At 49.9% G+C, this 57,671-nt stretch carries 57 protein-coding genes, 2 pseudogenes and 1 other annotated feature (2 of these 60 cut by a window edge); of the genes and pseudogenes, 26 read left to right on the top strand and 33 right to left on the bottom strand.

Annotated features, from left to right (window positions below; genetic code table 11):
- Window positions 1-209: the 3' end of an AI-2E family transporter YdiK gene (gene ydiK, locus JK216_RS07135; RefSeq protein WP_212706837.1), read on the top strand. It extends 943 nt beyond the left edge of the window; 209 of the gene's 1,152 nt are visible here — the last part of the coding sequence; its start codon lies off the left edge, out of view; it ends in the stop codon at window positions 207-209.
- Between the two features lie 338 nt (window positions 210-547).
- A complete protein-coding gene (locus tag JK216_RS07130; protein WP_212706836.1) occupies window positions 548-1,594 on the top strand; it encodes a 3-deoxy-7-phosphoheptulonate synthase in 1,047 nt (348 codons plus the stop codon).
- A 12-nt stretch (window positions 1,595-1,606) separates the two neighbouring features.
- On the opposite strand, the gene JK216_RS07125 is transcribed toward JK216_RS07130, so the two are convergent.
- The 11 genes from JK216_RS07125 to JK216_RS17135 all read right to left on the bottom strand — a co-directional run bounded on the left by JK216_RS07125 (window position 1,607) and on the right by JK216_RS17135 (window position 11,382).
- Window positions 1,607-3,046, bottom strand: coding sequence for a protein adenylyltransferase SelO (locus tag JK216_RS07125; RefSeq protein ID WP_212706835.1), 1,440 nt, complete (start codon window positions 3,044-3,046; stop codon window positions 1,607-1,609).
- A 144-nt stretch (window positions 3,047-3,190) separates the two neighbouring features.
- Window positions 3,191-3,649, bottom strand: a complete 459-nt coding sequence (locus JK216_RS07120) for an NlpC/P60 family protein (RefSeq protein WP_212710162.1) — start codon at window positions 3,647-3,649, stop codon at window positions 3,191-3,193.
- Between the two features lie 252 nt (window positions 3,650-3,901).
- Window positions 3,902-4,201 (bottom strand): integration host factor subunit alpha, encoded by a 300-nt coding sequence (gene ihfA / locus JK216_RS07115; RefSeq protein ID WP_029685826.1) that lies wholly within the window; start codon window positions 4,199-4,201, stop codon window positions 3,902-3,904.
- A 4-nt stretch (window positions 4,202-4,205) separates the two neighbouring features.
- Window positions 4,206-6,593 (bottom strand): phenylalanine--tRNA ligase subunit beta, encoded by a 2,388-nt coding sequence (pheT, locus tag JK216_RS07110; RefSeq protein ID WP_212711304.1) that lies wholly within the window; start codon window positions 6,591-6,593, stop codon window positions 4,206-4,208.
- Between the two features lie 15 nt (window positions 6,594-6,608).
- Window positions 6,609-7,592: a phenylalanine--tRNA ligase subunit alpha gene (pheS, locus tag JK216_RS07105; RefSeq protein WP_212706832.1), complete on the bottom strand. Its 984-nt coding sequence runs from the start codon at window positions 7,590-7,592 to the stop codon at window positions 6,609-6,611.
- A gap of 72 nt (window positions 7,593-7,664) precedes the next feature.
- Window positions 7,665-7,790: a sequence feature (Phe leader region), on the bottom strand.
- Entirely contained in the window at window positions 7,740-7,784 is a 45-nt protein-coding gene (gene pheM, locus JK216_RS07100) for a pheST operon leader peptide PheM (RefSeq protein ID WP_152537847.1), read from the bottom strand. It overlaps the preceding feature by 45 nt.
- Window positions 7,791-7,908: 118 nt before the next feature.
- Complete coding sequence (rplT, locus tag JK216_RS07095) at window positions 7,909-8,265, bottom strand: 50S ribosomal protein L20 (RefSeq protein ID WP_038020526.1); 357 nt, start codon at window positions 8,263-8,265, stop codon at window positions 7,909-7,911.
- A 42-nt stretch (window positions 8,266-8,307) separates the two neighbouring features.
- Window positions 8,308-8,505, bottom strand: a complete 198-nt coding sequence (gene rpmI, locus JK216_RS07090; RefSeq protein WP_212706831.1) for a 50S ribosomal protein L35 — start codon at window positions 8,503-8,505, stop codon at window positions 8,308-8,310.
- Window positions 8,506-8,603: 98 nt separating this feature from the next.
- A complete protein-coding gene (gene infC / locus JK216_RS07085; protein WP_212706970.1) occupies window positions 8,604-9,146 on the bottom strand; it encodes a translation initiation factor IF-3 in 543 nt (180 codons plus the stop codon).
- 3 nt (window positions 9,147-9,149) lie between these two features.
- Window positions 9,150-11,078 carry a threonine--tRNA ligase gene (gene thrS / locus JK216_RS07080; protein ID WP_212706830.1) on the bottom strand — a complete coding sequence of 643 codons (1,929 nt, stop codon included), beginning with the start codon at window positions 11,076-11,078 and terminating at the stop codon, window positions 9,150-9,152.
- Window positions 11,079-11,247: 169 nt separating this feature from the next.
- Window positions 11,248-11,382, bottom strand: a complete 135-nt coding sequence (locus tag JK216_RS17135; protein ID WP_256441120.1) for a hypothetical protein — start codon at window positions 11,380-11,382, stop codon at window positions 11,248-11,250.
- Window positions 11,383-11,537: 155 nt separating this feature from the next.
- Between JK216_RS17135 and JK216_RS07075 the strand changes: the two genes are divergently transcribed.
- Window positions 11,538-11,762, top strand: a complete 225-nt coding sequence (locus tag JK216_RS07075; RefSeq protein ID WP_212706829.1) for a hypothetical protein — start codon at window positions 11,538-11,540, stop codon at window positions 11,760-11,762.
- Between the two features lie 255 nt (window positions 11,763-12,017).
- Here JK216_RS07075 and JK216_RS07070 read toward each other — a convergent pair whose 3' ends face one another.
- Entirely contained in the window at window positions 12,018-12,779 is a 762-nt protein-coding gene (locus JK216_RS07070; protein WP_212711303.1) for a DUF481 domain-containing protein, read from the bottom strand.
- Between the two features lie 446 nt (window positions 12,780-13,225).
- Between JK216_RS07070 and JK216_RS07065 the strand changes: the two genes are divergently transcribed.
- Window positions 13,226-14,095, top strand: coding sequence for a fructosamine kinase family protein (locus tag JK216_RS07065; RefSeq protein WP_212710062.1), 870 nt, complete (start codon window positions 13,226-13,228; stop codon window positions 14,093-14,095).
- 3 nt (window positions 14,096-14,098) lie between these two features.
- Here the strand turns inward: JK216_RS07065 and JK216_RS07060 are convergent, their stop codons facing one another.
- Window positions 14,099-14,641 (bottom strand): YniB family protein, encoded by a 543-nt coding sequence (locus JK216_RS07060; RefSeq protein WP_212706826.1) that lies wholly within the window; start codon window positions 14,639-14,641, stop codon window positions 14,099-14,101.
- 168 nt (window positions 14,642-14,809) lie between these two features.
- Here JK216_RS07060 and hxpB point away from each other — a divergent pair, with 168 nt between their 5' ends.
- Both hxpB and JK216_RS07050 read left to right on the top strand, forming a co-directional pair.
- Window positions 14,810-15,484: a hexitol phosphatase HxpB gene (gene hxpB / locus JK216_RS07055; RefSeq protein ID WP_212706825.1), complete on the top strand. Its 675-nt coding sequence runs from the start codon at window positions 14,810-14,812 to the stop codon at window positions 15,482-15,484.
- Between the two features lie 157 nt (window positions 15,485-15,641).
- A complete protein-coding gene (locus JK216_RS07050; RefSeq protein WP_212706824.1) occupies window positions 15,642-16,226 on the top strand; it encodes a metal-dependent hydrolase in 585 nt (194 codons plus the stop codon).
- A gap of 255 nt (window positions 16,227-16,481) precedes the next feature.
- Here the strand turns inward: JK216_RS07050 and osmE are convergent, their stop codons facing one another.
- Window positions 16,482-16,820 (bottom strand): osmotically-inducible lipoprotein OsmE, encoded by a 339-nt coding sequence (osmE, locus tag JK216_RS07045; RefSeq protein WP_212706823.1) that lies wholly within the window; start codon window positions 16,818-16,820, stop codon window positions 16,482-16,484.
- A gap of 251 nt (window positions 16,821-17,071) precedes the next feature.
- Here osmE and JK216_RS07040 point away from each other — a divergent pair, with 251 nt between their 5' ends.
- Window positions 17,072-18,271: a multidrug effflux MFS transporter gene (locus JK216_RS07040; RefSeq protein WP_212710057.1), complete on the top strand. Its 1,200-nt coding sequence runs from the start codon at window positions 17,072-17,074 to the stop codon at window positions 18,269-18,271.
- Between the two features lie 102 nt (window positions 18,272-18,373).
- Complete coding sequence (gene nadE / locus JK216_RS07035) at window positions 18,374-19,201, top strand: ammonia-dependent NAD(+) synthetase (RefSeq protein WP_212706821.1); 828 nt, start codon at window positions 18,374-18,376, stop codon at window positions 19,199-19,201.
- 125 nt (window positions 19,202-19,326) lie between these two features.
- On the opposite strand, the gene spy is transcribed toward nadE, so the two are convergent.
- The 8 genes from spy to JK216_RS06995 all read right to left on the bottom strand — a co-directional run bounded on the left by spy (window position 19,327) and on the right by JK216_RS06995 (window position 28,772).
- Window positions 19,327-19,809 carry an ATP-independent periplasmic protein-refolding chaperone Spy gene (gene spy / locus JK216_RS07030; protein ID WP_212706820.1) on the bottom strand — a complete coding sequence of 161 codons (483 nt, stop codon included), beginning with the start codon at window positions 19,807-19,809 and terminating at the stop codon, window positions 19,327-19,329.
- A gap of 230 nt (window positions 19,810-20,039) precedes the next feature.
- Window positions 20,040-21,023 (bottom strand): succinylglutamate desuccinylase, encoded by a 984-nt coding sequence (astE, locus tag JK216_RS07025; protein WP_212711353.1) that lies wholly within the window; start codon window positions 21,021-21,023, stop codon window positions 20,040-20,042.
- Between the two features lie 27 nt (window positions 21,024-21,050).
- Complete coding sequence (gene astB / locus JK216_RS07020; RefSeq protein WP_212710158.1) at window positions 21,051-22,379, bottom strand: N-succinylarginine dihydrolase; 1,329 nt, start codon at window positions 22,377-22,379, stop codon at window positions 21,051-21,053.
- Between the two features lie 21 nt (window positions 22,380-22,400).
- Window positions 22,401-23,855 (bottom strand): succinylglutamate-semialdehyde dehydrogenase, encoded by a 1,455-nt coding sequence (astD, locus tag JK216_RS07015; RefSeq protein ID WP_212711302.1) that lies wholly within the window; start codon window positions 23,853-23,855, stop codon window positions 22,401-22,403.
- Window positions 23,839-24,882: an arginine N-succinyltransferase gene (astA, locus tag JK216_RS07010; RefSeq protein WP_212710051.1), complete on the bottom strand. Its 1,044-nt coding sequence runs from the start codon at window positions 24,880-24,882 to the stop codon at window positions 23,839-23,841. Before astA ends, astD begins: the two co-directional genes overlap by 17 nt.
- Window positions 24,882-26,099, bottom strand: coding sequence for a bifunctional succinylornithine transaminase/acetylornithine transaminase (locus JK216_RS07005; protein WP_212706817.1), 1,218 nt, complete (start codon window positions 26,097-26,099; stop codon window positions 24,882-24,884). Before JK216_RS07005 ends, astA begins: the two co-directional genes overlap by 1 nt.
- Window positions 26,100-26,515: 416 nt before the next feature.
- Window positions 26,516-27,946, bottom strand: a complete 1,431-nt coding sequence (locus tag JK216_RS07000) for a YchO/YchP family invasin (protein WP_212706816.1) — start codon at window positions 27,944-27,946, stop codon at window positions 26,516-26,518.
- Between the two features lie 166 nt (window positions 27,947-28,112).
- Complete coding sequence (locus tag JK216_RS06995; RefSeq protein ID WP_212706815.1) at window positions 28,113-28,772, bottom strand: gamma-glutamylcyclotransferase; 660 nt, start codon at window positions 28,770-28,772, stop codon at window positions 28,113-28,115.
- Window positions 28,773-29,244: 472 nt separating this feature from the next.
- On the opposite strand from JK216_RS06995, the gene chaA reads away from it, so the two are divergent.
- A complete protein-coding gene (chaA, locus tag JK216_RS06990; RefSeq protein WP_212706814.1) occupies window positions 29,245-30,336 on the top strand; it encodes a sodium-potassium/proton antiporter ChaA in 1,092 nt (363 codons plus the stop codon).
- Between the two features lie 276 nt (window positions 30,337-30,612).
- Here chaA and kdsA read toward each other — a convergent pair whose 3' ends face one another.
- The 6 genes from kdsA to hemA are packed head-to-tail and all read right to left on the bottom strand — an operon-like array spanning window position 30,613 to window position 35,938.
- Window positions 30,613-31,467, bottom strand: a complete 855-nt coding sequence (gene kdsA, locus JK216_RS06985; RefSeq protein ID WP_212706813.1) for a 3-deoxy-8-phosphooctulonate synthase — start codon at window positions 31,465-31,467, stop codon at window positions 30,613-30,615.
- 35 nt (window positions 31,468-31,502) lie between these two features.
- A complete protein-coding gene (sirB1, locus tag JK216_RS06980) occupies window positions 31,503-32,312 on the bottom strand; it encodes an invasion regulator SirB1 (RefSeq protein ID WP_212706812.1) in 810 nt (269 codons plus the stop codon).
- A complete protein-coding gene (locus JK216_RS06975) occupies window positions 32,309-32,707 on the bottom strand; it encodes a SirB2 family protein (protein WP_212706811.1) in 399 nt (132 codons plus the stop codon). Before JK216_RS06975 ends, sirB1 begins: the two co-directional genes overlap by 4 nt.
- A 1-nt stretch (window position 32,708) precedes the next feature.
- Window positions 32,709-33,557: a peptide chain release factor N(5)-glutamine methyltransferase gene (prmC, locus tag JK216_RS06970; protein ID WP_212711301.1), complete on the bottom strand. Its 849-nt coding sequence runs from the start codon at window positions 33,555-33,557 to the stop codon at window positions 32,709-32,711.
- Window positions 33,557-34,639, bottom strand: coding sequence for a peptide chain release factor 1 (gene prfA / locus JK216_RS06965; RefSeq protein ID WP_212706809.1), 1,083 nt, complete (start codon window positions 34,637-34,639; stop codon window positions 33,557-33,559). Before prfA ends, prmC begins: the two co-directional genes overlap by 1 nt.
- Before the next feature lie 42 nt (window positions 34,640-34,681).
- Complete coding sequence (gene hemA / locus JK216_RS06960) at window positions 34,682-35,938, bottom strand: glutamyl-tRNA reductase (RefSeq protein WP_212706808.1); 1,257 nt, start codon at window positions 35,936-35,938, stop codon at window positions 34,682-34,684.
- Window positions 35,939-36,149: 211 nt separating this feature from the next.
- Between hemA and lolB the strand changes: the two genes are divergently transcribed.
- The 3 genes from lolB to prs all read left to right on the top strand — a co-directional run bounded on the left by lolB (window position 36,150) and on the right by prs (window position 38,701).
- Window positions 36,150-36,776: a lipoprotein insertase outer membrane protein LolB gene (gene lolB, locus JK216_RS06955; RefSeq protein ID WP_212706807.1), complete on the top strand. Its 627-nt coding sequence runs from the start codon at window positions 36,150-36,152 to the stop codon at window positions 36,774-36,776.
- Complete coding sequence (gene ispE / locus JK216_RS06950; RefSeq protein WP_212711300.1) at window positions 36,773-37,627, top strand: 4-(cytidine 5'-diphospho)-2-C-methyl-D-erythritol kinase; 855 nt, start codon at window positions 36,773-36,775, stop codon at window positions 37,625-37,627. Before lolB ends, ispE begins: the two co-directional genes overlap by 4 nt.
- A gap of 126 nt (window positions 37,628-37,753) precedes the next feature.
- Complete coding sequence (gene prs / locus JK216_RS06945; protein WP_212706805.1) at window positions 37,754-38,701, top strand: ribose-phosphate pyrophosphokinase; 948 nt, start codon at window positions 37,754-37,756, stop codon at window positions 38,699-38,701.
- 105 nt (window positions 38,702-38,806) lie between these two features.
- Here the strand turns inward: prs and JK216_RS06940 are convergent, their stop codons facing one another.
- A complete protein-coding gene (locus JK216_RS06940) occupies window positions 38,807-39,109 on the bottom strand; it encodes a DUF2583 family protein (RefSeq protein ID WP_212706967.1) in 303 nt (100 codons plus the stop codon).
- Window positions 39,110-39,302: 193 nt separating this feature from the next.
- Here JK216_RS06940 and pth point away from each other — a divergent pair, with 193 nt between their 5' ends.
- Complete coding sequence (pth, locus tag JK216_RS06935) at window positions 39,303-39,890, top strand: aminoacyl-tRNA hydrolase (RefSeq protein ID WP_212706804.1); 588 nt, start codon at window positions 39,303-39,305, stop codon at window positions 39,888-39,890.
- 115 nt (window positions 39,891-40,005) lie between these two features.
- Entirely contained in the window at window positions 40,006-41,097 is a 1,092-nt protein-coding gene (gene ychF, locus JK216_RS06930) for a redox-regulated ATPase YchF (protein ID WP_212706803.1), read from the top strand.
- Between the two features lie 135 nt (window positions 41,098-41,232).
- On the opposite strand, the pseudogene JK216_RS06925 reads toward ychF, so the two are convergent.
- Window positions 41,233-42,537 (bottom strand): annotated as a pseudogene (locus JK216_RS06925) (IS3 family transposase).
- 546 nt (window positions 42,538-43,083) lie between these two features.
- Between JK216_RS06925 and JK216_RS06920 the strand changes: the two are divergent.
- Together JK216_RS06920 and JK216_RS06915 are read left to right on the top strand one after the other, a co-directional pair.
- On the top strand, window positions 43,084-45,387 hold the full coding sequence (locus JK216_RS06920; protein WP_212711299.1) for a TonB-dependent siderophore receptor: 2,304 nt from the start codon (window positions 43,084-43,086) through the stop codon (window positions 45,385-45,387).
- 125 nt (window positions 45,388-45,512) lie between these two features.
- On the top strand, window positions 45,513-46,439 hold the full coding sequence (locus JK216_RS06915; RefSeq protein ID WP_249213132.1) for an alpha/beta hydrolase-fold protein: 927 nt from the start codon (window positions 45,513-45,515) through the stop codon (window positions 46,437-46,439).
- Window positions 46,440-46,884: 445 nt separating this feature from the next.
- Here JK216_RS06915 and JK216_RS06910 read toward each other — a convergent pair whose 3' ends face one another.
- Window positions 46,885-47,307 (bottom strand): Lrp/AsnC family transcriptional regulator, encoded by a 423-nt coding sequence (locus tag JK216_RS06910; protein ID WP_212709337.1) that lies wholly within the window; start codon window positions 47,305-47,307, stop codon window positions 46,885-46,887.
- Between the two features lie 123 nt (window positions 47,308-47,430).
- Here JK216_RS06910 and JK216_RS06905 point away from each other — a divergent pair, with 123 nt between their 5' ends.
- The 3 genes from JK216_RS06905 (at window position 47,431) to JK216_RS06895 (ending at window position 50,137) form a co-directional block, all read left to right on the top strand.
- Window positions 47,431-48,453 carry an ornithine cyclodeaminase gene (locus JK216_RS06905; RefSeq protein ID WP_212710463.1) on the top strand — a complete coding sequence of 341 codons (1,023 nt, stop codon included), beginning with the start codon at window positions 47,431-47,433 and terminating at the stop codon, window positions 48,451-48,453.
- A gap of 8 nt (window positions 48,454-48,461) precedes the next feature.
- Entirely contained in the window at window positions 48,462-49,406 is a 945-nt protein-coding gene (locus JK216_RS06900) for a citrulline utilization hydrolase CtlX (protein WP_212711298.1), read from the top strand.
- Window positions 49,407-49,633: 227 nt separating this feature from the next.
- On the top strand, window positions 49,634-50,137 hold the full coding sequence (locus JK216_RS06895) for a hypothetical protein (protein ID WP_212710461.1): 504 nt from the start codon (window positions 49,634-49,636) through the stop codon (window positions 50,135-50,137).
- A 349-nt stretch (window positions 50,138-50,486) separates the two neighbouring features.
- Here JK216_RS06895 and JK216_RS06890 read toward each other — a convergent pair whose 3' ends face one another.
- Window positions 50,487-51,536 carry a LacI family DNA-binding transcriptional regulator gene (locus JK216_RS06890; protein ID WP_212711297.1) on the bottom strand — a complete coding sequence of 350 codons (1,050 nt, stop codon included), beginning with the start codon at window positions 51,534-51,536 and terminating at the stop codon, window positions 50,487-50,489.
- Between the two features lie 507 nt (window positions 51,537-52,043).
- Here JK216_RS06890 and JK216_RS06885 point away from each other — a divergent pair.
- The 6 genes and pseudogenes from JK216_RS06885 to JK216_RS06860 all read left to right on the top strand — a co-directional run bounded on the left by JK216_RS06885 (window position 52,044) and on the right by JK216_RS06860 (window position 56,382).
- Window positions 52,044-52,308, top strand: a pseudogene (locus JK216_RS06885) (PTS sugar transporter subunit IIB).
- 30 nt (window positions 52,309-52,338) lie between these two features.
- Window positions 52,339-53,601 carry a PTS ascorbate transporter subunit IIC gene (locus JK216_RS06880; RefSeq protein ID WP_212710460.1) on the top strand — a complete coding sequence of 421 codons (1,263 nt, stop codon included), beginning with the start codon at window positions 52,339-52,341 and terminating at the stop codon, window positions 53,599-53,601.
- Between the two features lie 24 nt (window positions 53,602-53,625).
- Window positions 53,626-54,303 carry a D-allulose 6-phosphate 3-epimerase gene (gene alsE / locus JK216_RS06875; protein ID WP_212709330.1) on the top strand — a complete coding sequence of 226 codons (678 nt, stop codon included), beginning with the start codon at window positions 53,626-53,628 and terminating at the stop codon, window positions 54,301-54,303.
- A gap of 75 nt (window positions 54,304-54,378) precedes the next feature.
- Window positions 54,379-54,837 (top strand): fructose PTS transporter subunit IIA, encoded by a 459-nt coding sequence (locus tag JK216_RS06870; protein ID WP_212709329.1) that lies wholly within the window; start codon window positions 54,379-54,381, stop codon window positions 54,835-54,837.
- Between the two features lie 82 nt (window positions 54,838-54,919).
- On the top strand, window positions 54,920-55,228 hold the full coding sequence (locus JK216_RS06865; RefSeq protein ID WP_212710459.1) for a PTS fructose transporter subunit IIB: 309 nt from the start codon (window positions 54,920-54,922) through the stop codon (window positions 55,226-55,228).
- Between the two features lie 47 nt (window positions 55,229-55,275).
- Window positions 55,276-56,382, top strand: coding sequence for a PTS fructose transporter subunit IIC (locus JK216_RS06860; protein WP_212710458.1), 1,107 nt, complete (start codon window positions 55,276-55,278; stop codon window positions 56,380-56,382).
- A gap of 192 nt (window positions 56,383-56,574) precedes the next feature.
- On the opposite strand, the gene JK216_RS06855 is transcribed toward JK216_RS06860, so the two are convergent.
- On the bottom strand, window positions 56,575-57,084 hold the full coding sequence (locus tag JK216_RS06855; RefSeq protein WP_212710457.1) for a GNAT family N-acetyltransferase: 510 nt from the start codon (window positions 57,082-57,084) through the stop codon (window positions 56,575-56,577).
- 350 nt (window positions 57,085-57,434) lie between these two features.
- Here JK216_RS06855 and JK216_RS06850 point away from each other — a divergent pair, with 350 nt between their 5' ends.
- Window positions 57,435-57,671: the 5' portion of a MerR family transcriptional regulator gene (locus tag JK216_RS06850; RefSeq protein WP_212709325.1), read on the top strand. 495 nt of this gene lie beyond the right edge of the window; only the first 237 of its 732 coding nucleotides appear in the window; its start codon is at window positions 57,435-57,437; the stop codon falls past the right edge of the window.

The following is a 57,671-nucleotide window of genomic DNA, read 5'->3' as shown; positions in this document are numbered from 1 at the left end:
TTATCGGCGGACTGGTTTCTTTCGGCATGATTGGTCTGTTTATCGGTCCGGTGGTACTGGCTGTCTCTTATCGCCTGGTCTCTGTCTGGATGCATCAGGCGCCGGAACCCCACGGCGATCCTGAACTGGTGGTTGAAGAACTGATAGAAGATACCCGCAAAACGGCCGAACAGGCACGTCATGCCCGTAATAACTCTGTGGCAGAATAGTCACTGCAGGTGCCGCTGGTAGTTTTCAGGGGCACTGCTCTGCAAGGATATTTGTTAATGGGATGATTCTTACAGATCAGGAAGGTAAATAACTTTATGATAATTATTAATATTTTCACTTACCCCTAAAAAGGTAGCGAAACACTTATTGCTGTGTGTAGTCTTTGCCCTTCTGTAAAGGGCATTTTTTTTATCTTTTTGTGGCCCGGTAACCATTTCACGGCCGGTAATCCGCATCTTTTTCACTCAGGCAGTTGAAATCATCGACTGTTCGGTTATGGTTTGTGCCATATCTTCCCGGCATTCTGCCGATGAGAAGCACAGATTCCGAGAGTACTATGAAGAAAACAGATGAATTACGCACCAGGCCAGTTGCTCCGCTAATCACTCCGGCAGCACTTAATCAGCAATTCCCCGTTTCCCCGGCAATAGCCGATAATATCCTGGCCACCCGACAGCGCATCAGCCGTATTTTACGGGGTACAGATAAGCGTCTGCTGGTCATTATCGGGCCCTGTTCCCTGCATCACCCGGCTGCTGCGCTGGAATACGCACAGCGCCTGAACCGACTGCGCGACCGTTATCATCATAAGCTGGAAATAGTGATGCGGACTTACTTTGAAAAACCCCGTACCGTCACCGGATGGAAGGGGCTGATTAATGATCCCGGCCTCGACGGCAGTTATAACATTAATCACGGTCTGGCCATTGCCCGTAAGCTATTACTGGACATCAATGCGCTCGGTCTGCCAACCGCCACAGAGTTCCTTGATATGGTGAACGGACAATTTATTGCTGACCTGATCAGCTGGGGTGCCATCGGTGCCCGTACCACCGAAAGTCAGATTCACCGGGAAATGGCGTCAGCGCTCTCCTGCCCTGTCGGGTTTAAAAACGGCACGGACGGTAACGTCCGGATTGCCATTGATGCTATCCGTGCAACGCAAGCCAGCCATATGTTTTTGTCTCCCGATAAACAAGGGCAGATGACTATCTATCAGACGCAGGGGAATCCCGACGGACACATTATTTTACGTGGCGGGAAACAGCCTAATTACACATCAGAGCATATTCGTATGGCACGTCAGGCACTGGAAGAGTTTCAGCTGACCCCGCGGCTGGTGATTGATTTCAGCCACGGTAACTGCCTGAAACAACACCGCCGGCAATTACTGGTTGCTGATGATGTGGCGCAACAGTTACGTGACGGAGAAACCGCCATTGCCGGCGTGATGATCGAAAGCTTTTTACAGGAAGGGCAACAGGCCGTGGCTGCCGGGAAACCACTGGTCTATGGCCAGTCAATTACCGACCCCTGTATCGGCTGGGAAGATACTGAAACGGTACTGAAGCTGCTGGCAGAAGCCGTTTCCGCCAGCCATTAACCGCGACCGGAGTCAGCTGGAACAGCTGATTTCTAATGCCTTACCCCAGTCCGGCGGGCGATTAAATAACGCCTGCTGGTCATTTGCCAGCCGGTAAGGGTTCTGTAACGCCCGGTGAAGCACGGACAATGCGCCAGTTTCACCGCGCTCCGCTTCTTCAATGGCTTGCTGTGCCAGATAATTGCGCAATACCAGCGCCGGGTTTACCTGCTGCATCCGCTGCTGACGATGCTCATCACTGATCTGTTCTTCTGCTAAACGCTGGCGGTATTTAATAAACCAGTGATCAAATGCTGCCCTGTCAATAAACTCGTCACGTAACGGTGATTGTGCCTGTAACTGCTCTGTTTCCGACAACAAACGAAAAGTCCTGGTGTAATCGCTGCCTTCACTGGCCATTAGTGCCAGCAGTTCACTCAGCAGATCGTTATCTTCCGGGCGGCGGCTAAAGAAGCCGAGCTTATCGCGCATCTGCTGACCCCAGGCTTCCATCAGCCAGTGTTCATAACCAGCCAGGGCCTGCTTCAGCTGTCCGGCCGACAGTAAGGGGGATAATGCGTGGGCCAGCCGGTTGAGGTTCCACAACCCCGCCATTGGCTGATTTTCAAAGCGATAACGCCCCTGATGATCACTGTGATTACAGATAAACTGCGGATTATAATCGTCCATAAACCCGTACGGACCATAATCAAGTGTCAGGCCCAGCAGCGACATATTATCCGTGTTCATCACGCCATGTGAGAAGCCGACTGCCTGCCAGCGGGCTATCATCGTGGCTGTGCGTTTTACCACATCCGAAAACCACAGCAGGTAGCGATCCGCATCATCAGCGAGTGCCGGCCAGTGATGGCGGATGGCGTAATCGGCCAGCTCACGGACTTTTTCTGGCTGGTTACGGTAGAAAAAATGTTCAAAATGACCGAAACGCAAATGGCTTTCAGCAATCCTTACCAGCATTGCCCCCCGTTCTGTCTGTTCGCGGAAGACAGGTTCATCGCTGATGGCCAGGCTAAGGGCGCGGGTCGTCGGGATCCCCAGGCCATGCATCGCTTCAGAGGCGAGGAATTCCCGGACGGTCGAGCGAATGACCGCACGGCCATCTCCGCTGCGGGAATATGGCGTCAGGCCGGCACCTTTCAGGTGCCAGTCATACTTCTGCCCGTTGGGGAGACGTTGTTCCCCCAGCAACAGTCCCCGGCCATCGCCTAATTGTCCGGCCCAGACACCAAACTGATGACCACTATAGACCTGTGCCAGCGGCGACATCCCTTCAATAACCGCCCCTCCGTAAAAAACCGGATGCCCTGAACCACTGAACAGTTGTGCATCCAGTTGCAGGGCGTCGGCCAACGGCTGGTTATGATAGAGCAACCGCCCCTGATTCAGGGGCGCCGGGGTCACTGCGCTGTAAAAGTCAGGCAGTTCATCGAACCAGGTATTTTTAAACTGCATAGCAACTCCGCAGGTGGGCATAGTTCAGGAAAGCATCTTATGTGCTGTTTAGCAGTAAGTGTACCTTGCTGTTGTCTGTGATGACAGTCACGGCGATGCTTTCCGCACACCACGACACCTGTCAGCCATCCTCCCTGAAAAACTCTAAATGCGCCTCGCCTGCCAGAAGACTTTACGCCAGTAAACATTATCCAGCGAAGAGCGCATCACCCCCCTGCTGGTTGAGGCATGGATAAACAGGTTATCACGATCATAAATACCGACATGTAAACCATCCTGCCCCCAGCCGGTTTTGAAAAAGACCAGGTCTCCCGGCCTTAACTCGCTTTTTTTGATCCGCGTCCCCAGCCTGCTTTGCTGGCGAGTGGTTCGGGGTAACTGCAAGTCAAAACGATTACGGAACGTCAGATACACAAAACCGGAGCAGTCAACACCGCGGCGACTGAGTCCGCCAAGCCGGTAAGGCGTACCATGCCATTGAGACAGTTGCTGGCTCAGCTGCCGGGTCACTTTGACGGGATCAGACAAGCGTGCATCAGGAGCCGGTGCACGGCTGCTGCACCCGGCAAGTAATAATACCAATAAAGCTACAGCAATACGTATCATACCAGGGACTCCGCGAAGCCATTTAATAAGCAAAAATGACACAGTAATACGGTCTGTGCTGACACTGGGCAGATCATCCGCAGTACCGCCAGCAGACGAATACCCGCCAGTGCGGCTAACCCGAATAAACCAGTCAATGGCGGTTACTCTTGCCGGGCAGTCAGCTGTCGGGTTTATCTGTTGTGCCATAAACCACAGACAAAAAAAAGGCCGCAGTCGCGGCCTTTAGTACATTGCATCAGTAAAACATTAACTTTTCTTCGGAGCAGCGTTTTCGACACGGCTTTTCAGTTTCTGGCCGGGGCGGAAAGTCACAACACGACGGGCCGTAATCGGGATATCTTCCCCGGTTTTCGGATTTCTTCCCGGACGTTGATTCTTATCACGTAAGTCAAAATTGCCAAAGCCTGACAGTTTAACCTGCTCACCATTCTCTAATGCCCTGCGGACTTCTTCAAAAAACAGTTCAACCAGATCCTTCGCATCACGCTTGCTAAGACCCAGTTTTTCGAACAGGTACTCTGACATTTCAGCTTTTGTAAGCGCCATAAGTTCAATCCCTCAAGGTTGCCTGGAATCGCTCTTTTAATGCCGCAACACAATTAGCAACAGTCGCGGCGATTTCGTCTTCTTCGAGTGTCCGGCTGGTATCCTGCAAAATCAGGCTGATTGCAAGGCTCTTATAACCCTCACTCACACCCTTACCTCGGTACACGTCAAACAAGTTTACGCCAACTAACTGATTTACGCCAACTTTCTTACACTCTGCAATTACTGCTGCCGCAGGGACGTTTTCGGCCACCACAACCGCGATATCACGACGGTTAGCCGGGAAGCGGGAAATATCTTTCGCAGCAGGCAGGACGCGGTCTGCAAGCTGATCCCACTGCAGTTCGAAAACGACAGTACGGCCATTCAGATCAAGCTTACGTTCCAGTTCCGGGTGAACCACGCCGATAAAACCAATGCATTGATCCTGCAAATAAATACCCGCAGTCTGTCCCGGATGAAGTGCAGAATGTGCCGCCGCGCGGAATTCAATCTGCTCACCTTTCGCTGTCAGGTCAAGCACCGACTCCAGATCACCTTTCAGGTCAAAAAAGTCGACAGTCGCACGCTGCTGGTCCCAGTGCTCTTCAACCCGGGTACCCGTAATTACCCCGGCCAGCATAGTCTGCTGACGGATCCCCAGTTCTGCCGAACTGTCGGGAACAAAACGCAACCCGCTTTCAAATAAACGGACGCGGCTTTGCTGGCGATTCTGGTTATAGACTACCGCTCCCAGTAATCCCGGTAACAGTGACAGACGCATCGCTGACATTTCGCTGGAGATCGGGTTTGGCAGGATCAGCGCTTCTTCACCCGGATGTACCAGACTCTGCACTTTAGGATCGACAAAACTGTAGGTAATCGCTTCCTGATAGCCTTTATCAACCAGCATTGCTTTTACACGTTTCAGGGACAGACTGGCTTCGCGGTGTACCGGCATCACCAGATCGGCTTTGACAGGAACATCGGGGATATTGTTATATCCGTAGACCCGCGCAACCTCTTCCACCAGATCTTCTTCGATAGCCATATCAAAACGCCAGCCCGGGGCCGTCGCCGTCCACTCATCCTGCCCGCAGGTAACGTTACATCCCAGACGTTGCAGAATATCGGTCACCTGCGCATCGGCAATAGAGTGCCCAATCAGACGGTCCAGTTTCTGGCGACGCAGAGTAATGGTCGCTGGCACCGGTAATGCTTGCTGATGAGTACAGTCGATCACCGGTCCGGCTTCACCACCGCAGATATCCAGCAGTAAACGGGTAGCCCGTTCCATTGCTTTATATTGCAGCGTGGTATCGACACCACGTTCATAACGGTGAGATGCATCGGTATGCAGCCCCTGACGACGCGCCCGGCCAGTAATGGCTAACGGATTAAACCAGGCACATTCGAGCAACAGATTTTGTGTCTGATGATTAACAGCTGACTCTTCTCCGCCAAAGATACCCGCCATCGCCAGAGCTTTTTGCTGGTCAGCGATAACCAGAGTATCTGCGCTGAGGGTCGCTTCATTACCGTCGAGCAGGGTCAGTTTTTCACCTTCGTCGGCCAGGCGAACAATAATGCCGCCCTGTAAACGGTCGAGGTCAAAAGCGTGCATCGGCTGACCAAGTTCCAGCAATACATAGTTCGTGACATCGACAACCGCATCAATAGAACGAATACCACAACGGCGTAATTTTTCTTTCATCCATAACGGAGTATCAGCAGCAACATTTATTCCGCTAATCACACGGCCCAGATAGCGCGGGCAGGCCTCTGTCGCCTGTACTTCAATCGGGAAACGACGATCAGTGGTTGCCACTACCGGTTCGATCTCTGGCTCAGATAACCTGAGACCATTCAGGACCGCAACATCACGGGCTATCCCCATAATACCCAGACAGTCAGCACGGTTAGGCGTCACACTGATTTCAATGGTCGTGTCATCCAGTTGCAGGAACTTACGGAAATCAGTACCCGCCACAGCCCCGGCAGGTAATTCCATAATGCCATCAGATTCAACGGCAATGCCCAGTTCTGAATAAGAGCACAGCATACCCTCCGACGGCTCACCCCGCAGTTTGGCAGCTTTAATTTTAAAGTCACCCGGCAGAACCGCACCGACAGTCGCTACGGCGACTTTCAGGCCTTTGCGACAGTTGGGTGCGCCGCAGACGATGTCCAGCAGACGATCGCCGCCTACGTTGACTTTGGTGACCCGCAACTTATCAGCATTCGGGTGTTGTTCGCATTCAACAACTTCACCGACCACAACGCCATGAAAATCGCCCGCCACCGGCGCGGTGCCGTCAACTTCCAGACCGGCCATGGTAATTTGTTCAGAAAGTTCTTCACTGGTCAGGGCCGGATTTACCCATTCACGTAACCAAAGTTCACTGAATTTCATTGGATAACCCTGCCCTTATTTAAACTGTTTCAGAAAACGCAGATCGTTTTCGAAGAATGCACGTAAATCCGTCACGCCATAACGCAGCATCGTCAGACGTTCCATACCCATACCAAAAGCGAAACCGGAATACACTTCCGGATCAATCCCGACATTGCGTAATACATTCGGGTGCACCATTCCGCAGCCCAGAACTTCAAGCCATTTGCCGTTTTTGCCCATGACATCAACTTCAGCCGACGGCTCAGTGAACGGGAAATAGGAAGGACGGAAGCGGACCTGCAGATCTTCCTCAAAGAAGTTATTCAGGAAATCGTGCAGCGTGCCTTTCAGATTGGTAAAGCTGATGTCTTTATCAACAATCAGACCTTCCATCTGGTGGAACATAGGTGTGTGGGTCTGATCATAATCATTACGGTAGACACGGCCGGGAACAATAATACGCACCGGTGGCTGATTTTTCTCCAGGGTACGGATCTGCATACCTGATGTCTGGGTACGCAGCAGGCGTTGTGCATCAAACCAGAAGGTATCATGGTCAGCACGGGCCGGGTGATGGCCGGGAATATTCAGGGCATCGAAGTTATAATACGCATCTTCAATTTCCGGGCCGGTCACGGTTGTAAAACCCAGCTCACCGAAAAAGTGTTCGATACGATCGATGGTTCGGGTTACCGGATGCAGTCCGCCATTTTCTATACGACGCCCGGGCAGAGAAACATCAATCGTTTCAGCAGACAGTCGTTCGTTCAGCGCCGCGGTTTCCAGCGTCTGTTTACGCAGGGTTAATTGTTCCTGCACCTGTTGTTTGGCTTCGTTAATTACCGCACCGGCCGCAGGACGTTCCTCAGCCGGTAATTCACGTAATGTCGTCATCTGCAGAGTCAGATGGCCTTTTTTCCCCAGGTATTCGACGCGGACAGCATCCAGGGTGGCGATATCCGTCGCCTCGTCTATAGCAGCCCTTGCGCGGGCCACTAATTCTGCGAGTTGGGACATGTTTTCCTCTTCTTCCAGTTAGTCTGGTGTTCTGTTCTTGTTTGGACCGTAGCCCTGGTATAGGTCGCCAGAAATAACAAAGCCTCCACCAGGGAGGCTTTTAGCGCGATTTTTCGTTTCTTTTCTGCTGCGCACAAGCCCCCGGGTTCAGGTGCTAAAGTAAAAAAAGAAGCGAAAAATAGCGGAATTCATATTCAGGTTACCTGTTTAGCCGTCAGGCTGGTAGTCAGAAACGTTATAATAACAGATAAAAGTCAAACAGTTAGCATTTACATATCATAATAAAAAAGGGAGCAAGCTCCCTTTTTTATCTGACTTATGCCAGAACTGATTTCGCTTTTTCAACTAAAGCAGCGAAAGCTACTTTGTCGAATACTGCGATGTCAGCCAGGATCTTACGGTCGATTTCAATTGAGGCTTTTTTCAGGCCATTGATGAAACGGCTGTAAGACAGACCATTCTGACGGGCTGCAGCGTTAATACGTGCAATCCACAGCTGACGGAACTGACGCTTACGTTGACGACGGTCGCGGTATGCGTACTGACCAGCTTTGATAACAGCCTGGAAGGCAACACGATAAACACGTGAACGTGCACCGTAGTAACCTTTAGCTTGTTTTAAGATTTTTTTGTGACGTGCGCGGGCAATTACACCACGTTTTACACGAGCCATAATAGCTCTCCTGTTTTATATTCTGTGAGAAAAAAAGTTAACTTATGCGTACGGCAGGCAGGCAATAACCAGACCCAGATCGCCTTTAGATACCAGGCCTTTAGGGCGCAGGTGACGTTTACGCTTAGTAGACTTTTTGGTCAGAATATGACGCAGGTTAGCGCGTTTACGCTTGAAGCCGCCAGAAGCGGTCTTCTTGAAGCGTTTAGCCGCTCCACGTACAGTTTTAATCTTTGGCATTTTTTAAAATATCCACTTCGCATTGTTAATAAAATGAACCAGCAGGCGAATATTCCCGTTCTGCCGTTACCTGCAGAACGGGAATATTACTTGAAAGCCTACTGCTTCTTCTTAGGTGCGAGCACCATGATCATCTGACGGCCTTCAATCCTTGTAGGAAAGGATTCAACAACCGCCAGTTCAGACAGATCTTCTTTCACGCGGTTAAGCACTTCCATACCAATCTGCTGGTGCGCCATTTCACGACCACGAAAACGCAGTGTGATTTTGGCTTTATCGCCCTCTTCAAGAAAACGAATCAGGTTGCGTAGTTTGACCTGATAGTCGCCTTCATCTGTACCAGGACGGAATTTAATTTCCTTAACCTGGACAATTTTTTGCTTTTTCTTCTGTTCCTTAGAAGATTTGCTCTTTTCATAGAGGAATTTGCCGTAATCCATAATGCGGCAAACCGGCGGCTCGGCGTTAGGGCTGATTTCAACTAAATCCACGCCTGCTTCTTCAGATTTTTCTAAAGCTTCGCGCAGGCTGACAATGCCTAGCTGCTCACCGTCAACACCCGTCAGACGTACCTCTGTGGCACGGATTTCGCCGTTGATACGGTTCGGACGTGTTGGTTGTACTCTTTTTCCGCCTTTAATACCTTACTCCTCCAATTGATGAAGATGTCTGCTGCGAATTTCTTGCTGCAGCTTATCTATAAATACATCGACGTCCATAGAACCTAAGTCTACACCACGGCGGGTACGCACGGCTACTTTACCGGCTTCCACTTCTTTTTCACCGCAGACTAACATATAGGGGACACGACGTAATGTGTGTTCACGAATTTTAAAGCCTATCTTCTCGTTTCTCAAGTCCGCTTTTACCCGAATACCCGCTTTTTGTAATTTTTGGGTTAATTCGTTGACATAATCTGCCTGGCTGTCGGTAATATTCATCAACACAACCTGTAATGGTGCCAGCCAGGTCGGGAAGAAACCGGCATATTCTTCAGTCAGAATACCGATAAAGCGTTCCATTGAGCCCAGAATCGCACGGTGAATCATTACCGGCGTCTGACGTTCATTGTTCTCACCCACATAAGTCGCATCCAGACGACCTGGCAGAGAGAAGTCGAGCTGTACTGTACCACACTGCCACGCACGATCCAGACAATCATATAAGGTAAATTCAATTTTAGGGCCATAAAATGCCCCTTCACCTGGCTGATATTCGAATTCGATATTATTTGCGGTCAGTGCTTCGGCCAGATTCTGTTCGGCGCGATCCCATAAATCCTCGCTGCCGATACGTTTTTCCGGACGGGTTGACAGTTTAACAACAATCTTCGCAAAACCAAAAGTGCCGTACATATCATAAATCATCCGGATACAGCTGTTCACTTCATCCAGAATCTGATCTTCGGTACAGAAAATGTGCGCATCATCCTGGGTGAAGCCACGGACACGCATCAGACCATGTAATGCCCCTGACGGTTCATTACGGTGGCAACTGCCAAATTCTGCCATGCGCAGAGGCAAATCACGGTAAGACTTCAGACCCTGGTTAAAGATTTGCACGTGGCCCGGGCAGTTCATTGGTTTAATGCAGTATTCACGATTCTCAGAAGAAGTCGTGAACATAGCTTCTTTATAGTTATCCCAGTGACCGGTTTTTTCCCACAGCACACGGTCCATCATAAAAGGACCCTTCACTTCCTGGTACTGGTATTCTTTCAGCTTGGTACGGACAAACACTTCCAGTTCACGGAACACTGTCCAGCCATCATTATGCCAGAACACCATACCCGGTGCTTCTTCCTGCATATGATACAAATCCAGCTGTTTACCGATTTTACGGTGATCGCGTTTTGCCGCTTCTTCCAGACGTTTCAGATAAGCCGCCAGCTGCTTTTTATCTGCCCAGGCCGTTCCGTAAATACGCTGCAACATTTTGTTGTTGCTGTCGCCTCGCCAGTATGCACCGGCCGTTTTTTGCAACCGGAAATGATGGCAGAAACGCATGTTCGGGACATGCGGACCACGACACATATCTACGTATTCTTCATGATGGTATAAGCCGGGACGATCGTCATGGCTGATGTTTTCATCAAGAATAGCAATTTTATAAGCTTCTCCGCGTGCTTCAAAAGTATCACGTGCTTCCTGCCAGCTGACCTTATTTTTTATAACATTGTAGTTGGTTTCAGCCAGCTGATGCATCCGCTTTTCGAGCAACTCAAGGTCTTCCCGGGTCAGGGTATGATCCATGTCTACATCGTAGTAGAAACCGTGGTCAATCACCGGACCGATCGCCATTTTGGTATCAGGCCACAGTTGTTTAATGGCATGCCCTAACAGGTGAGCACAGGAGTGACGAATGATCTCGATTCCGGCATCCTCTTTAGCCGTAATGATCGCCACTGCGGCGTCGTCGGTGATAGGGTCGACAGCATCGACTAATTCACCGTTGACCCGGCCGGCAATACAGGCTTTCGCCAGGCCCGGACCGATATCCTGAGCAATATCCATAACACTGACCGCATGGTCATAAGAACGCTGACTTCCGTCAGGAAGAGTAATAACTGGCATTTCATATCCTTAATTGCAGTGGTAACCCACACCAAAGGCTACATGCAAATATTGATTTGTATTTGAATTCAGTGAGTTGTGCAATATCAAACTGATATCTTCCCCAGTCTGGTATATAAACAGGTACAGAGCGTAAAAACACTGTCTGTTTTGTAAAGGCGCAACATTGTTAATGGTACATGTTAATAACAGCCACGGAAAGACGCGGAACCCATGGCCGGGCGATTTTCCGGCCAAACGGACAAATAATCTTCACCCCGACAGCGCTGCTCACTTTTTCTACTGCCTGTCGCACCCTGCTCATCCGGACAGATTCTGATTACAGTTATGCAACAGACATATCCGGCCGTTACAAACTTACCGTTCTGAAACAATTACTCTATGAAATTAATAAATAACCGATTGAGGTAAAATAGCCTGATGATAGTCTGCGCTGAGTTATTGCAGGAGAGTCATTAAATGAAAAGATATATTGTCACACTGGCACTGGCCAGTACATTAGTTGTATCCCAGGCCGCAATGGCTGCCGGTTGCATTAAAGGCGCTGTGATCGGTGGCGTTGCCGGACACGCCGCACATCACCATGCATTTGCCGGTGCCGTTGCCGGTTGTTTTATCGGCCACCATATGGCGAAAAAAGCAGCAGCGGAAAAAGCCGCCGGGCAGAAACAACAAAACGGTTAATGACCTGCCCCCCGCAACCACACCATATTCAGTGCTTTCCGCGCTGAAACAACAGGGCCGGGACTTTCCCGGACCTGTCATTATTCGGCTTAGTGCGCTTGCCGTCGGTAACAATATTCCCGTTAGCCATAGCTATCGCTTGTCAGTCCCACACAGAGAACAGGCAGAGAAACAAACCGTGACTTATACCGGCGCTGCCAGTCATTCAGGTAACCTGAATCATCCGCTAGCACTGAGCGAGCTCAGGCTGCGGTATTACATGTTATAAGTCAGCATGATACTGGTTTTAGTATCCGTGTGATCCGGGGCTGATGCTGGCGGAGAATTATTCCAGGTAACGTTATAAGCCAGTTTCAGGGCAAAGTTCTCGTTGATAGCAACCTGCAGGCCTGTTTCTGAGTTCACGGTAGTATCATCGCCCAGCGTACTTAATGCAGAGACACCCTGAATAAACTTCGTTGTATCTGTCAGCTGCCACTGGTAACTCAGAGCCCCATAAGCCAGGGCTTTGGTGGTATGCCCACCAGCTTCATATTCATCGTAACGTACGCCCGGACCGAATTCAGCACGCAGAGAGTGCACCGGACCATTCAGGATCTGCCGTCCGTAACCGGTCGCCAGCGTATCGCGGCTGCGGTAACCATTAAACCGGTCACTGAGCCAGCTTGCCTGACCAAACAGATAGTTGTTGCTATCCAGGTTGTAACGGCTGCGTCCGCCAATAGTATAAGTCTCTGAAGAGCGCTGGTCATTTGAGGAAGTATTCGATGCATTTCCCCATAAACTGTATGCCATCGCTGACTGGTACCATGTCATATTCGTCTGTGCAGTCAGTGATGAGCTGGAGCTGTTTCCTGACTGGGCCAGATACCCTGCCGAAGCGGTACCGACAAAAGGTGATTTAGCGGTAGATGGATCATCCATGGAGGTAAATACTGAGTTATCCGCATAAGCCTGCTGAGCAATGGCTCCGGCAGTAAGCAGTAACGCTGCTGCAATTTTATTAAACGCTTTCATTAAATAAGACCTGTACCGACGACGTTGTTAAATACTAAGAATGTGTACTTTAAACAGCAGTTAATGCCATTTACCCTCAGTTTGTAAAAAAACATTAGTTGACATTGAATGTCAAAAAAAAGCACCAGACCGCAGCGTTATTCAGATCAATCTGAATAGCGCTGCGTATCATATGCCCGAAAAAAAAAATAGAAAGAGAAATTACATAAAATAGCGGCCAGAATGTTTCAAAATATTTCACGGGTAAATACTGCGTTAATTTTGTGTCTTCCGGAGAATTAGCGCTCCCGTAATAAGCACTTCTTTTTCATTGCGCCGTAACAGCAATCAGCCGAAAAAAGTGATTATTTGGTTGTTTTTTTTAGCACAGGCGCTTTTTGCGGCTGGTATTCCACCGGAAGTACAGGTTACAATTTAACCATGCAGCGGCAAATGAGGACAACACCATGTGGTCAGCAATTACCCGGCTATTAGAAGAGCAGCAGCCTGATTTAGAAGGAATTTCTTATTATCACCAATGCCATGGTGGCGAAGTAAACCAGTCATGGCAACTGATTTGCGGTGATAAACATTTTTTTATTAAGTCTAACCACCGTGCAATGTTACCGAGGTTTATCGAAGAGGCCGACCAGCTGGCACTTCTGGCCAGAACAGGTTGTGTTAAGGTTCCGCGGGTTTACGGTACCGGCACTTCCCGCCATCACAGTTTCCTTATTCTTGAATACCTTCCTCCGGCCCCCTTGTCCGCAGACACAGCATCTGTGCTTGGCCGGCAGCTTGCACAGCTACATCAGTGGAATGAGCAACCAAAATTTGGTCTCGATTTCGATAACTCTGTGACACTGTCACCTCAGCCTAATAACTGGCAACATCGCTGGTCACTGTTTTTCTCTGAGCAGCGAATTGGCTGGCAGTTGCAGATAGCAGCCGAGAAACAGCTGTCTTTCGGCAACACAGAGCAAATAATTCAGTGTATAAACCGCTGCCTTGAACACCACCATCCGTCACCTTCACTGTTGCATGGCGATCTCTGGCCAGGCCATTGTGCCGAAAGCCATGACAGCCCCTGGCTGTTTAATCCTGCTTGTTACTGGGGAGACAGGGAGTGCGACCTGGCCTTGTGGCAGCCAGATAATCTCCTGAGCAGCGCCCTGCTCGACAGCTATCAGGCCGTCAGCCCGCTACCCGCCGGTTACCGCGAACGGCAACCGGCATACAGGCTCTACTATCTGTTAAACAGAGCCTGTGCGTTTGGCGGACACTGGCAGGCAGAGGCGCAGCAGACAATTAATCAACTGGTGCGCAAATACGGATAATACTCAGACGTATAGCAAGCCGGTTAATCTCAGCAAGACGTAACCAATCACAATGATGATCACCGGCAAAATATACAGCGAGAAATACTGCCGGAAAACCGTATGATTACCGGCCTGAAGTCTGTCAGTCAGTTGCTGACGAGTCAGCCCGCCATCTCCTTTGGCTTGTTCAATAATTAGCTGATCTTCAATATTTTCTTTGAGGAACCGCGACTGACGCCACATCCTGGCGCCTGAATCCTGTAAAGCCAGCCCGATAAAAATCACCCCGTAGATAATCCAGAATAAAACATTATTCTGAGTGCGGAACTCAGGTACCGGTGAGTTATTCCAGAACAGATCCAGAAAATGGGTATTAAACTTCGTCATGTCAATCATCACATGCAGAAAGTCAGATAATACAGAATCAATCCCGGGCTGTTTGTCACTATGAATAAACAGAAAATTAAGGAACGATATGACTGTCGATAGGGTAGCCGGAATAAACAGTACCCAGCCGGCAATTTTTTTGGCTATCGCAATCCGGCCAATCTGTTGGTAATTCATGCTCTCTCCTGAAGCGGGTTTCGTGTTACAAGTCTACCTGCGACCTGACTATTTTTCCTGTTTTATGCTGTTACAATAGCTGTCGCGGAATGTTTTTTCTCAGACCGTACAACTTTCATTTATGTTGTGTGGGCTCTGAGCCCTGATGTAACCATTAATGGAGGGTTTATGGCTTATCATCGCCCAGTGAAAGCAGCAATTTTTGATATGGACGGACTGCTGATAAATTCTGAGCCGTTCTGGCATCAGGCTGAACTGGAGGTATTTTCTGCCGCCGGACTGGATATCAGTCTGCGGAATAGTTTTCCGGAAACCACTGGCCTGCGTATTGATCAGGTCGTCGCCATGTGGTTTGAGGCCTGCCATGTCCGGCACCTTTCTGCCGGACAAATCACCGCACAAATCTTCGCCCGGGTGGTTCAGCTGATACAGGAACAACAACCTCTGATGCCGGGGGTTCGCGAAGCATTAACGCTGTGCCGTGATAATCGGCTGAAAATTGGCCTGGCGTCCGCATCTCCCCTTAACCTGATAGAAATGGTGCTGGAACTGTTCTCACTGCGTGATTTTTTTCAGGTGGTCGTTTCAGCAGAAAAATTACCCTACAGTAAACCTCACCCTCAGGTTTACCTGAATGCGGCCAGTGAACTCAATGTGGATCCCCTGCACTGTGTTGCTCTCGAAGATTCACTTAACGGAATGGTAGCCGCCAAAGCTGCCAGAATGCGGGTTCTGGTAGTGCCTGCTGCCAACGAGGCCGCACAGCCGGTCTGGAGTCTGGCTAACGCCCGCCTGAACTCTCTGCGGGAACTCAACCCGGCGTTACTGGGTATCAGCGACTAAAAAATACTCTGCCGGGAGAGGTACTCTCCCGACAGGCTCTGTCTGATGTTGTTTTTTCAGTATATAGTTATTAATTGTTACACCGTCACATATACATTAACTGTATAAATACCTATACTGTATGCATTGACAGTTTAAGGTAGTTGCAGGGTATCTCATGACGGCCGAAGGCCACATTCTTTTTGCATTAGCCAGTGCCATCATTGCCAAGCGCAGTGAACTGACGCCGGTGATAGCAAATGCCGACTGGTGGCATTTAATTTCGGCGACCATACTCACATGTCTGTTGCCCGACATTGACCATCCGAGCTCAGTACTCGGACAACGGTTCCGCTGGATATCAAAGCCTATTGCCCGAATGTTCGGCCATCGTGGTTTTACTCACAGTTTAATCGCTATCGGGGCCGGCCTATGGTTATTGTGGGTCAAACTCCCGGCGGCGATGTGGCTGCCCGCAGATGTGATGCAAGGTATGGTTCTGGGCTACCTGAGCCATATTGTTGCAGATATGCTGACGCCTGCCGGAGTACCGTTGTTGTGGCCCTGCCGCTGGCGATTCCGTTTTCCTATTTTACAGCCACAAAAAAGTAACCAGCTGGAACGATTATTTTGTGTCACGCTGGTGATGTGTGCCGTTTGTTTGCCGGGGCAACTGACTAAGCAGTTTTTTACTGCCACCGGACGCCAGCTATATTCCACCGCCGTTAGCTGGCAAAAACAGCTGATCAGCCCTCGTCAGTAATGTTCTTCCGGTCATTATACTGGCGGGTCTCCGGCAGACTGCAGTTATCATGACCCGGCTATCAGCAGACGGTTCAGAACAGACTAAATCGTGCAATCGGAGTAAAAACGGCGGCAGAGATCTGAGTTTTTATCCGACAGTGCGCTGGCTTCTGCCGGGCGGCCTGTATACCCACGCTCTCCGTCCTGCCGGGCCGACGTCTGAAAGGCCAGCAAGGCTGGCCTGAAGATAGTCGCTATACACAGACTCCTCTATCTAGCGCTGCGGGGCCTGCGGATCAGTATCATACTCTGCACAACTCTGGAAACCATAGTTCATCACATGCCCGGTATCATTGAAACTGACGAAATAGGTAAGTGGTTTTCCATTGTCTTCGCCAATGATGTAGGTTTCGCAGGTACCTCGTGCATGGATCATGGTAATTTCCGAAACCGGACGACCGCCAATCTGACGAACCTGCTCGCGGGTCATCCCTTTTTTCACATCTTTAACCACAGGTTTGGTGACATAGCTTTCAGCCTGATGATAGCTACTGCAACCAGAAAGTACCGCCAGCGCCAGTCCGGCAGCCATAAACCCGGTGATTTTACGCATTATTTACCTCACTGTAATGGTTATGCACAACAACATATATCAGAGGCTTTCACCGGCAGACAGCTGCGGAGCGTCATCTCTGATAGTGATAAAACAAATGGTCAGCATGGACGGATGATTTATAAACCGATATTCTCACCCTGTATCCTGCCAGGGCATTTTGCATCTGATGCCCCGGTTATATAAACATATTATATTTCATACTTATAACTCACGTAATTATCGCTGGTTATTTTATACTCAGAGGAAAAATGTCCAAAGCTCCCCCCCATCGCATTGCTTTCGCCATAACACTCGGCCTGATGGCCGGTCTTGGCCCTTTATGTATCGACCTCTATCTTCCGGCACTCCCGCAATTGTCCGGTTCCCTGAATGTGACGACAGCAGTCGCACAGCTCAGTCTGACCGCAGGTTTACTGGGACTGGGTATCGGCCAGTTACTGTTCGGTCCGATGAGCGACAAATACGGACGTAAAGGCCCGCTGGCCTTATCATTACTGGTATTGTTTATTGCCTCTGTTGTCTGTTCACTGGCACAGAACATCGACCAGTTACTGGTTGCCAGATTCTTCCAGGGGCTTGGCGGAGCCGGAGGCGCCGTGTTGTCACGGGCAATAGCCCGTGATATGTACAGTGGTCACGAACTGACACGCTTCTTTGCCTTACTGATGCTGGTCAATGGCGTAGCCCCGATTGCAGCGCCGGTTATCGGAGGCGCGCTGATGGGGATCATGAACTGGCGTGGGATATTCCTGGTGCTGGCAGGAATATCCATACTGTTATTTATTCTCTCGCGGCTGGGTATTAATGAATCCCTGGCCCATGAACACCGCAGCAAAGGGTCAATACTCTCTGCCTGGGCTGCACTGGGAAAAGTGGTGACCCATCGCCCGTTTATGGGATTCTGTCTGACACAGGGCTTTATGATGGCCGGTATGTTTGCCTATATCGGCGCTTCGCCGTTTGTGCTTCAGCAAATTTACGGTATGTCGCCCCAGACTTTCAGCCTGTGCTTTGCCCTGAATGGTCTGGGGCTGATTATTGCTTCTCAGACCAGTGCACGGCTGAGTCCTTATTTCGGCGAATATAATGTCCTTAAAGGCGGACTCATACTGGCATTTGTCGCTTCTTCCGGCCTGTTAATTGCCGGAATCAGTCATGCACCATTAGCCGTCGTGCTGACTGCCCTGTTCTTCAGTATTTCCAGCAATGCGGTTATCTCCACCACCGCGTCTTCACTGGCAATGCAGAGTCAGGGAAAACGTGCCGGCAGCGCCTCGGCAGTCATTGGCGTCACAATGTTTACCCTGGGTTCACTGAGCGTGCCGGTCACCGGCCTCGGCGGAACATCTGTGTTTAGTATGACCGCAACCATCTTCGGTTGTTTTATGCTGGCAATTCTGATGTTTACTTTTGTCGCAAAAAAACCGCTGACCCTGCAGAGAAAATAATGGGCCCGCCGCTGCCAGGAGTTATCGTGCAGCGCCGGATTATCTGATAATACGTATGACACTGCGGCCTGACAGGCCGCCATAGAGCTGAGGAAAACTTGTATGGCATTACAACAGGAAATTATCCGCGCACTGGGTGTCAGGCCGGTGATTGATGTGCAGCAGGAAATCCGTACCAGCACAGAGTTTCTGAAATCCTACCTGAAAACTTATCCGCAGCTGAAAAGCCTGGTGCTGGGGATCAGTGGCGGGCAAGACTCTACACTGACCGGAAAACTTTGCCAGACCGCAATTGCAGAACTGCGTGAAGAAAGCGGTAATAACGATTACACCTTTATCGCAGTACGCCTGCCCTACGGCAACCAGGCCGATGAACAGGATTGTCAGGATGCCCTGGCATTTATCCAGCCCGACCGGACCCTGACCGTTAATATAAAACCAGCCGTCCTCGCCAGTGAAAATGCCTTAAAAGACGCAGGGATCACCCTGTCAGACTTTGTCCGGGGGAATGAAAAAGCCCGCGAGCGCATGAAAGCACAGTACAGTATCGCCGGTATGACTGCCGGGGTGGTGGTCGGCACAGACCATGCCGCAGAGGCCGTCACCGGTTTCTTTACCAAATATGGCGATGGTGGCACCGATCTTAATCCACTGTTTCGCCTGAATAAACGCCAGGGTAAGCAGCTGCTGAAACAGCTGGGTTGTCCGGAACATTTATACCTGAAACACCCCACGGCTGACCTTGAAGACGGTCGTCCCGGGTTACAGGATGAAGTGGCTCTGGGTGTCACTTATCAGCAGATTGACGATTATCTGGAAGGTCAGAGTATCGATCCGAATGCAGCAAAAATTATCGAAGGCTGGTATCTGAAAACTGAACATAAACGTCAGCCACCGATTACGGTCTTTGATGATTTCTGGAAAAAATAGTTATTCCCTGTAATATGCCCTAGCCTCCGGCTGTGGCATAGCACGAAAAACCGCCGTTGTGGCTGACGATAATACCTGTCATCAGTCACAACGGCGGTCTCACAAAATACATTCAGGTCAGCATATTAGCCCGGGTTGCGAGGCTGATGACGCCCGCCCATTTCCGGCTTTTCCGTCAGGCGCTTTTCAACATTCGCATTGTATTGTTTTTTCTGATCAGCCGTCAGGACATTATACAGCTTATTGTCAGTTTCCAGGCGCTGCAATGCGTTGTCTTTCGCACTTGCCGTCATCTGAGCTGCCTCAGCTTCCGCTTTACTGCGGTCGAAACTGTCAGAAGCAATAATTGAATGAACCGCCCGGCGTTGTTCAACCGATGGACGTTTCATCTGCTGATGACCGGCTTTCATAATATCGCGTATCTGTTGCTTCTGCGCATCTGTCAGGTTCAGGCCTTTAAACATCATTGGTCCTTCACCTTCCCCGCGACACGGGCATTTATGCTGTGCTGACGGTGGTGGTGTCAGGTTCTCAGCTTCCGCATGAACAACAGAGGCTGCTCCTAAAGCCAGAGATGAAGCCAGAATCAGTGAAGTGAGTTTACGCATAGTTTTATCCTTAACAGTTTTTATATATCTGACCAACAGGTCGCCGCTGAGATAAAGTCTAGCGCTAACAACGTCAATTATTCAGTAACTGGGTAAATCACTGAAAACAAAAAAGCTAAAAAGACAACGATCATGGAGAAAAAATGGATGAAGTCATCAGGGATTGCTAAGAAACCGCTGATCGGACGGCAACAGGCCGGAGAATATACCGGCCTGCAGTCAGAGGCAGGTTAGTTCTCTTCCACCAGCATCAGACCTGCCCGCAGTCCGGCAGCCACCCGTGGGTTCGGAAACAGCACCCTTTCGCCGCCGGCATTGCCGACCAGATATTGCTGTTCACCATCTTCGGCCAGTAAGGTTCCGGCAGGAAATTGCGTGAAATTAAGTGTCGAATCAGACATATGCAAGCAAAACTCATCACTTAACCGGGTTATCTGCTGTGCCACACGGAAGCGAACGGCCGGTTTTACCGGCCGGGCAGGCAGCAGACAGTCCCCGCAAATTAACGCCATCAGGGCGTCACGGGTTTGTTCAAAATCTGATAACTGATTTTTACCGAAGGGTAAAGCTTTACCGAGCTCCAGGGTACAACTCTGAGCCGACAGTGAATTGCAGCTGAAATGGCTAAAGGTTCCGCCCGGCGAGCGATGAAACACCAGTGCTTCAGCCCCGGCACAGTTCAGCCAGTCAATAAAATTCTCCTGCCAGGGCTCAGAATTAACCGGTAACACCCCGAATTTCTGGTAAAGCGAACCGCGGATCGCCGTATGTAAATCCAGATGCCAGCAGCGTGCCCCTGCCGTGCCGCTGGCAAAAAACTGCTGTAATACCAGCTCTAACTGGCTGGCACGCCGTGACTCATAGCAGGGAGCAATGGTCTTCCAGCCGCTGGAGAACAACCGGTTCAGGTCATAGGCGGTAAAACGTGTCCCCGCCCTCAGGGCAGCAGGGTTACCAAAAATAACCAGTAACCGGCTGGCAAGTGGCCGTTCCCCTGCCAGTAATCCACCAAGGATCTGGTTAAGGATCTCTGCGGGGGCCGTTTCATTACCGTGAATCCCCGCTGAAACCACCAGCATATCGTCCGCAGCATCACCCGCCGGCGTCAGTTCAATAATTCCCTCGCCCCTTTCCCGCCAGCGCAGAAATGCATTTTCTCCTTCAGCCTCTCCGCCCGATTGCCCGGAGAGCAGGTGCTGCAGATAATCAGTTATCATTCGGCTCTTTCCATTCAGATCAACTTAACACTGGAATTCATAGACACTGCCAAGCTTTAACAGTTTCGTTAAATCATCCAGTGCCTGATTATTTTCGGTCAGTAATTGCGGGTCAGCAAGGTCATCGATCGTCAGTCTGTCACGGTAATACTTCTCTGCCCAGCCATTAAGTTGCGCAAACAGCTGATCGTTCATCAGTACCGCCGGGTTAACCGCCTGACGTTGCCGGGCCGTTAATGCCACACGTAATCGTAAACAGGCAGGCCCGCCACCGTTGCGCATACTTTCACGTAAATCGAAAATCTGCAAATCCGTTATCGGGTTATCTTCTGCCACAACCTGCTGAAGATATTGCCACACGCCGGGATGAGCTTCCGCTTCCGCAGGTAACACCAGCGACATGCTGCCATCGTTAAAGCTAAGCAACTGGCTGTTAAACAAGTAGGTATTGACTGCATCTCTGACCGAAACCCGCTGTTCCGGCACAATTATCGGAGTAAAGTCCGCCAGCCGCTCACGAATTTTTGCCAGTAAACCGGCCTGTCCGACAAATGCCTGTTCATGACAGAACAGAACTTCACGATGGCTTACCGCAATCACATCGTTATGGAAAACCCCCTGGTCGATCACCGCAGGATTTTGTTGCGCATACAATGTGTGACGCGGATCAAGCTGATGCAGTCGGGCAACGGCTTCACTGGCCTGCAGGGTCTGGCGCGCCGGGTAACGAACCGGTCCCCTGTCCGGATGTTTTTCATCACGGCCATAAACAAATAACTCCAGCGGTGAGGAACCATCTTTATTACATAGCCGGTTATGATTGGCTGCACCCTCATCCCCGAAACAGGCGGTCTGGGGTAAAGCGTGATGTACTTTGAAATATGTATCGTCAGGGAAGATTGCCCGTAACAGGCGGGTGGTGGCCGGCGCTTCTGTCATGCGGTGCAGTTTATTATTGAGGTTGGCAACCGTAAAGTGTACCCGTTGATCTGCGGTATCCGCCGAGGGGGAAACGGTGGCTGCATTGGCCACCCACATCGACGACGCCGAACAGGCGGCCGATAATAGCTCAGGAGCCTGTTGCAGGGCTTTCTGTAATACCTGCGGATCATTGCCCGTAAACCCCAGCTGACGCAACAGTGCAAGATTAGGCCGCGATAAGGGCGGGATCACTCCCTGAATAAAGCCCTGATCGGCCAGTGCTTTCATTTTCGCCAGTCCCTGTTTTACCGCGTTTAACGGATTTGATGGCTGAAACCGGTTACGCGCCGAGGCTTCGTTACCAAAAGAGAGCCCGGCATAGTGGTGAGTCAGGCCTGTCAGACCGTCAAAATTGGCTTCTGCCTTCTGAATTTCCATAGGAGCACCTGCTTATTAATGTGAAAAATCGAGGCCGGGCGATAATTGCTCCGGCAGACGGAGTTGCGCACTCTCCATTGAGGCCATCGGCCAGGCACAATAGTCCGCCGCATACCAGGCCCCGGGCCGGTGGTTACCGGAAGCACCTATGCCGCCAAACGGTGCGTTGCTGGCGGCTCCGGTCAGGGGTTTATTCCAGTTAACAATCCCGGCGCGGGCATCGGTCAGCAGTTGTTCAAATTTCTCGCGTTGTTCAGAAATCAGTCCACAGGAAAGGCCATAGCGGGTACGGTTAGCGATAGCTATTGCCTGGTCAAAGTCATCATAACGAATCACATTCAGTAACGGCCCGAAGACTTCCTCATCCGGTTGCTCCGGCAAAGCGGTGATATCAATAATCCCCGGGCTGATCAATCCTGAGGCCCGGTCCGGCCAGCGCATTTCCAGCAATACATCGGCTCCTGCGGCGGTAAGCTGCTGCCAGTGCTGCCAGATATGCCCTGCAGCCTGTGGCGAAATTACGCTGCCCATAAAGGGAGCCGGGGTGCTATCCCATGGCGCGGGTTCAATCCTGGCCGCCACTTCGGCCAGGCGAGTCAGGAAACGATCACCGGCGTCACCGCGTTTCACCAGCAAACGCCGCGCACAAGTACAACGCTGGCCGGCGCTGATAAAAGCCGACTGGAGAGTGAGGTTGACGGCTGCATCAATTTCCTGTGGTTCATCGACAATCAGTGCATTATTTCCGCCCATTTCCAGGGCCAGCATAATCTCCGGCCGGCCGGCAAACTGACGATGGATATGGTAGCCGGTCGCAGCACTGCCGGTGAACAGTACACCATTGACAGCAGGATCTGTCAGTAAGGCCTGTCCCGTTTCCCGCCCGCCCTGCACCAGATTAATCACCCCCGCCGGTAAACCTGCTTTATGCCAGAGTTCCGTGGTCAGTTGCGCGGTTGCCGGCGTCAGTTCACTGGGTTTAAACACCACGCAATTCCCCGCCAGCAACGCCGGAACTATATGTCCGTTAGGCAGATGCCCGGGGAAATTATAGGGACCGAATACCGCCATCACCCCATGGGGACGGTGGCGAAGGCTGCTGTCTGCCTGCTGTGACTCACCGGTGCGCTGATGCCAGGACTGTTCAGATATGGCAATTTTATTAATCATTGATCTGACTTCGGTCAGCGCTTCCCAGCGTGGCTTGCCTGTTTCACGGCTAATCAGCTCCGTCAGTTGCGGTTTGTTTTCGGCTAACAGTTGGCCAAATGCGGTGACCAGTGCCAGCCGGTCAGTAAAACTGCGCCGTGACCAGGCCGGGAATGCAGATGCGGCTGCCTGACAGGCGGCTGCAACATCGTCCTGTTGCGCCGTATTATTCTGCCAAATCCGCTGACCGCTCACCGGATCATTTTTGATCAGCTCAGGTCCTTTGCCCTGCAGCCACTGGCCATTAATTAATAACGTCATCTGAACTGTCCTTTGGGCTGAGTGTAACAATACGTAACATATCACCGGCATCTGCCTGCAGGTGTGCGGCACGGTCGGCGGTTAAATACACATGACCGGTGCGCGGATCGGCAGGTGTCAGCAGGGTTCTGAAATCATGATAATTCTGACTGGCCACCAGGCATAACGGAGCATTCTCCGGCGGCGACCCGATTTCAGCACTGACCAGACGGCTGTGACGGACAGCGCGGATCTGCGCCAGTTCACACTCCAGAGTCGGCCCGCCATCGAAAATATCGATATAATTTCGGTAACGGAAGCCCTCAGACTCAAGTAAAGCTCTGGCCGGCGCCGTATCAGGGTGTACCTGGCCGATAACGTCCTGAGCCTCCCCGGTCAGATAATGGACATACAAAGGATGCTTAGGCATCAGTTCAGCGATAAACGCCTTATGTCCGGTACCGCTGAGAAAATCAGCTCTGCCAAAGTCCATCGAAAAAAAGTGTTTTCCGACACTGTTCCAGAACGGTGACTCCTGTTGCCGGTCGCTGACACCACGCATTTCTGCAACCACATGGCTCGAAAAATGCTGGCGAAAACTGGCCAGAAACAGCAGCCGTGATTTAGACAATAGCTGACCATTTTTATTACCGCGACAGTCAGGATCAAGGAACAGAGTACAAAGCTCACTGACACCCGTATGGTCATTGCTTAGTGATAATGTCGCCAGATGGTTATAGACATCCAGTTGCCGTGAAGCATGTACCTGAGAACCCACGCGAAAGTTATACCAGGGCTCTTCCAGCCCGACCGCGACTTCAATGGCACAGATTCCGGCAATCTGCCCGCTGTCGGGTAATTCAAGCACAAACACATAACCCTGCTGTGATTTCGGACATTCTCCGCGCCAGGTTTTTATCGAACGATCAATACGTTCGGAAAGGGTCTGTTCATCTTCAGGAAGGGAAGTTAACCCCCCGCCAGTTTTAGCCGCCAGGGCCATCAGTCCGGCTAAATCGTTATGGCATACAGGACGGATTACCGACATTATCCGGCCTCCTGTACAACGGCGTGCAGCGCCTGTGCCAGACGGTTCAGCCCTTCATCAATATCAGCAAACGGAATATTTAATGCCGGTGCAAAACGTATAACACTGGCCCCGGCAATTAATACCATCACTCCCTGCCGTGCCGCTGCCAGGCTTATCGCCTTCGCTTTTCCCTGTAAACGTTCAGTTAACTGACAACCAATCAACAGTCCTTCACCACGGACTTCGCTGAAGACCGGTAACCGCTGCATAATATCGGCCAGTCCGCGACGGAAGTATTGTTCACGCTCGCTCACTCCTGCCAGGGTTTCGGGAGTATTAATCAGTGACAATACTTTCCCGGCAATCGCCCCGGCCAGAGGGTTCCCCCCGTAAGTTGTGCCGTGGGTGCCGACAGTCATCACTCTGGCACAATGCTCTTTTGCCAGCATCGCACCTATCGGAAAACCACCGCCCAGCGCTTTAGCGGTAGTCATTACATCCGGTTCCACCCCGTACTTCATGTAAGCGTATAATGCGCCGGTCCGGCCAACACCGGTTTGTACTTCATCGAAAATCAGCAAAGCTCCATGCTGATCGCATAATTCACGCAGTGCCTGCAAAAAACCGGCACTGGCAGGAATAACTCCGCCTTCTCCCTGTACAGGTTCTACTATCACTGCACAGGTATGGGAGTTAATGGCAGCACGGGCAGATTCAATATCGTTGAACCGGGCATGACTGATATCAGGCGGTAAGGGGGCAAAATCTGCCGAATAGGCCGGCTGTCCCCCTGCAGTTACCGTAAATAATGTTCTGCCATGAAATGCATTTTTAAAGGCAACAATACCGCGTTTTTGCGGGTTACCCTGATCATGCGCATATTTACGGGCCAGTTTCAGTGCAGCTTCATTGGCTTCAGCACCGGAATTACAGAAAAAAACCCGGTCTGCAAAGGTTGCTTCTGTCAGTTGTTTCGCCACACCGAGGATCGGTTCATTGGTATACCCATTTCCTGTGTGCCAGAGTCTGGCAGACTGTTCGATCAATACCTGTTGCAATTGCGGATGACAATGGCCGAGGGCATTGACCGCAATTCCTCCGGCAAAATCGATATATTCTTTATCCTGCTGGTCCCATAAACGCGAACCTTTAGCCCTGACCGGAATAAAGTCTGCCGGCGCATAAACCGGAAGCATCCATTGGTCAAAATTCTGACGGGTGATGGCCTGTGGCATAACAACCTCTGATCTATTTTGTTGTGTTGTGATGTGAATATTATTTTTTAAACTATCGATGCACAGCCTGACTGGCAGAGACTGTAAATTGCAGTTAACGTGCCAGTAAAAAAGAAAAAGTGCATAAAATTACACATGACAAAATAAATCAACGACTTATGAGCGATCTGTATTCACAATAAATGAATAAATAGTGAATAACCACCAGACGGTTCAGTATCTCTCTGAACTAAAACAGAAGATTTATGCAAAACTAAAGAAAAGTTTCAGTTTTGTGATCATGAACAGGCAGCCGCCTTTATCCGTTATAAAAACGCCCCATACAGGTGCAATTATCCGCCCTTATGATCACAGAACGCCCCTTTATGGGGCGTAAAAGAAAATCCGGCAACAGGGTGCACCGTGGCGGGGAAAACTCAGGGGGCCATCAGATCATATTGTGGCTGGACGGGAGCCTCTGGCAGAGAAAGTGGCTGGTCCACTTTCAGGGTGATCCAGTTTGACGTGGTCTGATGGCGGGCATTTTCAATAGTTACCGCCAGATGATATTCGTTGGTTGCCTGCGGATCATTATCCCAGCGCGGAATAATCACACTCCATCCCTGCAAGTCGGTATTACTGGCCGGCGAAGTCAGACTAAGTGCACGGGTATCGCCCTGCCAGTGAATACTGCGGATATTACCCGCCGGGCTGACCTGTAATTTCAGCATCAGGGTTTCTCCGCCGGTCAGCTGCCACGGCGGCGTGGCAAGAAATACACTCAGTGCCGGGATGTCGCGGTAGGATAATACCGGACTGTTATTGCGGGTAACGGCATCATAGCGGCTGCCCCGCAGAGAGTGCACCGCCGCGACTTCATCGGGAGACAGCTGTTTTGCCAGTGACTCACCGAAACGGTAATTAAATTTTAACCCGAATAAATCCTGACTTTCGCCTCCGGTTCCGGTCTTATGACTGGCAGAGAAAGTGACCAGCGGGACCGGCGTATAAGTGAATCCCAGAGACAGTGCTGCCGGATTATGGTAATAATTCCCGCTGTTAAAAGCATCAATATTATCCCCGAGATATTGCTGCCAGCTGACGGAGACACCAAGCTGGCGGTAAAACGGCAGATAGCCCTGGCTGGTAATATCATAGCCGTGGGCCATACGGGCCATACGTGTACTGTCAGTCTCACGCCAGCCGGAAACCGGCAGATAATAATTGGCCGAGAAACTCAGAAAATCGCCGCGGGCCTCGGTACCAAACGATGCTCTGTCAAGACGCTGATTGAACAGATGATCAAGAAAAGAGTTATAGCCAAATAGCCAGTGTCCGGCCCCCCAGCGCTGCCCCACTCCGACACTGCCGGTAGTCCCGGGCGAACTCTGACTTATCCCCAGCTGGCTGTATACCAGATAACGATCATTATCCTCCAGCGGACTCAGCAGCCTGGCAGAAGTACCATCAAAGTTACCGTTCAGGTCCACATCCAGATTAATATTGGTTCGCCCGTAAGGCGACAGCAAACTCTGCCCCGCCTGATTGAGTTTTTCCGATAACTGGTCACGCAAGTGGTCAAAAGCCCACAGACCTGCACTGTGTCCGAGGCTGGTATCCGTATTGCTGGAATTTTCCTGTGCGATTGATTGGGCAATTTCCGCCAGTTGCTTCGAGAAATCACTCTGGCTGGCGCTACTACCGAGGTCCGGTAACGAACGGTTCTCTTCTCCTTCAGGCTCCCTGCTGCCAGCCGTAGTTGGTGAACCGGTAAGGTTACTGTCTGCCCCGGCCTGAGGTATCCCCGCGGCGGCAGAACATAACAGTAAAAATGAATAGCAAAACCGGCATGATCTGTTTAAAGGCATAATAAATTCAACAGCGTCAAAGAGAACAGAGAAACGGTGGCTGACCTGATGTCAGAAAAGCAGATGCCCCAGTATACCATAGCCGGCACTGAATGCAGACCCCGCCTTAACCCGGCACTGTGGAACCACTGAGTATCAGCATAAAGCCACCGTCACCGCTCACCGGTTACTGTTGTTGTAATTGTCTGACGTCGCGGGCCAGGGATAACAGAGTGTCATCCTGTTCTCCGAGTTCCGACAGACTGCTGACCAGTTGATACAGATATTGTGCATTTGTTCCGAGAGGCCCTTTAGCTGCAGCAATTAACGGGGCAATCACTGAAGGACTGTTATCAGACTCAAACAAGGGATGCAGGGGATTGATAGTGAATACCAGCGCGATAATCTGTTGCCCGTCATCAAGGGTAACCGCTTCCCAGCGCGGACAATAGCAGCCGGTCAGCATTTCCCGTTTCCAGAGTAATTCCAGCTCTTCAGCCCGGTTATCGTCACTCAGGCGAAACACCCGTCCGCGGGTTCTGCCGCCCGACTGTAAAGCCAGCATCCTGCCCGGCTGACATTCTGTTCCCCGGCCGGCTATCAGCCGGATACAAAACGCACGATGCCAGCCCTCAAGGACCGCAGGCCGTACGTCATTATAATCCAGCACCGGATTCCACATTAAAGATCCGTAACCAAATATCCATACGGGTAAACCTTCCGGCAACCGGTTAAGAAATTCCGCCAGCGAGGCTTTACGCTGTTGCGGAGTCAGCAATAACTGATCATCAATATGTCCGAATGAGGACCGGCAATCCGCATTGATCAAAAAATCCCGGGTCAGCACATCGTCCTCCTTAATCACCGGGGAATACTCAATACTGCTATCATTACAATAAACCGGCCATTATGTGAAGAGCATCACATAAATAGCTCTTTCCCGGCAACTCCCCCCGGCGCAGACTACTGGCTGAAAAATAAAAAATAATACATATGAAACAAAGAGATAAATATAAAAAATCGATAATATTACCCCGGAAACACAAATAACAGACTCAGTGTTGTTAGTGATGTAATAACCACGACTTTTTGCAAGATAACCTAAAAAAATCATGAATCAAAAATATTTTAAATCCATTTAAATCATTAAGTTAAATGAAGATAGCAGAGAAAACAGAAAGGTAATTAAAATATCACTACGGAGTAAATAAATGTGTCAGTAATATCTTTTAATGATACAGTATCTTCCGGAAATTTACCCGGTAACAAGGCTGCACAGAGTTACAGAGAGTCCAATTTATAACGCGTGAGGAGAGAGAATGCCAGCGCATGAAAAAACCCGCCATACGGAATACTCATTAATTTTCCCAATAATTGCCCTGGGCGTTTTATGGTTCTTCAGCCATCAGACGTCCCTGCCGCTGGTCATCGCCATCAATATATTAACCCTGGTCGCGATCCTCTGCAGCGCTTTCAGCGTTGTTCGTCACGCTGATGTACTGGCCCACCGGCTGGGGGAACCCTTTGGTTCATTGATTCTGACTCTGTCGGTGGTAATCCTGGAGGTCAGTCTGATTTCGGCACTGATGGCGACCGGAAATGCCAGTGCCGGGCTGATGCGCGATACCCTGTACTCAATTATTATGATCGTGACTGCCGGGCTGGTGGGTTTTGCGCTGCTGCTCGGCGGCCGCAAATTCGCCACACAATATGTCAATCTGGCAGGAGTAAAACAGTATCTGATTGCTATCTTCCCGTTAGCCATTCTGGTTCTGGTTTTTCCTAATGCCCTGCCGGGCGGTAACTTTACCACTGGTCAGGCACTGTTAATCGCTGCCGTGTCCGCAGCTATGTACGGGGTATTCCTGCTTATCCAGACCAAAACCCACCAGAGTCTGTTTATTTATGAACATGAAGACGAAAGTGATGACGGTGACCCTCACCATGGTAAACCTTCTGCTCATAGCAGCGGCTGGCATGCCTTATGGCTGATTATCCATCTGCTGGCGGTGATCAGTGTGACTAAAATGAATGCACCGGTACTGGAACAATTGCTGGGCGACCTGAATGCGCCGCCACAGTTTACCGGTTTCCTGATTGCCCTGCTGATCCTGTCTCCGGAAGGATTAGGGGCTATCAAAGCAGTGCTGGCTAACCAGGTACAGCGGGCTATGAATCTGTTTTTCGGCTCCGTACTGGCGACAATTTCGTTAACAGTACCGGTGGTCAGCCTGATCGCAGTCATTACCGGCCAGCCGCTGATTTTCGGCCTCGAAGCGCCACAAATGGTGATTATGTGCAGTGTGCTGTTACTGTGCCAGGTGTCATTTTCTACCGGACGCACTAACGTACTCAATGGTGCCGCGCATCTGGCGCTGTTTATCGGCTACCTGATGACTATTATGCTGTAACCTGTTGACAAACCACCACAGGCGCAGGATTGCGCCTGTGGCAGATCGGATAATCCCGGCCCTTTCTGCCCGCCCCTCAGCGTCAGTACTGCTCTGCTACAACTCCTTGCAGCCATCAGGTGCACAGACAGGTATTTCCCGGGCAGGCAGAGACAGAAGCAGAGAATATACGACATAAACCAAATGGCAGGGCTGCGATGCAGAAACAGGGCCGGTAATCATCCCGGCACAGACAGGAGCCAGTGCAGCACAGAATTGCGCTGCACTCTGTATAACTTAGCGGCTGGTATCCAGCGCCGGGAACGATTTAACTAAATCATCAATCCCTTTCATCTGAACCAGGAAAGGTTCCAGCTTATCCAGCGGTAATGCTGAAGGGCCATCACATTTTGCATTATCCGGATCCGGATGCGCTTCAATAAACAGCCCGGCAATCCCTACCGCCATCCCGGCACGCGCCAGTTCTGCTACCTGGGCACGGCGACCACCGGATGCCGCCCCAAAAGGATCCCGGGTTTGCAGGGCATGGGTAACGTCAAAAATCACCGGGGAGTTATGCGTCACTTTTTTCATGACATTAAAGCCAAGCATATCAACCACCAGATTATCGTAACCAAAGTTACTGCCGCGGTCACAGAGGATCACCTGATCATTACCGCCTTCGGCAAATTTATCAACAATATTACCCATCTGCCCCGGGCTGACAAACTGTGGTTTTTTTACGTTAATCACAGCACCGGTTTTCGCCATCGCTTCGACCAGGTCTGTCTGACGGGCAAGAAATGCCGGCAGCTGGATAACATCAACCACTTCGGACACAGGCTGTGCCTGGGCAGCTTCATGTACATCGGTAATAATTTTCACACCAAAAGTACTTTTCAGCTCGGCAAAGATCTTCAGACCTTCTTCCAGGCCAGGGCCACGGTAAGAATGAATTGAGGAGCGGTTCGCTTTATCAAACGAAGCTTTAAAAACGTAAGGGATACCCAGTTTGTCTGTCACTCTGACATAGTGTTCGCAGATACGCATGGCAAGTTCACGGGATTCGAGAACGTTCATACCACCGAACAACACAAATGGCAGATCGTTTGCTACCCTGAGGTCACCAATAGAGACTACTTTCTCTGTCATACTGTTGTTCCTTTAATTACTGATATCAACGCGGCTTAGTGCAGCGTAACGTGTTTTTGCCCGATGGCATGGATCTGCACCTTAATCATTTCACTGACCGGATCTTCAGGGCATTGTTCAATAAAATAGGTTAAGTCACTTAATGCAACATGTTCACATTCAAGTTGCGCATAAATCAAACCCCGGTCACGAATTTCATAGGGGTCTTCAGGATCCATTTTCAGCAGAACTTCACTGACTTTTAACGCCAGCTCCAGCTGTTGTTCATCCATCAACGAGGCTTTCAGTGTATCAAGCATTTTACGAATAACCGAAGCAATATCAGCTTCATCCAGGTCTTCATCATACAAACCGGATGTCGGCCCGATAGTCCCTTTCACCCACACATCCAGTGTATGTTCGTCCAGCGTTTCGCCGTTAAACGGGTTAATTAACCACATTTCGCCATCAATCCAGTCAGCCCGGGCAATCAGCTGTGTCGGGAAAATAACCGGCAACAGTGGCAGAGATAACCGGTCTGCAATAAACAGCAGTAACGCACCGAGTGAAACGGCTGTGCCCTGACGGGTTTTCAGCACATTATCCAGCCACAAGGCATCGGATAAGCGGTATATACCGCCGGCCCCGCCAAATCCCCACTGCCCGTAAAACAGCTCCATCAGTTTCCCGAGACGCTTCTCAGGGTCAGTTTCACCGGCCACATAAGTTTCTGCTTCAGTGACCAGCAACTCTAACTGCCGCCGCACATTCCCGGCCGAAAAATCGGACCGGATGTCCTGCATTACAGTCAGCATGGCTTCACACAATGAGCCATGACTAAAATCAAATTGGTTTGCGGAACTCATAACATCCCCACTAGCGGTATTCTGTTGATCGCAAGGAAGACAATGATAACCAGCATCAGTAATGCTGCACAAAATGCAATTCCGCGGATAAACGGTGAAAAATTACGACGACCAAAAGCGACAAATCCGAAACCGATATACAGAATGACCGCCATTAATTTTTCGGTCAGCCAGCTGCCATCGGCAGTAAACGGATAATAACGGGTGATCAGCACCAGCATAATGCCGGTCAGCAACAGCAGCGTATCATTAATATGCGGAGTGATTTTCACCCAACGACGCTGCATCATCGCGGAGCCTGCCGTTTTCCAGTAAAAACGGCCGGTAAATAACAACACCGAAACGATTGCGGTGAAGATGTGAATCGATTTTATAACGGTAAAATAATTGTTCATATCAGCCCGCCATCTGTCCGGGATTATACTGGCCAAAAGTTACCCGCGGGTTACCGCCATAGTCTGCTTGTGTGGCCACCTGCTGATAACCGGCATCCGTCAGTAAACGGCTTACCGCATCTGCCTGTTGCCAGCCATGCTCCATCGCCAGCCAGCCCCCTTTCTGTAACCAGTCACGGCTCTGGTCTGCAATCTTACGCAGATCTGCCAGCCCGCCCTCATCCGCCACCAGTGCACTGAGGGGCTCAAAACGGACATCCCCCTGCTGCAGATGCCGGTCCGTCGCATCAATATAAGGAGGATTACTGACAATCAGCTGATACTTTGCGCCAGACAGTTCACTGAACCAGTCGCTTTGCAAAAACCGGCAACCGGATAACGCCAGCAGTGCGGCATTTTCACGGGCCAGTGCAACAGCCTCAGGCACCCTGTCCACCCCGGTAATTTCACAGTCCGGCCGTTCTTTGGCTATCGCCAGTGCAACCGCTCCGCTGCCGGTGCCCAGGTCAAGCACCGCCGCAGGCGATGCCCCGAGCAATTGCAGGGCGACCTCGACCAGCACTTCCGTATCCGGCCGCGGGATCAGGGTACTGTTATTCACTTTTAAGGGCAGTGACCAGAATTCCCGCTCCCCCAGCAAATGGGCCACAGGTTCCCCTGCCCGGCGGCGTTCCAGCAACATGGTTAAGCGGGTTAACTGGGCAGGCGACAGACTGGTATCATCAAAGGCAATCAGCCAGCTACGGGGTTTCGCCAGCACATAGCCGAGCAGTACTTCCGCATCACGTTTCGGACTTTCACTGTGCTGCAATACCACACGGCTTTGTGCCAGCCAGTCACGTATCCGCATTATTCCTGGCCTGCCAGTGCCGCCAGCTGATCTGCCTGATATTCCTGAACAATAGGCTCGATCAGGCTGTCCAGTTTACCTTCCATTGTTTCATCCAGCCGGTACAGTGTCAGGTTGATACGGTGATCCGTGACCCGTCCCTGAGGGAAGTTGTAGGTCCGGATACGGTCAGAACGGTCACCGCTGCCCAGCAGGTTACGCCGCGCCGAAGCCTCGGCTTCATGACGTCTGGCCATTTCGGCGGCATGGATACGTGCCCCCAGAACCGACAAGGCTTTCGCTTTGTTCTTATGCTGCGAACGCTCATCCTGGCACTCCACCACGATACCGGTTGGCAGGTGCGTAATACGGATAGCAGAGTCAGTGGTGTTAACGTGCTGACCACCTGCTCCCGACGACCGGAAAGTATCAATTTTCAGATCCGACGGATTAATATCCGGCAGCTCGGCATCCGGGATCTCCGGCATAATAGCCACAGTACAGGCTGAAGTATGAATACGCCCCTGGGATTCGGTCTCAGGTACCCGCTGTACACGGTGACCACCGGATTCAAATTTCAGCCGGCCGTAAACGCCATCACCGATAATTTTCGCAATGACTTCTTTATAGCCACCATGTTCGCCTTCGTTGGCACTGATGATTTCGACACGCCAGCGGTTGGTTTCCGCATAGCGACTGTACATACGGAACAGATCACCGGCAAACAAAGCAGCTTCATCACCACCGGTTCCGGCACGGACTTCAACAAAACAGGGACGTTCATCGTCCGGATCTTTTGGCAGCAACAGTACCTGCAGTTCCTGCTCAAGTATTTCGCTCTGGCTCTTCGCTTGTTGTAATTCGTCGTTAGCCATCTCCCGCATTTCGGGATCGTCGAGCATCAGAGTTGCTGTTTCGATATCATCCTGAACCTGCTGCCAGTGGCGGAAGCATTTGGTCACGTCGGTTAACTGAGCATATTCGCGGGATAACGCCCGGAAACGCTCCTGATCTGCAATGACCCCGGCATCACCCAATAACGCTTCAACTTCTTCATGGCGTTCCTGCAGCGCTTCGAGTTTGGCAACAATTGATGTCTTCATGTATTTGAGGTTTTTCCAATCACTGAAAAGGACCACCCGGCATTATTCAATGCCAAGGCCGTCACGTAAAATTTGCAGGCGTTCATCGTCCCCGTCACGGGCAGCCTGCTGGAGAGATTTTGTCGGCGCATGGATCAGCCGGTTAGTCAGTTTATGGGCAAGGTCATGCAGCACTTTTTTCGCATCCTGTCCCTGCTCTAATGCCAGTAACGCCCTGGATTCCAGGTCTTCACGGATATGTTCAGCCTGTTCACGGTAATCACGGATGGTGGTTACCGCCGACTGCGCCCGCAGCCATGACATAAACTCACAGCTTTCATGCACCACGATACTTTCGGCTTCAACCGCCGCCGCTTCACGCTGTGCCATATTCTGCTGAATAATGGTCTGTAAATCATCGACAGTATATAAATAGGCATTCGCCAGTTTACCCGCCTCCGGTTCAACATCCCGCGGTACTGCAATATCTACCAATAGCATCGGCTGATTACGCCGGGCTTTTAGCGCCCGTTCCACCATACCTTTACCGATAATCGGAAGCGGGCTGGCGGTGGACGAGATAATAATATCCGCGTCCTGCAACCGAGAGCTGATATCACCAATGTCGATAACTTCAGCATTGACTTCTTCTGCCAGCCGCTGAGCACGTTCCCGGGTCCGGTTAGCAATAATCAGCTTCTGTACACGGTGCTCACGCAGATGACGGGCAACCAGTTCGATAGTTTCCCCGGCACCGACCAGCAACACATTCACTTTCGACAGTGATTCAAAAATCTGCCTGGCGAGGGTACAGGCCGCAAAGGCCACCGATACCGCACTGGCACCAATCTCTGTTTCGGTACGAACCCGTTTGGCCACCGAAAAGGTTTTCTGGAACATACGCTCCAGTTCGCTGCTCAGTACATGACCACGCTGAGATTCTGCAAAGGCTTTTTTTACCTGACCCAGAATCTGGGGTTCACCCAGCACCAGAGAGTCCAGCCCGCTGGCGACCCGCATCAGATGGCTGACCGCCGCATTATTCTCGTGCCAGTACAGACTTTGCCTGACGTCTTCCTCTTTAAGCTGATGATACGTACACAGCCAGCGTACCAACTGCTCCTGAATATCATCATTTTCATCGACACTCAGGTATAATTCAGTGCGATTACAGGTTGAAAGTACCACACCACTTTGTACCTGTGGCTGTGATAACAGGCTGTCCAGCGCTTTATCAAGTGTGTCCGGCCCAAAAGATACCCGTTCGCGCAACGCGACAGGTGCCGTTTTGTGATTGATTCCGAGTGCTAGAAGCGTCATGGTGATTCTGGTCGGGTTGTCCCGGTAATTTCAGGGTTATAGGACCATTCTACAAGATGAGGCAGATCAAGAAAAGCCATACAAAAGCTATGACTGTAATAAGATTAACCTGATCCCATATAATATTCCCCGAATAGCATTGACGGTTAAATGCCTGCACGGTAGCGTTTAGCGCTCTGCAGTAAACATCCGGGTCTGAGGAGATGACGACGTGAGTATATTGAATAGACGCAGGCTGGGCCGGTGCCTGCCTGTTGCCAGCCTGCTGTTAAGCGCCTGTGTTACCCCCCCGCCACAGGGACCCGGCCAAAGCCCGGACTCCGCCCAATGGAAACAGCATGTCAGTGAAGTTAAGAAAATTACGGCTTTTCAAACCCGCGGGGCCTTTGCCTACCTTTCTGAACAACAAAAAGTGTATGCCCGTTATAACTGGCAACAGACAGCCAGCGATCGTTACCGGCTGTTATTAACCAGCCCGCTGGGCAGTACCGAAATGCAGCTGGATACCCAGGGAACAACCGTACAGCTGGTGGACAATACAGGGAAACGCTACTTCAGCCACAATGCCACTCAGATGATCTCTGAACTGACCGGCATGAACATTCCGCTGGAAAACCTGCGGCAGTGGATGCTGGGACTGCCCGGTTCAGCCAACAGCTATACCCTGAATAACCAGTACCAGTTGCGTAGCGCAACCTATACCCACGACGGCCAGACATGGCAGGTTACTATCAATGATTACCGTCAGGACGTGAAACCCGCCCTGCCCGCCGACCTCGAGTTAACCACCGGTCATCTGCGTATCAAATTACGTATGGACAGCTGGAAATTACCATGACCACAACCTGGCCCAGTCCGGCAAAACTGAATCTGTTCCTTTATATCACTGGTCAGCGTGCCGACGGCTACCATAATCTGCAGACATTGTTTCAGTTCCTTGATTACGGCGACAGCCTGACTATCAGCACTGACTTCTCTGCCCGGCTGCGGATGAATACCCCGCTGGCCGCGGTCGCCGATGAAGATAATTTAATTATCCGTGCGGCACGCTTGCTGAAAGCCGCGGCCCTCGCAGACCGGCGGATCAGCGAAGATGCCGGTGCCGAATTCACTGTTGAGAAAAAAATCCCGATGGGCGGCGGTCTCGGGGGGGGATCATCCAACGCCGCCACCGTACTGGTGGCGTTAAACCAGCTCTGGAATTGCAGTTACTCTGCCGAATACCTGGCAAGCCTCGGGCTGCAACTGGGGGCGGACGTGCCGGTATTTGTTCACGGTTATGCGGCCTTTGCCGAAGGTGTCGGCGAACAACTGCAACCCGCCAGTCCGCCGGAAAAATGGTACCTGGTCGCCCATCCCGGAGAAAGTATTCCTACCCCGGCCGTTTTCGGCGATCCGCAACTTACCCGAGATACTCCGCACCGGACATTAAACCAGCTTATGGATAGTTGCTGGCATAATGATTGTGAAGCTGTCGTAAGAAAACGTTTTCGTAAGGTTGATGAATTGCTTGTCTGGCTGTTAGAATACGCGCCATCACGCCTGACAGGGACAGGTGCCTGTGTGTTTGCCGAGTTTGACACAGAGGAAGCCGCCCTTCAGGTTCTTGAACTCGCTCCTGAATGGATAACTGCTTTTGTGGCGCGCGGGGTGAATACCTCACCGTTGCAAATGTGTTTGTCTGAGTGATCAGCGTGTGCGTGACAGTATCATCCTGTTCCAGATACTGCGCGTATCGCATTTATACACCTGTGTGAACTTTCCCTGTGGCACAGCGCAGGGAGTTCTCTGGACGTAAAGCCTGAGGTTTTTCTCGTGCCCGATATGAAGCTTTTTGCTGGTAACGCTACCCCGGAACTGGCGCAACGCATAGCCAACCGTCTTTACACTAACCTCGGGGACGCCGCTGTCGGTCGTTTCAGTGATGGTGAAGTCAGTGTACAGATTAATGAAAACGTGCGTGGCGGTGATATTTTTATCATTCAGTCCACCTGCGCTCCTACTAACGATAATCTGATGGAACTGGTGGTAATGGTTGACGCGCTGCGTCGTGCCTCCGCCGGACGTATTACCGCCGTTATCCCTTACTTTGGTTATGCCCGTCAGGATCGTCGCGTCCGTTCTGCCCGTGTCCCCATTACCGCAAAAGTTGTTGCCGATTTTCTTTCCAGCGTAGGTGTTGACCGTGTTCTGACGGTTGACCTGCACGCAGAACAGATTCAGGGCTTCTTTGATGTACCGGTAGATAACGTATTCGGCAGCCCGATCCTGCTGGAAGATATGTTGCAGCTGAATCTGGAAAACCCGATTGTGGTTTCTCCGGACATTGGTGGTGTTGTCCGTGCCCGTGCAGTCGCCAAATTGCTGAATGATGCCGATATGGCCATCATTGATAAACGCCGCCCGCGGGCAAATGTTTCTCAGGTCATGCACATTATCGGTGATGTTGCCGGCCGTGATTGCGTACTGGTCGATGATATGATCGATACCGGCGGCACTCTGTGTAAAGCTGCAGAAGCGCTGAAAGAACGCGGTGCCAAGCGGGTATTTGCCTATGCAACCCACCCTATTTTCTCAGGTAATGCCCTGGAAAACCTGCGTAACTCGGTAATTGATGAAGTGGTTGTCTGTGATACCATTCCTTTGTCACCGGAAATCAAAGCACTGCCTAATGTCCGGACGCTGACATTATCCGGAATGCTGGCTGAAGCTATCCGCCGTATCAGTAACGAAGAATCTATCTCTGCAATGTTTGAGCATTAATCACTGCTTATCATTTCAGCTAAAAAGCCGGGCATAATGCCCGGCTTTTTCATGTAATGACCCGCTGTTATATAAACGTTATGCTGGTCCGGAAAGCGCTGCGCGTTACTGAGTCACTGAATCCACATCCGTTGCCGGTGATGATTTATGGCGCGGATGCAGATTACAGCCACTGTAACGCAGCAAAAAATAGCGGTCACAGACTTTTTCACGTCCGCCGAGTTGTGCGCCCGCCAGCCATAATAAGGCCCCGAGGAAGATAGCAAATACAGCACCGTCCACAGCAACCGCAGGCAGGTGAACAGAATGCAACTGACTCATCACGGCTAATACCATCCCTGTAACAATAACCAGCAGGCCAATGCCCATCAGCGCATTGCCATATCTCAGACATTGTTTATGTTTCATCATCTCCCCTTTCTGCCATGCGACAGCCGTTGAACAATTAAACAAAAGTTTAGTAATCAATACTAATCAATTCTGCTACTCAGATCACAAACCTGAGCGAAAATTACCATTCCGTGCGCTGGCGACTGATCTTTGTGCTTATGCGTGTCAGGCAGTAAACTAATGCCTTTGTAATCATGGCAGGGTAGAAATTGTGAGCAGTATTAAACTGATTGTAGGTCTGGCGAATCCGGGCGCGGAATATGCGGCCACCCGGCATAATGCCGGCGCCTGGTATCTCGATTTGCTGGCAGAACGACATAATCAGTCGTTAAAAGAAGAACCTAAATTCTACGGCTACACAGCCCGTATCAGCCTGGCAGGAAATGATGTCCGGTTACTGGTACCTGCAACCTTTATGAACCTGAGCGGCAAAGCTGTGGCTGCCATGGCCACTTTTTACCGCATTACGCCGCAGGAAATTCTGGTCGCCCATGATGAACTTGATATGCTGCCGGGAGTCGCTAAATTCAAACAAGGTGGCGGTCATGGCGGACATAACGGACTGAAGGATATCATCAGTAAGCTGGGGAATAATGCCGACTTCCATCGACTGCGTATCGGCATCGGCCATCCCGGTGACCGTAATAAAGTCACCGGTTTTGTTCTGGGTAAACCACCGCAGAGTGAACAAAAACTGATTGACGAAGCCATTGATGAGGCTGTCCGTTGTACGGAAGTATGGCTGAAAGACGATCGGCTTAAAGCAATGAACCGCCTGCATAGCTTTAAAGCCGGTTAAGCGGCTCCGGAAATCCGCGCCATTATGGGTGGTTATGTGTATAATGCGGCAAAATTTTACAGTTCCGGCGGCAGTCTGTTTATCTGCCGCCAATACGTTATAAGGTAACTCAAGCATGGGATTTAAATGCGGTATCGTGGGCCTGCCAAATGTTGGTAAATCCACCCTGTTTAATGCGCTGACGAAAGCGGGTATTGAAGCGGCTAACTTTCCGTTCTGTACTATTGAACCCAATACCGGTGTGGTTCCCATGCCTGACCCGCGTCTGGACAAGCTGGCAGAAATCGTTAAACCTCAGCGTACTATCGCCACCACCATGGAATTTGTCGATATTGCCGGTCTGGTAAAAGGCGCATCTAAAGGTGAAGGCCTGGGTAACCAGTTTCTGACTAACATCCGCGAAACCGAGGCTATCGGTCATGTTGTTCGCTGTTTTGAAGATGACAATATTATTCACGTTTCCGGGAAAGTGAATCCGGCTGATGATATTGAAGTAATCAACACTGAACTGGCCCTGTCCGATCTGGATACCTGTGAACGCGCTATCCAGCGTTTACAGAAAAAAGCCAAAGGCGGCGATAAAGACGCGAAAGCCGAACTGGAAGTGCTGGAGAAGTGCCTGCCACAGCTGGAAAATGCCGGCATGCTGCGTGCGCTGGCACTGGATGAAGACGAAAAAGCCCTGATCCGCTATCTGAGTTTCCTGACCCTGAAACCAACCATGTACATTGCTAACGTCAATGAAGACGGCTTCGAAAACAACCCGTTCCTCGATCAGGTCCGGGCTATCGCCGACCAGGAAGGTTCTGTGGTCGTGCCGGTCTGTGCTTCGGTTGAATCGGATATTGCTGAACTGGACGACGCGGACCGCGAAGAATTTATGGCTGAACTGGGCCTCGAAGAACCGGGCCTGAACCGTGTGATCCGTGCCGGTTACGCCCTGCTCAGCCTGCAGACCTACTTCACCGCCGGTGTTAAAGAAGTCCGTGCCTGGACTATCCCTGTCGGCGCAACCGCCCCCCAGGCGGCCGGCAAAATCCACACCGACTTCGAAAAAGGCTTTATCCGTGCCCAGACTATCGCTTTTGACGACTTTGTCGCGTTCAAAGGCGAACAGGGTGCCAAAGAAGCCGGAAAAATGCGTGCCGAAGGAAAAGAGTATATCGTTAAAGATGGCGATATTATGAACTTCCTGTTCAACGTCTAAATAAAATGTGTTGTCTTATGAGGTTTCATTGAGTCTCATAAAAATCACAAAAAACCAAAAAATCCACGCAATTGCGTGGATTTTTTTATTTCACAGACTCTCAACTTATCTCGTAACAGGGTAATCCCCCCATTTTTAACGGAGGCGATAAGTAGAATCAGATAAGCGTTGAATATGTTGCATCGACGTGTAGCCATTCAGTGCCATATTCGGTCGCTCGTGATTATAAAACCATTGCCACTGCGTGGCATAGTCCTGCAATTCATCCGGTGATGTAAACAGGTGTTGCCCCAGCCAGTCATAACGCACTGTCCTATTGTAACGCTCTATATAGGCATTTTGCTGCGGATTACCTGGCTGGATAAAGTTAATCTGGATACCTCTTGTATTCTCCCATGATATCAACGTATTACTGGTATATTCCGGTCCGTTATCACAGCGTATTGCTGTGGGTTTCCCTTTCCACTCAATAAGTTGTTCCAGCGTTCGCACAACCCGACTTGCCGGCAGAGAAAAATCGACCTCTATTGCCAGGGCTTCACGATTGACAGGCGGACCGAACGGCCATCCGATAATTGATCGTGCATGAAGTCCATTGACCAGCATTCATTACTGTTTTCAGGCACCGCTAACGCTTCGGGTTTCTCCCGTTTTAAGCGCTTTTTCGGCTTTATCCGCATGTTTAGCGACAGTTCGCAGTAAATCCGGTACACCCTTTTGTGGTTAAACCGGAGGTTTTTTACATTACGGAGGTACAAAAAGCACAGGCCAAATCCCCAATTGCACTGGCTGTCAGTTATGCGCAGCAGCCAATCAGCAATAGCTTCATTTTCTTCACTCAGTGTAGGTTGGTAGCGATAGCAACTTTCACTGACGGCAAATAACCGGCAGGCAAAACGAATACTGACTTGCCGAAGCCGGACCGCTTCTTGTGCCATCTGCTTCCGATGCGATGGTTTCACCACTTTTTTGTCATGGCTTCCTGAATAATTTCTGCTTTGAGTCGTTCTTCGGCATACATCTTTTTCAGGCGGCGGTTTTCGTCTTCCGGGTCTTTGAGACGGGCCATCATGGAGGCATCCATCCCGCCAAAGCGTGAGCGCCACTTATAGAAACTAGCATTGCTCATACCATGCTCGCGGCACAGTTCAGAAACCGGCGTTCCGGCTTCGGCCTTTTGGAGAATGGCCAGCTCCTCTGCCTGTTCAGCCAGCTGCCGTTTGAGGCGGGCATTTTCAGCAGCCAGTTCGTTCTCCCGTTCTGAGGATATCATTTGCTGCTGTTGTTTACTGCACCAGTTGTAGAGCTGCGATTCATACAGCCTGAGCTCGCGGGCGGCTGCGACCACACGATACGCTCAGCGAGTTTAAGGGCTTCATTTCGGAATTCAGGCGTGTGCTGCTTACGCGTCTTCTTTATGGTTGATGCTGGCTTTGTCATGTGACTCACCTCTGAGTTGAGAGTTTACTCACTTAGTCGCGTGTCCACTATTGCTGGGTAAGATCAGTTACCCTGAACCCGGAACGGGAAAAACAGGCGGCTTAAATTAACCGGGGATGACAACTACCTTGATACCTACCACCGGGCCGGAACCACCAAAACGCGGTGACTGGATATGCCTGAACCTGTGGTTTTCCCCGCAATCGGTAAGCTCCCGGTCAGAGAGACTCCCCTTGTCGGGATATATTTATGGTTCATTGTAACCTTAAATATTATACGGACACTTATTACTAATAGAGTGAATAATTCCATTTGTAACAAACCATGTTAATTATTAAAAAAATGGTCCGTTCAGCTGAATTTATTAATCATTAACGCACTGCTTAAAGATTAAAGTACCGTAATCGCCGTGGTATCACCCGACACCGTGGCATGCACAACCGCTTTACACTTTGCTTACCCTTCTGCCACTTCTGTTATTGATATTAAAAATAATTCTCATTAGTATTTTAATTCAAAAAAAACATGCAGAAACTTTACTCTTTTATGGCAAATAAATCATTGAAATACTCGCTTCTGGCATCTCTGGTGGCAGGCAGTTTTATTACCCCTTTGTCTAACGCAGCCGATACTTCAGATCAGAATGTCATGCAAAACATCAGAGAGCCGGTTAAAAAACAGCCCTCCTCTGAAACAAAAAAAGTACTCATTCCTGAGGCGAAAAAAGAGGACGGCCCCCCGCTGGTAGTGACTGGTCGGCTACAGACGCTGCAGGCCCCGGGCGTCTCGATCATCGATCAGGAAGCTATTAAAAAACATCCCATCCAGCGCGATGTATCCGAAATTATCCGTACTATGCCAGGCGTTAATCTGACGGGAAACTCCACCAGCGGCCAGCGGGGTAACAACCGACAGATTGATATTCGCGGTATGGGGCCGGAGAACACGCTGATCCTGATTGATGGCATGCCAGTCAGCAGCCGTAACTCAGTACGCTACGGCTGGCGTGGTGAACGCGATACCCGTGGTGACAGCAACTGGGTACCTCCGGAAATGATCGACCATATAGAGGTTATCCGTGGCCCGGCCGCGGCATTGTATGGTAACGGTGCCATGGGGGGCGTGGTCAATATTGTGACCAGGCCCGCTGGGAAAACCTGGCATGGCAGCTTTAATAGTTATTACAACGTCCCGGAGCACAAACAGGAAGGTGCGACTAAACGTGAAAACTTCGACCTGAGTGGCGGGCTGACCGATAACCTGACCATGCGGCTGTATGGCAACTGGAGTAAAACCCAGGCCGATGGTAAGAACATTAACGACGGTCATTCCGCAGAGCGTACCGGAAAATATGCCGGTATGGTTCCGGCCGGCCGTGAAGGGGGCGTTAATAAAAATATTAACGGTGTATTGCGCTGGGAATTTGCCCCAATGCAGGCGCTGGAATTAGATGCAGGCTACAGCCGTCAGGGTAACCTGTATGCCGGAGACACTCAGAATACTAACAACACCACTCTGACCAAAGCTTATTACGGTAAGGAAACTAATATTATTTATCGCCAGACTCTGGCGCTTAAGTACACCGGTGCCCGGGACAATGGTGTCACCACCAATAACTACATACAGTTTGAAAAAACCCGTAATACCCGACTGAAAGAAGGCTTATCCGGAGGGGTGGAAGGGCTGTTTTCCTCCATTGATGAAGGCTTTGCAACCATTAATCTGAATGATACTAATCTCCACTCGGATATTAACATTCCGATTAGCGGCCGGGTACAGCAGAATCTGACCTTTGGTGCTGAATTTAATCACCAGACGATGAAAGATCCGACATCGAATACTCTGGCAGCAACATCAGATATTGACGGCGTATCTGGCAGCTACCGTAGTGAATACAGCTCGGCAAATATCTGGGGTATCTATACCGAAGATAATATCGACCTGACCGACTCAACTCGTCTGACCCCGGGAATTCGCTTAAATCATCAGTCCTATACCGGTAGTAATGTCAGTCCGTCTCTGAACCTGTCACAGGATCTGGGTGGCGACTTTACCCTGAAGATGGGAATTGCCAGGGCATGGAAGGCTCCGAATCTGTACCAGACTAACCCGAACTATCTGCTGTACAGCAGCGGCAATGGTTGCTATGACACAGGTTCCAGTTGCTACCTGCAGGGCAATAAAAACCTGAAGGCTGAAACCAGTATCAACAAAGAAATCGGCATTGAATACCATCATGAACGTGTTCAGGCCGGTCTGACCTGGTACCGTAACGATTACCGTAACAAAATCGAAGCCGGCACCAGTTCTGCCTACTACAACGGTACTTCCAACGTCTATCAGTGGACTAACGTACCGAAATCAGTGGTACAAGGGCTGGAAGGGACCTTTAATTTCCCGATCAGTGATCGGGTGACTATGAATAATAATTTCACCTATATCATTGATAACGAGAATAAATCCACCGGTGATTATCTGTCGATAATTCCTAAATTCACCATAAACTCAGAGCTGGACTGGCAGGCAACTAACGATTTAGCCGTTCAGGGAACCATGACCTGGTATGGCAGACAGAAACCGCAAAAATATAATACTCAGGGTGTGGCAACTTCCGGCAGCGAAACCTGGCAGGTGAACCCTTATGCGGTGTTCGGGTTCAGCGCTGTCTACAGTGTGAATAAAAATATGGATGTGACCGCAGGTATCGATAACCTGCTGGATAAACGTCACTACCGTGAAGGTAATGCGTTAACCACAGGTTCCAACGGAACTTACGCCTATGGCGCCGGTGCCCGGACCTACAATGAATCAGGGCGGACCTACTACATGGAACTGGGAATGCACTTCTGATCGTCAGTGCGACAGGGGCGGTGAGCTGCTGCCCTGCCCCTCGAAGGCTGTCAGCCCCTATCTGACGGAGTTAACCTGATACCGCCCAGCTCTGCCGGCGGTATTGCTATTGGAGAGTGATGTTCATGAATACTTCTGGCCGCAGGCTGGCTGACTATAAAAATCTGATCTTACTGGTTTGCATTAGCGGATCTATGGCCGGTGCCTGTTCTGTGGCGGATGCCAGGCCGAATATGGCCCCGCTGGGACCCAACATTGCTGATAAAGGTTCGGCAGTGTATCACTTCAGGGTCAAAAGTTTCGATTCGACTGACGGGCAGCGACATTACAGAGTGTGGACTGCGATTCCGGATAAAGCACCGCCGGTGAAAGGGTATCCGGTGCTGTATATGCTGGACGGCAACGCGGTGATGGATAAACTCTCTGAACCGCTGCTGGAAAAGCTGTCGCAACATAATCCGCCGGTGATTGTTGCGGTCGGTTATCAGACCAACCTGCCTTTCGATCTTAAAGGCCGGACCTACGATTATACTCCGGCGGTGACTTCCGGGAACGGTTCATCGCAGCAGCAGGATCGCCGCGGCAGGCCCGCCGGAGGAAGTCTGGTGTTTCGCAAACTACTGGAAGGCACTATCGCGCCGCAGGCAGAAAATAATCTGCCACTGAATACCGCACAACGTGGGGTATGGGGCCACTCATTCGCCGGACTGTGGGTGCTGGATTCTTATGTTCATTCGGATTTCTTTCATCAGTATTACTCCGCCAGTCCGTCGTTGGGACAGATGGACTTTAATTTGCTGACACTGATGACGTCACTTCCGGCTGACCGGCTACAGAATAAACATCTGTTTCTGATGGAAGGTGACGGAGATCTGCAGCGGAAAAATACGGCTCCGGGTAATGATATCCTGGCAGCGGTCAGTAAAAGCGTCTCTCAGTTGCATGATAAAGGCGTTACGGCGAGTTATCTATTGTTTCCCGGTCTGAGTCACGGTCAGATGTTCCCGGCATCACTGGAAGAGGCACTGCTGCGGGTATCACAGCAGCCGTAACTGCGGTTTTACGACGGAGGGCCGGCCCTCCGTCAGCTTCAGCTTACTGTGCTTTCAGAACCACCACTGCGTAGCGGCACAATCGATCGTTGCCGTGAGTAAAAATACAATCCGCAGGATCTTCTGATTCCAGGCCGTCGCCACAAATCGCAAAAAAATAAAAAATTCACGTAATCGCGTGGTTTTTTTATTCCGGACTGCCCCGGCTGGTTTTAAAAAAAGCAACTCATCGTGGATGGACAGTGAATACCCGGCAGTAAAACGGGCTAAAGTTCGCGAAAAATATCAGTACCCTGTCAAAAATATCCCCCGGTACCCGCTTCTTAAAAGCCTTCAGCAAACGGCTAATGATATCCACCGACAATTGTCACGAAAGCACGTCGTATCCTTTTATCAATTTTCAGATTACGTTATCGCGCTGGAACATTGTAACTGCCTTGTTTTATCAGGCTTTATGAGTGGAAAGTAGTATGCTGGTTTCCGTATTCTGAATTCCTTCGATACGCCTGACCCGGCCCAGTATCCGGTCAAAGTTTTCCAGTGAATCCGAGCGAAGCTCAACTAATAAATCCCATTTACCATTGGTCGTGTGCAGTGTATAAACCGCCGGATCGCCACGCAGTTGCTGAAGTACCGTTTTCGCTTTTGTTCCTTCTACCGCGACATTCATCCAGGCCCTGATTTTGTTCTGTTCGACACCCGGTTTTACTTTGACGGTATAACCGGTTATGACGCCTTCGTTTTCCAGCGCTTCCATACGTTTCTGGACGGTAGCACGGGATACTTTCATTGTTGCTGCAAGTTCAGTTACTGATGCCCGTGCATTTTCACGCAGCAGAGCCACAAGGTGTTTGTCTGTATCTTTCATCTCAAAATGATTTTCTGCATTTACATATTGCTAATAAATATATCTTTTTGGCCTTTTTATCAACTTATATAAGACAAATTAATGTTTCATACTGTTGTTTCAGGACCACAGGGAGAATCTTTAATGACGCGATTTATTGATACGCATGATATGAGTAAGCTGGTAAACCTGTCCGGCGTAGCCGGATTTATCAGACAGCTGGTTGATTATATTGAGTATGATTTTTTACGTTGGGGAGAATTTGATAAAACACCACGGGTGGCAAGCCATTCTGATATTGGTGTGATTGAGCTGATGCCGGCGGCTGACTCTGCATATTACGGCTTCAAATACGTGAACGGGCACCCTCAGAATACCCTTCATAATCAGCTAACCGTTATGGCTTTTGGCGCGCTGGCAGAAATTGCGACCGGCTACCCGCTCCTGTTGAGCGAATTCACGCTTGCCACCGCGCTACGCACAGCAGCAACATCGGTACTGGCTGCCAAATATCTGATGCGTAAAAACGCACGACATATGGCCGTAATTGGTAACGGAGCACAGAGCGAGTTTCAGATAATCGCGTTCAGTGAAGTCCTGAAACTCACGGATTTCTGGCTTTACGATGTCGATGATACAGCCACAGAAAAACTGGCCGCTAATCTCAGGGATTATGCTGGCATTAACCTGCATTTCTGCCGCAGTGTTGATGAAGCCGTGGCACAGGCCGATGTTATTACCACCATTACTGCTGATAAAACCAATGCGACCATTATTTCTGCTGCACAGGTTAAGCCGGGTATGCATCTCAACGCAGTTGGCGGCGACTGTCCGGGCAAAACAGAGCTTGAAGCCCGGATACTCAGTGAAGCAGATATTTTCGTCGAATTTACCCCGCAGTCACGTATAGAAGGCGAAATACAGCAGATGCCGGACGATTTTTCCGTTACGGAGCTTTGGCAGGTGCTCAGAGGAGAGCGTCCCGGCAGAAAGAGCGATACGGCGGTGACCGTATTTGATTCAGTCGGGTTTGCCATTGAAGACTTCTCGACGCTCCGCCTGATCAATGACATGGCCCGGCAACACCATATTGGCAGCACTGTCCGTCTGGTTCCTGCCCCGGCTAACCCCCGCGACCTTTACCGTTTTCTGAAACACCCGGAGTAACATTCAAGATGCAAACAACACATTCTGTTCTGATGGTACGTCCGGCGGCTTTTAAAGGAAATCCCGAGACACGTCTGAGTAATTCTTTCCAGAAAACATTAAGTCAGGTTCCTGACGTCGCAGAGCTTGCAAGGACCGCTTTCGATGGTTACGTCACGGCACTTCAGGAGGCAGGGGTTAATGTCAAGGTGATAGATGAGGATACAGCCCGGGATACACCCGACTCCCTGTTTCCCAACAACTGGATAGCCATGATGGGAGACGGCACTATATATACGTTTCCGATGGAAGCGAAAAATCGCCGGCGAGAACGCAGGCAGGATATCATCGCCGACCTGACGCAAGACTATATTGTTAACCGAAGAATTGACCTGTCTGTTTTTGAAGAAAAAGGTCTTTATCTCGAAGGAACCGGGTCACTTATTCTGGATCATGATCATCGTATCGCCTACGCATGCCGATCGTCGCGCAGTTCGGAAGTGGCAGCCAAAGAATTTGAAAGAATATCAGGTTACCGTATGCACTGGTTCAATGCATATGACCGCCATCAGCAGCCTGTTTATCATACTAACGTGATGATGAGCCTTGGGAAAAAATATGCCATCGTCTGTCTTGAATCCCTCTCGTCCGGAGCGGAACGACAGCGGCTGCTCGCATCTCTTCAGCGTACCGGCAAAGAAGTTATCGACGTGACCTGGCGCCAGATGGAAGCCTTTGTCTGTAACGTTATTGAGCTAAAAGACTGTCACGGCCAGCCGGTATACGCCATGTCTGGCCGGGCATGGGCATCCTTCACGCCGGAGCAGCAGCAGAAGATTTCAGATTACGCCCGACTCGCCCTGGCGCCTATTGACATCATTGAAGATCTGGGCGGAGGCGGTGCACGTTGTATGGTGGCTGAAATATTTCTGGAAAAGAAAATGCCGGTACCTGAAACCTGTAATCATTATTAGTGACAGCCTGACCCGGGGTGTCGTGCCCGGGTAACTTTCAGGCAGCAGCAGAGTATTTCAGACAGTTATCTTCCACAATAATAACAGGCAAACTGTTCACTCTCCGGGCAGTGTGGGTTTCCTGTATAGCCGTCATATAAAAATATAAACAGATTGAAGGTAATTTCAGCAGCTGAATCAATAATGTCTATACTGTTATACTATCAAGACTATTTGGAGAAACAGTAATGAAACTAAAGCACTTATGCTTATTGACTGCTGTCACGAGTATTATTTCTATACCTGTAAGCTATGCCGCTACCAGTAATTCTCCTGACCAGGCCAAACTTCATCGCTGTGCAGACCCTGTATTCTATGCACAGACCTCTGATCATGATAAAGAAGTAGAGGTCTGTATTATTCAGTCAGAGGTATCATACTCATTCGGCCAGACCGTCTCAGGTGTAACACAACAAAAAAATATTGTTGTCCCGAAAAGGAATACATCATTTATTAGCCAGGGGGATAAAAAACATAGCCTTAATGCGTTCACAGTCTACAATGAAAACACTGCCTATCAGGTTGCATACGGCACAAATGATACAGGGGCGCCTTTTGCGACTCTTGATATCTATAATAATGCTTCCGGTGATAAACATGCTATAAGCCATATTAATTTTGACCCGGATACAGTTATTGGCAATATCAGCTATGAACTCTCCGGTCAGGGTATACCGGCAGAAAAACCATAATAAACAGAACAATGACGGATATTTTTATATTTAAATAGCCGTCATTGTTTATTAAAAATGATGACGTTAGCGTATAACTTGCTGTTGCATCTGACAGGAATGTTCGTCAGCCACCTGCCCGGCATATAAATATCCAGCCGGTTTTGATGACGGACACTTATGCGACCATCACTGGCCTTGCCTGTTAAACAGACTCCTGTCGTATTAGCAGCTATAGCACACCCGGCAGACAAAGATAAGCCAGCGACTCATCCCTCACCCTGTTATGACCTTATCCGTCAGACACATCCGGCTTATCCGCAGAGAGTGAATACGGTTACCGCTGTATTGCCCTGTGTTGCTGCGAAAATTAACCGGGTGTACTTGCCCTGATTTTAAGCACACCGGGCATTTCAATATATTTGTCACCGGGCACATCATTAAGCAAATCGAGAAGGGCTTTGCCGGCCCTGTTTCCGATATCATGCCAGGGGAACTCAACTGTCGTTAAAGACGGAGAACATACCTTTGATAAGCTGCTTCCCCCCAGACTGGCAATGGCAAGAGTATCAGGGACTTTTATACCTGCATTATGGCAGGCCATCATACACCCACAGGCTATTTCATCCGAGGTACAAATTAACCCGTCGAGGTCACTCCAGGTAATCATCAGATCGCTGAACACATTCAGCCCGGTGGTGATAGCTGAAGGTAGATGAGTGGCTACTACCCTGTGCGGAGAACGATTCAGGGAAAGCATAGCTGTATTCCAGCCACTCAATATCTGACGAGACATCCTGTTGTTCGCGGGGGTACAAAGCAACGCAATATTTTTTAAAGAGGCGGCAGACAGTTGTGTCACAAGCATTCTGACTGCCTTAGCATAATCCACGCCGATACTGATCCCGACCGAATGCGGATTCAGCGCACCAATATCGAGTATCGGTACCTCAGTATGTGACAGCAGCCGGCTGCAGCTGTCGATAGTGTCAGTATTAAACTGAATAATCGCCGCCGGGTTGTAGGCAAGAATTTTCTCAAACGCTTTATATTCAGTGCGGCCATCATTACCGGATTCCATTAGCATCATGGTATACCCCTGTCCGGACAGCACAGCCTGCAATGATTCTGATATTGTTAAAAAGCCCGGTGAAGAAAACGCCGGGGCCACAACCAGTATAAGATCTGAATGTACCGAAGCCAGATTACGTGCCTGGAGATTCGGTACATAACCAAGCTGACGGACGGCTGCATCAATACGGGCTCGCAGCTCGGAATTCACTTTTTCAGGCATTCTCAATGCCCGCGAGACAGTCATTGCACTCACGCCGACGAACTCAGCCACTTCCGTCAGGGTAATTTTACCCGTCCCCTTGCGGCGTTTTTCTTTCGGACTACTGTCTGCGTCTGAAATTTGCAAAAAAACTCCGACTGTTTAAAAAACAGGAAATTGAGAACCATTATCTACGGCTGATAGTATAACTTAGTATAGGACAGGTGTAAGAACATTCTAAATTATGTTACTCGCAACCCAAATTTTAACTCTCCGGAATGTTAGCGCTAACTTCGGGAGTCTGATCACAGTTGTGTTCTGTCTGACTGTTTATAGTTCGCCATATCGGGGTTCAGAGGGAAGATATAATCAGTAATAAGAACACATTAAAAAAACACACCTGCTGATATAACGGATAACCTTACAGACACCTCCCGGACTGAGGGGAAAAATATAAACAGCAGCTATTAAAATTAACTAATGGAACACGAAAGACGTAATAATAAACTGACTCTTATATACCAGCCAGCCGATAAACAGATAAAACTTATAACTCTGCGGCGGTACGGGACGGATGCCCGGAAAACATATGAAATAACTTTAAATGACAGGATTAGTCAGGCCAGACATAAAGACATATAAAAGGGAAACACAATGAATAAAGCACTGATTGTATGTGGTAACGGACCAGGCAGCAGCTTTATTGTCGAAATGAATGTAAAAAAATCCTGCGAGAGACAAACAGACAGGCAGATGTCAGCCACACAGATGTCAGCTCTGCAAAAAGCGAAGTGGCTGATATTATCCTCAGCGCAAAAGATATTGCCCGCCATCTCAGTGGCCATTCTGCAAAGGTCTTCGGGCTGAGTAATCTTTTGGATAATAAAAAATAACAGATATTCTGGAAGAAAACATTTGAAGGCTCGTCATCTGATTCGCGGAGTATATTATGCTTCAGTTCCTTATTTACGATGTGTTAGGGACACCGGCGATATTGGTCGGCGTGTTTTCACTGACCGGACTATTATTACAAAAGAGAGCCATCTCTGAAATTATTGCCGGTACATTAAAAACAATAATGGGTTTTGTTATTCTGACTGCCGGTGCAGGTATCATCGCCAGTACATTAACAACCTTCAGTCAGTTATTTGAACACTCTTTCCACCTTCAGGGCGTCGTTCCTAATACTGATGCCATGGCGGTCCTGGCACAGAAAGATTACGGTACTGCTACCGCCATGATTATGGTATCAGGGATGCTTATCAATATCCTCCTCGCACGCCTGACACCATTGAAATATATTTTCCTGACCGGGCATCATACGCTCTATATGGCTGCAATGCTGGCCGTGGTCTTATCTGCCGGAGGTTTGTCAGCTCCCATTGTGGTGGCAGCCGGCTCAATCACTCTTGGCGCAATGATGGTTATTTCACCGGCCATTCTACAGCCCTTTACCCGGAAAATTACTCACTCTGACGACCTCGCATTGGGGCATTTTGGCTCAGCCGGCTACCTGCTCGCCGCCCTTATTGGTAAAGTCACAGGGAAAGGAAGCCCTTCGATTGAAGAGGTTAAGGTTCCTGACTCCCTGAACTTCCTGCGAGACTCGTCTGTCGCAATAGCACTCACCATGATGGCCCTTTTTCTGGTGTTAGTGACCGTTGCGGGTAAATCCTTTGTTGAAGAAACCCTGAGCGCAGGTCAGAACTATATTATCTTCGCCGTTATTCAGTCCCTTACTTTTGCCGCTGGCGTCTATATCATTCTGGCAGGCGTACGTATGGTGATAGCTGAAATTGTACCGGCGTTTAAAGGTATTGCTGACAAATTAGTGAAAAATGCAAAACCCGCGCTGGACTGTCCGACCGTTTTCCCTTTTGCCCCCAATGCAGTCATCGTCGGATTTCTGTCCAGTTTTTCTGCAGGGCTGGTAAGTATGTTTCTCTGCCCGCTGTTCGGTCTGAGTGTCATCGTCCCCGGGCTGGTTCCGCATTTTTTTTGCGGTGCAACGGCGGGGGTTTACGGCAACATCACTGGCGGGCGCCGCGGTGCAGTGGCCGGCTCTTTTTCCCACGGCCTGCTGATTTCGTTCCTGCCAGCCATTCTGTTACCGATGATGGGCAATATGGGGCTGAGCTCCACCACCTTTGGTGATGCTGATTTCGGCATTATCGGGATTATCCTGAGTCATATTATGACAATTTTTAACTAACTCATTTTATACGGGAGGCAATTTATGCATGCAAAATTTTCACCTTCATTAATGTGTATGGACCTGACACAGTTCAGAGAACAGATCCTTGCAATGAATAACAAAGCCGATTTTTATCATGTCGATATTATGGATGGTAACTATGTCCGTAATATCACCCTCTCCCCTTTCTTTATTGAGAATCTGAAAAAAATCACTACAGTCCCTATTGATGTCCATCTGATGGTTAACCATCCGGAAGATATTATTCCCCTGTGTCTGAATGCCGGCGCTGACATTATCAGCTTCCACCCGGAGACGGCGAATAACAAAATATTTCGACTGCTTAATCTGATTAAAGATGCCGGCAGAAAATGTGGTGTGGTGCTTAACCCGGCGACTCCGGCAGAAAGTATTAGTGAATATGCACACCTGCTGGACAAAGTGACTGTGATGTCCGTAGACCCCGGTTACGCAGGCCAGAAATTCATCCCGCAGTCACTGAGAAAAATAAAAAAACTCATCAGTATGCGTGAGAATAATAATTACCACTACCTGACTGAAATTGACGGGTCATGTAATGAAAAAACATTCGCCAGGATCGCAACATCAGGGGTGGATGTATATATCGTTGGAACCTCCGGCCTGTTTTCTTTGCATTCAGATATCGGGCTGGCATGGGATAGAATGCTGGATATATTCCGAAACCAGACTGACCACTGACACCACAGGAAATATATTCAGGTCATGGTGTATATACGGTAATTAACTATCACCCATTAGTAAAGAAGGTAAGTTATGGATATTTCCGAAGTGCTTTCTGTCAATAATATCTGTTCAGAGATGATGGCCACAACCAAACAGCAAGCCATCGAAGAACTTACAAATATGTTAGTCAGGGATGGTGCCATAATTAACAAAGATGAATTTATCCGCGATGTATGGCTGCGTGAAGCCCAGGGTTCAACCGGTTTCGAAAATCATATTGCTATTCCGCATGGAAAATCATCGGGAGTCGCCCGTACTGCCCTGGCTATCGGACGCACCCGGCAACAAATCCCCTGGGAAACGATGGATGGCAGCGATGTCCGCTGTATTATCCTGTTTGCTGTTCGCCCGGAAGATCAAAACACTGCCCATATCCGTTTATTAGCACAGGTTTCAGCCTCACTGGCCGATGAAGAAATCATATCCAGATTACTTAAGGAAACGGAACCAAAAAAAATTATTCAGTTATTTAATTCTGAAGATAAATAGCATCACCGCTGATGTTATCCGGCAGCGGATTTCGCCCGTGATGCAATAAGTTAAAAACATTGAAACATTATGGAGAATACCGATGAATATTGTAGGCGTTACTGCTTGTACCGTAGGCATTGCACATACCTATATTGCGCAGAAAAAGATTGAGATTGCCGCCAAAAAGGCCGGGCATAATGTGAAGATCGAAACCCAGGGTACCATTGGCATCGAAAATCCCCTGACTGCTGATGAAATTGCCAGCGCAGATATCGTGCTGTTAGCTGCTGACGTGCAGATTTCCGGAGAAGAGCGTTTCGCGGGGAAAAAAATCGTTAAAGTTTCCACCGAAATCGCAGTCAAATCGCCGAACAAACTGATCGAAAAACTCAGTGCATTAGTCAGTTGATAGTTATTCACTAATGCTTACCCAATATAAATTAAAGGGTGTAAGTTATGAGTATAAAAAAAATATGGAAAGCAGCGAACCCTAAAGGCCATCTGCTGACGGCTATCTCCTTTTTAATTCCCATTGTCTGCGGTTCCGGCTTTATTATTGCGATCGGGATGGGCCTCGGAGGAACTGTTCAGCAGACTTTATTGCCGGGCCAGTTTGATTTATGGCAGGCTTTTGCCACCCTGGGCGCCAGGGCGCTGGGACTTTTACCGGTGGTTATCGCTATCGGGATTTCCGGCTCTATCGCCGGTAAACCCGGTATTGCGCCGGGTTTTGTCACAGGACTGGCCGCGAATGAGATTAGTGCGGGGTTTATCGGTGGTATGATCGGCGGCTACATTGCCGGATATATAGCAGTTACGATTATTAAAAATGTGAAAGTCCCGGACTGGGCCCGTGGTTTAATGCCGACACTGATTGTGCCTTTTTTCGCATCGGTTATCAGCTGTCTGGTCATGCTGTATATCATAGGAACACCTATTGGTATTTTTACCGATGCTCTGACATCTTTGCTGCGAAATATGGGGACTTCCTCTAATCTGGTTCTGGGTGCGGTTATTGGTGCTTTGTGTATTGTCGACTTTGGCGGCCCGATCAATAAAACCTGTTTTGCCTTCGTTCTGACACTCCAGGCTCAGGGCATCAATGAGCCCATTACTGCCCTGCAGTTGGTTAATACAGCAACACCTGTTGGTTTCGGACTCGCTTATTTTATTGCCCGGCTGCTGCGTAAAAATATTTATAACAACGCAGAAATCGAAACATTAAAATCGGCAGTTCCGATGGGCATTGTGAATATTGTCGAAGGGTCCATACCTATAGTGATGAATGATATTGTTCGCGGTGTTTCTGCCGCAGCCATCGGCGGTGCCTGTGGTGGCGCTATCACGATGGTATATGGTGCTGATGCAACAGTACCCTTTGGCGGGGTTTTGATGATACCTACCATGTCACAACCTATGGCAGGTGTTATGGCATTACTGGTCAATATCCTTGTCACTGGTGTCGTCTATGCCATTATCAAGAAAAACGTGCCGCGTGACGTTATGACAGATGATAGTTCTGAAGAAGAGGATATCCATATGGATGATATAAAAATAAGCTGATGATATTGACACCTGATATGGCGTTTTTTGCTATGGGATAAAAAACAGTCTGATCTCTGCTCACGCAGACTTATATCATCTCCACAGCTCAACGCCTCGCTGAAAATACAGTTACACCGGGTGGCAAGGCGCTCTCCCCTGCCCCCGGTCATATTTTCTGCAAAGTCAGGCAATGATCGTCAGCGTTCCCGGCTACAGTGTTCGCATCATAATAATATCCCGTTGGGGATCTGAACCAACCTGAAAAATATGTTCGCCTGCTTCAGTAAAGCCGAATTTTTTATAAAAACTGATCGCTCGCGGGTTATGCTCCCATACACCAAGCCAGGCAATATCTGAACCTTTCTGCTCAAGTTCCCGCAGGCAGGCGCGCATCAGGTCATGGGCCAGGCCGCTACCATGATACTGCTTATCCATATACAAACACAGAATTTCACCCGCTTGCTGGCTATTGATACAGGCCGGAAACTCTTCCCACCGCAGCCGGGCATATCCGGCCAGCTCTCCGTGATCTTCACAGACCAGAGTGACCTGGCCGGGGGTCTGGATTTCCCTGAGCTGAATTGCTTTACCGTAACTTTCCCGGCAATGAAGTTCCATATCTTGTGCTGTATTACCGTCCTGAAAAGTATCCCGGAAGGTACGTTCTGCTAACAGAGACAGCGGCTCTGCATCGGAAGGTCTGGCACTGCGAATCAACACATCTTAGCCTTTGGTTAAACAGAATGCTTATCCTGTCCGGAGATGAAAGTCACCACCTGAAACCACCATTTCCGAACACACTATGTAAGCGCCACAGGTTACTGCCCGCCGGGAATAATATATTGATCCGGATCGAGAATTTTTCAGATCCGGATATATTCTGCGGGTAATTGGTCAGGTCCCGGGAAAAACGATTACCGCACCGGCAACCGGCTGGTGGCGGTTTTTTTTCGCCAGTCACTGCGTCGATGAAAAACTGATTAGTCACTGGCCGGTTGCCCTGCAGCGGCTAACAGAACAGATAAATTTCGTAGTATATTACATACTTTATTTTTTAACCGGCGTACTGCATGTTTTACTCGATTGGTGAATTTTCCCGGCTGTGCGGGATAAATGCGACCACGCTGCGCGCCTGGCAGCGTCGTTATGGCTTACTGACCCCGCAGAGAACCGAAGGCGGGCACCGTATGTACACAGATGATGATGTCCGGCTGGCCCTGAAAATTCTCGACTGGCTAAGAAAAGGGGTACCGGTCAGTCAGGTAAAACCCCTGCTTAGCCGCCCGGAAACCGGCCTGACCAATAAC

The organism is Tatumella sp. JGM94 (genome assembly GCF_018257595.1).
Classification (GTDB): Bacteria; Pseudomonadota; Gammaproteobacteria; order Enterobacterales; family Enterobacteriaceae; genus Tatumella; species Tatumella punctata.
Note: the sequence above shows the minus strand (reverse complement) of the source record. Positions and strands in the feature narration are given on the sequence as shown.

Coding starts and splice junctions, on each gene's coding strand:
- JK216_RS07130 (WP_212706836.1), top strand. CDS start 548: ATGAAGAAAACAGATGAATTACGCACCAGGCCAGTTGCTCCGCTAATC.
- JK216_RS07125 (WP_212706835.1), bottom strand. CDS start 3,046: ATGCAGTTTAAAAATACCTGGTTCGATGAACTGCCTGACTTTTACAGC.
- ihfA (WP_029685826.1), bottom strand. CDS start 4,201: ATGGCGCTTACAAAAGCTGAAATGTCAGAGTACCTGTTCGAAAAACTG.
- pheT (WP_212711304.1), bottom strand. CDS start 6,593: ATGAAATTCAGTGAACTTTGGTTACGTGAATGGGTAAATCCGGCCCTG.
- pheS (WP_212706832.1), bottom strand. CDS start 7,592: ATGTCCCAACTCGCAGAATTAGTGGCCCGCGCAAGGGCTGCTATAGAC.
- rplT (WP_038020526.1), bottom strand. CDS start 8,265: ATGGCTCGTGTAAAACGTGGTGTAATTGCCCGCGCACGTCACAAAAAA.
- rpmI (WP_212706831.1), bottom strand. CDS start 8,505: ATGCCAAAGATTAAAACTGTACGTGGAGCGGCTAAACGCTTCAAGAAG.
- thrS (WP_212706830.1), bottom strand. CDS start 11,078: ATGCCAGTTATTACTCTTCCTGACGGAAGTCAGCGTTCTTATGACCAT.
- JK216_RS17135 (WP_256441120.1), bottom strand. CDS start 11,382: ATGAGCAGGGTGCGACAGGCAGTAGAAAAAGTGAGCAGCGCTGTCGGG.
- JK216_RS07075 (WP_212706829.1), top strand. CDS start 11,538: ATGAAAAGATATATTGTCACACTGGCACTGGCCAGTACATTAGTTGTA.
- JK216_RS07070 (WP_212711303.1), bottom strand. CDS start 12,779: ATGAAAGCGTTTAATAAAATTGCAGCAGCGTTACTGCTTACTGCCGGA.
- JK216_RS07065 (WP_212710062.1), top strand. CDS start 13,226: ATGTGGTCAGCAATTACCCGGCTATTAGAAGAGCAGCAGCCTGATTTA.
- JK216_RS07060 (WP_212706826.1), bottom strand. CDS start 14,641: ATGAATTACCAACAGATTGGCCGGATTGCGATAGCCAAAAAAATTGCC.
- hxpB (WP_212706825.1), top strand. CDS start 14,810: ATGGCTTATCATCGCCCAGTGAAAGCAGCAATTTTTGATATGGACGGA.
- JK216_RS07050 (WP_212706824.1), top strand. CDS start 15,642: ATGACGGCCGAAGGCCACATTCTTTTTGCATTAGCCAGTGCCATCATT.
- osmE (WP_212706823.1), bottom strand. CDS start 16,820: ATGCGTAAAATCACCGGGTTTATGGCTGCCGGACTGGCGCTGGCGGTA.
- JK216_RS07040 (WP_212710057.1), top strand. CDS start 17,072: ATGTCCAAAGCTCCCCCCCATCGCATTGCTTTCGCCATAACACTCGGC.
- nadE (WP_212706821.1), top strand. CDS start 18,374: ATGGCATTACAACAGGAAATTATCCGCGCACTGGGTGTCAGGCCGGTG.
- spy (WP_212706820.1), bottom strand. CDS start 19,809: ATGCGTAAACTCACTTCACTGATTCTGGCTTCATCTCTGGCTTTAGGA.
- astD (WP_212711302.1), bottom strand. CDS start 23,855: ATGACGTTATTAATTAATGGCCAGTGGCTGCAGGGCAAAGGACCTGAG.
- astA (WP_212710051.1), bottom strand. CDS start 24,882: ATGTCGGTAATCCGTCCTGTATGCCATAACGATTTAGCCGGACTGATG.
- JK216_RS07005 (WP_212706817.1), bottom strand. CDS start 26,099: ATGCCACAGGCCATCACCCGTCAGAATTTTGACCAATGGATGCTTCCG.
- JK216_RS07000 (WP_212706816.1), bottom strand. CDS start 27,946: ATGCCTTTAAACAGATCATGCCGGTTTTGCTATTCATTTTTACTGTTA.
- chaA (WP_212706814.1), top strand. CDS start 29,245: ATGCCAGCGCATGAAAAAACCCGCCATACGGAATACTCATTAATTTTC.
- kdsA (WP_212706813.1), bottom strand. CDS start 31,467: ATGACAGAGAAAGTAGTCTCTATTGGTGACCTCAGGGTAGCAAACGAT.
- sirB1 (WP_212706812.1), bottom strand. CDS start 32,312: ATGAGTTCCGCAAACCAATTTGATTTTAGTCATGGCTCATTGTGTGAA.
- JK216_RS06975 (WP_212706811.1), bottom strand. CDS start 32,707: ATGAACAATTATTTTACCGTTATAAAATCGATTCACATCTTCACCGCA.
- prmC (WP_212711301.1), bottom strand. CDS start 33,557: ATGCGGATACGTGACTGGCTGGCACAAAGCCGTGTGGTATTGCAGCAC.
- prfA (WP_212706809.1), bottom strand. CDS start 34,639: ATGAAGACATCAATTGTTGCCAAACTCGAAGCGCTGCAGGAACGCCAT.
- hemA (WP_212706808.1), bottom strand. CDS start 35,938: ATGACGCTTCTAGCACTCGGAATCAATCACAAAACGGCACCTGTCGCG.
- ispE (WP_212711300.1), top strand. CDS start 36,773: ATGACCACAACCTGGCCCAGTCCGGCAAAACTGAATCTGTTCCTTTAT.
- JK216_RS06940 (WP_212706967.1), bottom strand. CDS start 39,109: ATGAAACATAAACAATGTCTGAGATATGGCAATGCGCTGATGGGCATT.
- ychF (WP_212706803.1), top strand. CDS start 40,006: ATGGGATTTAAATGCGGTATCGTGGGCCTGCCAAATGTTGGTAAATCC.
- JK216_RS06920 (WP_212711299.1), top strand. CDS start 43,084: ATGGCAAATAAATCATTGAAATACTCGCTTCTGGCATCTCTGGTGGCA.
- JK216_RS06915 (WP_249213132.1), top strand. CDS start 45,513: ATGAATACTTCTGGCCGCAGGCTGGCTGACTATAAAAATCTGATCTTA.
- JK216_RS06910 (WP_212709337.1), bottom strand. CDS start 47,307: ATGAAAGATACAGACAAACACCTTGTGGCTCTGCTGCGTGAAAATGCA.
- JK216_RS06905 (WP_212710463.1), top strand. CDS start 47,431: ATGACGCGATTTATTGATACGCATGATATGAGTAAGCTGGTAAACCTG.
- JK216_RS06900 (WP_212711298.1), top strand. CDS start 48,462: ATGCAAACAACACATTCTGTTCTGATGGTACGTCCGGCGGCTTTTAAA.
- JK216_RS06895 (WP_212710461.1), top strand. CDS start 49,634: ATGAAACTAAAGCACTTATGCTTATTGACTGCTGTCACGAGTATTATT.
- JK216_RS06880 (WP_212710460.1), top strand. CDS start 52,339: ATGCTTCAGTTCCTTATTTACGATGTGTTAGGGACACCGGCGATATTG.
- alsE (WP_212709330.1), top strand. CDS start 53,626: ATGCATGCAAAATTTTCACCTTCATTAATGTGTATGGACCTGACACAG.
- JK216_RS06870 (WP_212709329.1), top strand. CDS start 54,379: ATGGATATTTCCGAAGTGCTTTCTGTCAATAATATCTGTTCAGAGATG.
- JK216_RS06865 (WP_212710459.1), top strand. CDS start 54,920: ATGAATATTGTAGGCGTTACTGCTTGTACCGTAGGCATTGCACATACC.
- JK216_RS06860 (WP_212710458.1), top strand. CDS start 55,276: ATGAGTATAAAAAAAATATGGAAAGCAGCGAACCCTAAAGGCCATCTG.